This is a genomic window from Arachnia propionica, from assembly GCF_003932785.1.
GTDB classification, from domain to species: Bacteria; Actinomycetota; Actinomycetes; order Propionibacteriales; family Propionibacteriaceae; genus Arachnia; species Arachnia propionica_B.
Genome location: NZ_RQYT01000004.1, coordinates 1 through 57,671 on the forward strand (window position 1 = coordinate 1; position 57,671 = coordinate 57,671).

Here is a 57,671-nt window from a genome sequence, read left to right on the forward strand (position 1 = left end):
GCACGATCCAGTGCGCTCTTCGTCGTCCGCCTTGCCAAGGGGCCACCGTGCCGATCCTCGTCACGATCCCCCTATCCGCGCACCCTCTAAGCCGTCCGGGGCGACATCCTGCGTCGTGCAGACCCCACGGCAGATCCCGCGAGGGGCGGTGCGCCGGCCGCAACCGTGGACGGCGATTCATGTTGGCCGAAGGATGGGTGGTCACGAATCGCCGCTTTACTTCGGTGAGATCGCGATGTCTACGCTGCCATAGCAGCAGGACGGCGATTCCTGACCGCGGTGGTTGCGCCCGTCTCTTCTCGGTGTCGCCCACCCGTGCCCGGGAGGTCCTTCCGGGCAACAGTCAAGCGCCTGTCCAGAGCCACTCTGGCCGCTTTCCTGAACAAGCCCCCAGGGGTTGACAGGAGTCTCCGGGAGTGCTGACCTTCAGAAATGAAGGGTTCAGCATACTTGGGTTCCATCAGCGCCGCGCTGGGCATGATCGTACTTCTGATCGATGCGATTCTGGCGGGCGGCTCTTTCGTGAACGTGGGATTCGGTTTGATTCTTTGTGGGTTGGTGGCCGTCCAGTCAAGGCGAGAATGAACTCGCCTGATTCGAGGCGCATGGGGTCCAAGTGGTGAAGGCGGTGTGCGCCGTCCTTCCCACCACTGGTCGAGTCGGGGCCGGAGCTTGCGGAGGACCCGTGTCGAGACCTCCGTAGGATTCCCGCTCAATTCGAGGCCCAGCACCGTGTGCCAGGGGTCGTGAACAACACCTTCAGTTGGATGATGAACTGCTGGCGGCTGCGTTGTCCTCCTTGTCACGGATGAGATCCACGGCGATGATGGCCGCGAGGATCGCCAGCCTCGGGCCGGGAGCCAGTCCGGGGGTGAGGTTGATCTGGTACCTGTCCTGACCCAGGAAGGCCTCCGACAGGGTGCGGCGTTTGCGGTCAGCCCGTGCCATCAGGTTCCCGGCGGTGTCCGAGATCTCGAAGTCCCGGTCCCAGAAACTCCCCGTGACCTCGAGCGGGGTGCCATCCCCGAGCGCGAGCGAGATCCTCTTCCTGAACATCGAGAACTCCTTGCGCAGGTGCGCCAGGGGTTGGCCGTCGGGAAGGGTGATGCTGAAGGTGTCCCTGCCCCAGTTGAACGGATCGTGCAGGTGGGCCAGGACCTGCTGCGACGCGTCGACAAGCACGAAGTTCCGGTTTCCGAGGAAGAACCGGCCCGCCCCCGTGTCGGTCCCCACCACCCGACCGATCTCACGTCCCTGGCCGTCCAGGACGGAGAAGTCGTTGCGCCACAGCTGTCGTTGCTGCTGCAGGTGGACGACGTCGTGGCTGAGGAGTTCGGGGACGACACTCATGGGTCGATGATGTCACACGACGGGGTCGCCCGAGGGCCGGGAACTCGTCGGCTCAGGGAAGGTTGCGGGCCAGGAACCGGGCGCCCTCCGCGCGGATCAGGTCGAGCACGATGACAGTGCCCAGGATCGCCAGACGCTGCTCGTGAGGTGTCGTCGCCGCGAAACCGATCCGATGGGCCTCCGGGTCCAGATGATGCCGACCGGGGCATCGACGTCGTGCGATGAAGGCGAGCAACTCCCCGGAGGGATCGAGGACCTCGAACTCCGAGCCCAACGATCGCGCGATCACGTCGAGCACCGCGCCGTCGCCCATCGTCAGGGTGGTGTCGGCGAACTCCTGGTGGAGGGTGGCCAGCAGGTCGTCATTGGGCAGTGCCATCTCGAAGGTGTGACCCCAGTCGAGGTGACGGGTGAGCTGGAACAGCGTGCGGGCGGCGGGGTCGACGACGCTCAGGTCACGGTTCGCGGCGGCGTCGGGCAGGACCTGACCGACGAGGGTCTCGTCGTCGTCCAGGACGTCGAAACGGTTCTGCAGCAGGCGCTGCAGCCATACGACGTCCGGCATCATGACGCGTCGGTTCAGCTCTGCGTGGGCTGCGGGGCCGTCTCCGAGGGGGCGTCCACCGGGGGAGGCACATCCGTCGGCGACGGTGACGGGGCCAGGCAGATCGTGCCCGAGGTCACCGGGACCTCGTTCAGCGGGGCCTCCGCCAGTCCCGGGTAGTCGGAGCCGACCAGGATGTCCACCGTGCCGTCGACCCGGGCGTCGTTCTCCACCTGGGGTGAGTTGAAACGGCTGGCGACGAGCGTCGCGGCGTCGACGTTGTTGCTACCACTGCGAATGATGATGCCGGCGATCCGCTCCTCGGTGTTCGACACCCTGATGACCTGGAACCCGGCGGCCTGCATGCTCTCGCCCACCCGCGTCGCCAATCCGACGGTCTGGCCGCCGTTGATGACGCGCACCGACACCTGCGACGGCACCAGCACGTCCGTGGTGTGCGTGACGCAGGGCGTGGGCTCCGGCTCCGGGAAGGGGGCGGTGAGGTTGCGCCAACCCCAGAACGCGCCCCACACGAGCAGCGCCAGGAGGCCGAGGAGCAGGATGGGGGTGGCGATCAGCCGAAAGGTACGCAACGTCATCTCACTCCGGTCAGGCTCATTCCACTTCGAGCACGCGGGCATGCATGGTCTGGCGCTGCTGCAGCGCAGCGCGCAGGGCACGGTGGAGGCCATCCTCCAGGTACAGTTCGCCGCGCCACAGCACGACGTGGGCGAAGAGGTCACCGTAGAAGGTGGAGTCCTCCTCCAGCAGCGCATCCAGGTCCAGGGTGCGCTTGGTGGTCACCAGTTCGTCGAGTCGCACCTGGACCGGTGCGATGCCGGCCCACTGTCTCTGGACGTACCCGTGGTCCGGGTAGGGGCGGGAGTCGCCGACGCGCTTGAAGATCACCCCACAAGTCTAGGCCCTGTTCCGAAAGTCATGCCAAGCCTGAGCGGGTGATCTGACGTCTCGGCATCCTGCGCCGTAGGTCCGGTACGGCAGGTGCATGTCGACTGTCGACTCTTCTCCTCCGGGGCGTCGTCGCTGGGGGCAAAGCCGCCGGCCCGCCCCCGACGCCGTCGGGGCCCGTCGCTCCGCCCGCGGCGTCTCGTGTCAAGCAGTGTCGCGGTCACGAATCGCCGTTCTGCTTCGTCTGGAACGTTTCAAACGACGGCTCACGGAAGCAAAGCGGCGGTTCGTGACCACCCCATCGTTCAGTCACCCCGTCCTGCCGGCCTCCCGTTCCCTCCCGTCGACCTCACCAGTGCGCTGATTCGCCTGCCTTGGATCGGAAACGCCTGCCTTCTTTCACTTCGCCTGCCGAACAAGACAGGCGAGCCGCCGATAAGGCAGGCGAGCCGCACCCAGGACAGGCGAACCGGGGACAAGACAGGCGAAACTGAACCGTGCTGGCTGGCCAAACGGTTCAGATCGGTCACCGGGAGGGCGCCGTCGGGGCGTCGTGCCGTCCGAAGGACGGACATCCGTGGGTCGTGCCCCGCGCCGGAACGCGCGGAATGTTCAGAGGGTGTGCGGGTGGAGCGTCGTCCTGGTCGTGCCCCTCCCCGGAAGGTGAGGAAAGATGGCAGTCTTGTATCCGTGACTGAAGAACTAGTGGCAACCATCCAGAGCGGGTACGGGTTCGACGCCGAGGCCGTGCAGTTGGGGGTGCTCCTCGACGGGGAGCCGCGCGTCGACGCCCCGATCCGCATCCCCCTGTCGATGTTCAACCGCCACGGGCTGGTCGCCGGGGCGACGGGCACCGGCAAGACCAAGACCCTCCAGCTCATGACCGAGGCGCTCAGCAAGGCCGGGGTCCCGGTCTTCGCCGCGGACATCAAGGGCGACCTGTCCGGCCTCGCCTCGCCCGGCGTGGAGAGCGAGAAGCTGCGGGCCCGCGTCGAGGCCCAGGGACAGGACTGGCAGGCCCAGGCGAGACCCTGCGAGTTCCTCGCCCTCGGCGGCCAGGGGCTCGGGGTGCCGGTGCGGGCGACGATCAGCTCCTTCGGCCCCATCCTGCTGTCCAAGGTGCTGGGCCTCAACGAGGTGCAGGAGTCGTCGCTCGGGCTCGTGTTCTACTACGCCGACAAGAACGGCCTGCCGCTGCTCGACCTCAAGGACCTCGTCGCCCTGCTGAAGTTCCTCACCTCCGACGACGGCAAGGACGAGCTCAAGGAGATCGGCGGGGTCTCCGCCGCCACCGCCGGGGTCATCCTGCGCAACCTCGTCACCCTGTCCGAGCAGGGCGGGGATGTCTTCTTCGGCGAGCCGGAGTTCGAGCCCAGCGAGCTGCTGCGCACCACCGCCGACGGGCAGGGCGTCGTGACGCTGCTGGAGCTGCCCGACCTCGCGTCGCGCCCGGCCATGTTCTCCACCTTCCTCATGTGGCTGTTGGCCGATCTGTACTCGACGCTGCCCGAGGTGGGCGACATCGACCGGCCGAAGCTCGTCTTCTTCTTCGACGAGGCCCACCTGCTGTTCAAGGACGCCTCGAAGGCGTTCCTCAGCTCCATCACCCAGACGGTGCGGCTCATCCGCTCGAAGGGCGTCGGGGTGTTCTTCGTCACCCAGACCCCGAAGGACGTCCCCGAGGACGTGCTCGCGCAGCTCGGGTCGCGGGTGCAGCACCAGCTGCGCGCCCACACCCCCAACGACGCGAAGGCCCTCAAGCAGACGGTCTCGACCTACCCGAAGTCGGCCTACGACCTCGAGGAGGTGCTGCAGAGCCTCGGTATCGGCGAGGCGATCGTCACGGTCATGAACCCCAAGGGCGCCCCGACCCCCGTCGCGTGGACCCGGCTGTGGGCGCCGGAGACCCTCATGGACCCGTCGCCGACGGAGCTGCTGCAGTCGACGGTCAACGCGTCGCCGCTCATGGCGCGCTACGGCGCCGCCGTCGATCGGGACTCGGCCTACGAGATGCTCGCCCGGAAACTGGAGGAGGGGGCCAAGGCCGCCGAGGAGGAACGACTCCGGGCCGAGGCCGACGCGGCCGCCGCGAAGCAGGAGAAGGCCGCGACCACCCGGTCCCGCTCGACATCCACCGGCTCCTCCGTCGCCCGCGAGGCGGGCAAGGTCGTCGGGCAGGCGGCGAGCCGTGGCCTCATGCAGATGGTCCGCACCGCGACCCGCGAGATCATCCGCGGTCTCTTCGGGACCGGGCGACGTCGGCGGCGCTGAACGACGCCGATGAGCGGGCCGGGTAGGCTCAGGCCATGCTGTTGAGCGACCGTGACATCCTGGCCGAGGTGAGCTCCGGGGGGATCGCCCTCGATCCGTGGGAGCCCGCGATGATCCAGCCGTCGAGCGTGGACGTGCGCCTCGACAAGTACTTCCGGGTGTTCGAGAACCACCGCTACCCGCACATCGACCCGGCCGAGGAGCAGTCGGAGCTGACCCGGGTCATCGAGGTCAGCGACGGCGAGGCCTTCGTGCTGCACCCCGGCGAGTTCGTCCTCGGCTCCACCTGGGAGCAGGTCAGCCTCGGCCCGAGCATCGCGGCCAGGCTGGAGGGCAAGTCGTCGCTGGGGCGGCTCGGGCTGCTGACGCACTCGACGGCGGGCTTCATCGACCCGGGCTTCACGGGTCACGTGACGCTCGAGCTGTCGAACATGGCGACGCTGCCCGTGAAGCTGTGGCCGGGGATGAAGATCGGCCAGCTGTGCTTCTTCCAGCTCTCCTCGCCGGCCGAGCATCCGTACGGCTCGAGGGAGTACGGCTCCCGCTACCAGGGCCAGCGCGGCCCCACCCCGTCGCGTTCCTACCTCAACTTCCACCGCACGACGGTGTGAGGGGGCTGACGCCCACAGGTTGATGTGGGTGGTCCAGGGAACTCCTCACTCTGGGGAGCTCGGTGGGTCGGGTCACCATCCTGCCCATGGAGTTCCGGACGCTGGAACAACGCTCCTCAGACGTCAGGTGTGAATGCGCAACACGCCTTGGCTGCGTAGGCATACGTATGTCGGTTCCCTTGGTGCGTACTTTCATCTCCCCCTATGGTGTCGTGCCTCCTCCTCCGGTACAAAGGTTCTTGTCAACTGCGAATCTTGTTGAGGTACGTGGGAACGAGGAGAGGACATGGGAGTCCGATACAGGATGTTCGCGGCCATCTTTCTTTGGGTGCTCGCGATCATTTGCTTGGTGCTTGCTGTCGTCAATTTCCTGCAACGACCCGTTGAGACCGTTGCTGGCGTTGGGATGCTAGGAGTTGGCGTCATCAGCCTGGTCGGCGGGTTGTATCTCAGTCGTCCAGCACGGCCTCGGAGTCGATTGAGGTGAATTGATGAACCCAGTACGTTTCAAGAGTGGGCTGAATGTCGATGTGCTGAATGGGTCGCAGGTGTTCATGCTCTCGGACAGCGACCAAGTTCTGATGGAGAACAGTGCCGTGGCCCAAGTGGTGCGAGCAGTTGATGGCAGCCGGGACATGGCTGACATCGTTGCGGCCGTTGCGCTCCAAGTGGGACCTGGGGTTGCCTTTGCGGCCGTGAACTCGATGCTCGAGAAGGGGTATCTGCGGACGGACTCATTGAAGGGAGGATCCTTTGGTGCCTATCTGGAGAACCGGGGAGTTGATCCTTCACGGACCATCGAGGCCCTGACAGCGTGTCGTGTCGCGTTGTTGCCCCTGATCCTGGAGCGCCCTCGGGACGAGGTGCATCAGGTCTTGGGAGATATCGCTCTCGGGCTCCAGGATCAAGGGGTGACAGTGGAGTTCTTGGCGGATGATGCTGAGGTCTCCTCGGTTGATGCGGAGACCTTCATCGTGGTCGTTGCCGAGGACTACATCCATCCCAGCCTGGATCAACTCAACAGAAAGCTGCTGAAGCGAGGGACTGCATGGTTGCTCGTAAAGCCGTGGGGTCAGTCGGCATGGTTGGGGCCCGCCGTCACTCCGCACAAGTCGGCCTGCTGGGCCTGCATGGAGGACCGGCTCGTGGCGAATCGCCAGGCGGAACGTTACTTGGCGGAGCATCTCGGTCGTCTCCCGTCCGTGCCCACATCAGGGATGATGCCGGGCGCAGGTCGGGTTTCCAGTCAAGCGATCCTCGCGCATTTGATCGCAATGGTCAATGGCGAGCTGTCTCCCTTCGCGAACATGCTGCGAAGCATGGATTTCATGACCATGGCTGTCACCGATCACACGGTGGTGCAGCAACCTCTCTGCCTTGTTTGTGGCACCATGGCCCAAAGGCCCACGGCTGAGGTTGTGCTGAATCCCACCACAAGCTTGGAGGGGACGGATGGTGGTTACCGGGTCTGCACACCTGAGGAGACCGTTGAGCGACTTTCGAAGCATGTCAGTCCGATCACGGGTGCTGTCTCAAAGATCGAAAGCTTGGGTGTCGACACCGACGGAGTGACCTACTCCTTCGCTGCTGGACACAACTACGCCACGATCAATGACAGCATGCGTCTCTTGGCCCAGAATCTGCGGGGGCAATCCGGCGGTAAGGGTCGGACACGGCAGCAGGCCCGTGCCAGCGCGGTCTGTGAGGCCATTGAGCGCTTCTCCGGCGTCTGGGAGCCCCGAGTTCCTGCTGTGCGTTCCACGTGGCGGGATCTCAGCCAACGCGCGATTCATCCGCGCGACGTGCTTCTCTTCAGTGAAGCCCAATATGACTCCCGTTCCTCGATGACGAGGTTTGAGAACAAGTTCCATCGCATTCCGCTGCGATTTGATGAGGCAAGGCCGTTCGATTTCACTCCCGGTCGGTCTTTGACTACCGGGGAGGAGGTTCTGGTGCCCGCGGGTCTCGCATGGTACGGGACCCCTGATCTTTCGGAGTATCCGTACGTCTACACAGACTCCAATGGAGAAGCTGCGGGTAACACCTTGGAGGAAGCCATCCTCCAGGGGCTGTGCGAGGTCTGTGAGCGAGATGCGGTCGGGATCTGGTGGTTCAACCGTGTCCAGCGGCCGGGAGTCGACCTCGACTCATTCAACGATCCCTACATTGACATTCTGCGCGAGTTCTATGCCAAGAAACAACGGAACCTCTGGGTCGTGAGTCTGCAGAACGATCTCGAGATGCCGGTCTTCGCAGCCATGTCTCGACGGGACCATGACGTTCAAGACATCATGATCGGCTTCGGGGCGCATCCCGATCCTGCGCTGGCCCTGTTCCGGGCCCTCACCGAGTTGAACCAGTTCCTGCCTTTCGTCGTCCTGCGGGACAAGGATGACAATACGATTTACCGCACTGATGACGAGGCGACGCTCGAATGGTGCAAGAATGTCACGACGGAGTCCGAGAAGTGGTTGCTTCCGCACGAGGAACTCCCGCCAGTTCGCTTGTCTGATCTTCCTGTTGTCGGCACGCGCCAGATTGACGAGTTGGTGCAGCGTCAGGTCGACACCTTGGAACGCGTGGGTGTGGAGACGATCGTCGTCAACCAGACTCGTCCTGAGATCGAGCTGTCGGTCGCCAAGGTCTTCACTCCGGGGCTGAGGCACTTCTGGAGGAGGTCTGCCCCAGGGCGGCTTTATGACGTCCCGGTGAAGCTGGGTTGGCTCGATCGCGCCCTGAGGGAAGACGAACTCAATCCGCGTAGCGTTTTCTTCTGAGGGGTCTGTGATGCAAAAGTTGCAGGTGGTCGAAGGCGTGTCCTTGCGTCGTGACGGCGACGATCTTGTCATCATCGGAGGCGGCGATGAACAGCGCCTGCGGTTGGGGCAGGAAGCGGCTCATCGTCTTGCGCGATTCAATGGTCAGCCGGTCGGTCTGGATGAGCTGAGTCTCGGGTTGCTGACGGTTGCGAACGGAATGCAGATATTGGCGACCCTGACCTCAACCATCCGGAGCCTTGTCGAGGCGGGCTATGTGACCCCGGTCATGGAACTGGACGGTCAGATCATTGCCAAACTCTGCAAGAAGGGGTACCTGCCTTGGCAAGAGGGTTCTGCGCCTGAAGGGGCGGTTGTGTCACCCTTGGTCATGGCCACGCACGATCATGGCTGGGTGGTGCTCGACAGCGGTCTGGGATGTGGACTGGTGAGGATGCTTCCAGCTTTCGCGGGACCAGTCCTGGCCGGGGAGGAGCTCGGTCCTGGTGAGCGCCTTGCCCCGTTGCGTGAACTGCTCTGGAAAGCTGGGCTGCTGGTTCTGCCCGAAGCGGCAACAAGCATGGAGCAGACCATGTGGAATCCTGCAGAACTGCTGATGATGCAGCGTTCGAATGATTCAGCTGCCAATGTTGCTTATGGGGCCACGTACCGGTATGTCGATACACGATCGCCCCTGCCGCTCGTGGAGCCGGTGGATGCGGAAACGGTCGTTGAACTGCCCGTTCCTGCGCCCGAGCGTTGGGCTCAAGAGGATGAACCTTTCGGAGTCGTGACGGAGAGACGGCGTTCCGTATCATCCTTCAGCACCGAGAAGGCGCCAACGTTGAGGCAGCTGGCCGGTGTTCTGCACCGAGCAGCTCGCTTCCAGCAACGCTTCGTCGACGACAAGGGGACCGAGGTGGCTCGGCGCCCCGCGGCTGCGGGAGGGGCGCTGCACGAACTCGACCTCTACCTTGCGGTGGATCGACTGGATGGTCTGGACGCAGGGCTGTGGCGCTTCAATCCGGCTGAGAATGTCTTGGAGCGCGTCAACTGTCAGAAGGATCCCGCGGCGCTGGTGAAAGCAGCGACTGCATCCGTGTGGAGTAAGGCCACGCCACCAGTGACGGTGATTCTTGTCGCGCGGTTCGGTCGAGTGATGTGGAAGTACGAGGGTGTGGGCGGCGCTCTGGTCCTCAAGAACGCTGGAGTCATGCTCCATGCCTTGCAGCTTGCCGCAGTAGCCGAAGGACTGGGTGCTTGTGCACTCGGCGGCAACTCCGCGCGAGTATTCGAAGAGGTCACTGGTCTTGGACTCCCGTCCCATGGACCTGTGGGGCAGCTCGTCCTCGGTGTGGAACAGGGGTAGTCATGGCCATGATCTACCGATTCAAGGCTTTGGCCAAACGGCGTGATCCGGATCAGTTGGATGTCCCGCTTGCGCTGGCGACGCCAGGGGGCTGGATCGTGACGTTCGTCATTGGGTTCTGTCTGATCTCCTTGGTCGGTTGGGGATTCCTTGGGCGCGTCGACCAGCATGTCACCGCCTCTGGAGTCCTGCAGTTCCCAGGAGGTCTCGTGACGGTGCACTCCGATGTTGAAGGCGTGGTGACCGAGCTGAAGCCGCTCGGTTCCTCGCTGGGTGAGGGGGAGGACATCGCCCAGCTTCAGCGGCGAGGTTCCGTTGGTCACACGAGAGTTTCGGGAGTCACAGGCGGACGAGTTGTTCAGCACTTGGTCAAGGTCGGGGATGTCGTCTCGATTGGAACTCCGATCGCGGTCGTGGAACCTGGCTCCGGAGAGAAGGCGCTCCTGGAGGCTGTCGTCCAGGTTCCAGCCAAGCAGATCTCAGCCATCCAGGTCGGACAGGACGTGAAACTGACGGTCTCCGGGATCGTTGCGGCCAAGTACGGGTTGCTGCGAGGCAGGATCAAATCAGTGGCGCCGTTCCCGACGGGAACGGATGGGGTCCAGGTGGGGCCGACCATGGTTGTTGTGAGTCTTGAGCCTGCGGATACGCCGACAGGGTATGAATGGACCTCTCTCGTGGGGCCTGAACAGCAACTGGAGTCGCAGACCCCCGTCATCGCTGAGATTGATGTTGGCACCGTGGCGCCGTTGGCGCTGTTGGGGGGGTGAAATTCATGCAGGCCTTGAAACGTCGACCGGTTCGGACGCCCTCCCTGATTCAAATGGAGGCCGTGGAGTGCGGTGCCGCCAGTCTTGGAATCCTGCTGCGCAACTACGGCCGCATCGAGCCTCTCGAGAGGCTTCGCATAGCCTGCAACGTCACGCGAGACGGAGCCAATGCTGCTGCCATTCTCACAGCCGCTGAGTCCTATGGGCTCGTAGGTGCGGGGAAAGTGATGGATATCGATGACCTCAGTGCCATTCGACATCCAGTGATCATCCACTGGGCTTTTCAGCACTTCATGGTTCTCGAAGGATTCCAGCAGACTCGCCATGGAGTGGTCGTGCATGTGAACGATCCCGCCAACGGGCATCGAGCCATGTCGTTCGACGAATTCGATGGAGGCTTCACCGGTGTCGTACTCGACTTGGTTCCGGGAACGGACTTTGTCAAGGGTGGTAAGGACATCTCCATCGTCGCGGCGGTGAAGAAGAGGCTTCGGGGTTCCGGGAGCGCCTTGGCGCTGACTTTGTTTGCCACCACGTTGGTTGCCGCGCCAGGCGTGCTGGGGCCGATCATCCAACGGTGGTTCGTGAACTCGCTCGGTCAAGAGGGGCTGGATTCTTCGATCCCGGTGATGCTTCTTCTTCTCTGTGCCGGTATCACGGCCATACTCATTGCTATTCAGCGGGAGCATCTTCGCCGGGTGGAAATCTTCTTGGGCCTGAAGAGTGCGACACACTTCGTGCGCGAGTTGATGCGACGTCCCGTTGCATTCTTTCAGCAGCGTTATGCTGCTGATCTATCGCGAAGGATTGACGCGAATTTCCGAGTGAGTACGTCGTTGACCAACAACGTCGTCGTCACGCTGGCGAGTGTGACGCTCATTTTGGTCTACGGCATTGTCCTGCTCGCGATGGATCCGCTCTTGGCGCTGCTCGTCATGCTTGTGTCCGCCCTCAACATGATTGTGCTGCGCAAGGTGCTCCGCGAGCAACGGGACGCCGCGAGCTCAATGCAGGCACGGGATGCGGGTCTCGCCAACTCAACGATGCAGACCTTGAGCACCATCGCTTCCGTCAAGGGCAACGGAACCGAACAGCTTGCTTTCGCCAAATGGAGCGGACATTGTGCCAAGGCCGTGTCTGAGGGACAGCGTCTCGGGCGCGGACAATCCTTGATCACGGTGCTGCCTGGCATGCTGGCAGGGGTCAATACGGTGCTCGTGCTCGTTGTCGGAGGCCTTCGAGTGGCGAGTGGAATGTCTGGAGCTGGTCTCATCGTGGCCTTCCAGGCACTGCTTGCTTCCTTCACGCAGCCGCTCGTCATGCTGGTGAATCAAGCAAGCCAGTTGCAGATAACCCAGGCTGACCTGGCTCGCCTCGAGGACGTGCTGAACTATGAAGGGGAGCCCGATGATGGCGCGGAGACGGTGGAAGTTCTCAGCGGGCGGATGGAGTTCGAAAAGGTCTGCTTCTCGTTCGATGGAGAAACGAGTTTCATCTCCGATTTGAGTTTCGTTGTGGAGCCGGGGATGAGTGTTGCTCTGGTCGGAGCATCTGGCTCTGGGAAGTCCACGGTGGGGCGCTTGGCGGCAGGTCTTCTCCAGCCCACGTCCGGTCGAATTCTGCTGGATGGCCGTCCGCGAGGTGAGCATTCCAAGCATTCAGTGTGTTCCGCTGTGTCCTACGTCGATCAAAGTGTGACTCTCTTCGAGGGAACCGTGAAGGACAACGTTACCCTTTGGGATGACACGGTCTCGGAACGTTCGGTGCTTCGTGCCCTTGAAGATGCGGAGGTGTTGGCTGCTGTTACTCAGAGGGCCGGTGGAGTCAATGCCTTCGTGGCGACGGGTGGCCGGAACTTCTCAGGGGGACAGCGGCAGAGGCTCGAACTCGCTCGGGCGTTGACCAACGAGCCCTCCCTGTTGATCCTTGACGAGGCGACCAGTGCCACTGACACGGTGACCGAGCGGGGTATCATCACCAACCTGCGACGTCGTGGATGTGCCATGCTTGTGATTGCGCACCGTCTGTCCACAGTTCGTGACGCGGACCTCATTCTGGTTTTCGAGCAGGGGCAACTCGTCGAGCAAGGGACGCATGAATCCTTGGTCGACAGCGGTGGGACCTATTCCAAGTTGCAGTACGAAATGTCGACGGAGACGAGGGCTGCCTCATGATCATCAAACATGGAAGTGACGTGACGGCATCTGAGGTGCACTCGTGCCCCCGGCGAGCTGAATCAATGAGAGTGGACTGGGCCACGACCGGTCCGTTCTACTCCCTCGATCATCCCACGCAGGGAGTGGAGGTCATTGATGGAGATGCCGACGTCTTCGCGATCGCCCAGCAGGGGTGGTACCCACTCGGAACGCTTCCTGCCGGGGCTTTCATCCTCGGATGCCAGCCGGTTGAGGGCTGGCGGGTCGCAGTGCGGAGGGCTGCGGGCGTGGAACTCCGCCCCTTCGACATCGAGCAGGAACGTCATTGTCGGATGCCCGATGCGGAGGGTTCAGCTTCCCTGGTTGCAGGGCTCGAGAGCACGCTTTCGATGTTGAATCTCGATGCAATGACACATCGGTCGTTGCCACCTCGAGATTTTGATGTACTTGTCCCGGGTGTGCTCACCATGCGTCGAATGGATGTTCTCCGCCCCATCGATTCCTGGGTGTGGATGGAGGCCTCGGAGCTCATGGAGGTGCATTCACCGACAATCAGCGAGGCAGATGCTGCTGAGCCCCTGCGGCGGTCATGGGTCGGCTTGGGCAAGAACGACTGGGTGCAGGCGAAGAAGTCAGTGACACTCCAAGTGGTGACCACCGATGAGCTGTTGCGGAGCCAAATGTTGAGCCCGGCATGGGCTGACCACTTTGCGGGGCTCCTTCGAGCCTGCCAGGAAGCCGTACGCAAACACGAGGACGAACAGCGCCGGCACATCCAGGGGAGTGCAAGTGCAGAAGCCGAGTTGATCCGAGGTGTGACCCGTGCGAACCATCGCCTTGCCAGCGGTGATGGGAGTGAGCATGAGCTCGGTGATGTGTTGGGGCCTTGGGGGACTGCGATGGCCCGAGCCCTCGAGGCCGATGGACACCGAATCGTGCCGGCTCAGGACATCATTCCAGCTCTCAGGGCGGCACGATCCTTCGACGACGTAGCCATGGTGGGTTGGCTGCGAGTTCGCCCCCTCAAGCTTTCAGACGGCTGGTGGCGTGAAGCGCATGCCACTTCCTTCGTGACTCGTTACGGTCCAGACAAGCTTCCGTGCAGCATCACCTTCAGGGGGCCCCACCCTTGGATTCAACTGTGGCGTGATGAGGAGAGCCGCCCACTTGAGCAGGACGACCTGACGGCATTGGATGCGGATGCGAGGATTGTGGAAGCTCCCCTCGCGCCGGGGATCTCGACGCTGAAAGGGCTACTCAGGTTTGGTCTCATCGGCTCCGCCAAGGACATCTGGATGCTCCTCTTCTCGGCAGTGGTGGTCATGTTGTTGAGTGTCGTGACCCCTGTGGTGTCAGGACAGGTCATCGGTCGGCTGGTGGAGAGGGGCGGCGGACTCATCATCGTGCAGGTGGGGGCCGTACTGCTCGTTCTCGCCGTCCTCACGGCGGCGCTGCAGACCGTGCAGAACCACTTGGCGTTACGCATCAAGGGGCGCATGACACAGTCTGTGGGTGCAGGAGTCTGGGGAAAGATACTCTCCCTCCCGTTGTCCTTCTTTGAGAGTCGATCACCGGGCGCGCTCGGCACGATCATCATGAACATCCGTATGGCGCAGGAGACGGTCTCGGGGGCGGTTGTCACCTCAGCCCTCGGCCTCACGGTCGCAGTGGCGGACCTGATCGTCATTCTGTCCGTCGCACCGCAGGTCGGGATGGGCGTGAGTCTGTTGCTTGTTGTCATCACCGTGCTCCTCATCCGGCTCTTTTTGAGGGACGTTGCAGCGCAGAGTGCTTATCTCGCCGTCCAGCAGGACGTGAGTGGACTGACACTTGCTGTTCTGTCTGCCATGCCCAAGATCCGGGCCGCTGGAGTTGAACAGCGCGTGCTTGCACGCTGGGGACGAGTGCAAAGGGAAGCGCTCCGTCATCAGATCGTGAGCCGGAGGGTGGAGGCCCGGGTGATGGTTCTCACCTCCGTGCTGATGCCGATCGTGATCGCTGTCGTGGTGACTGCTGGCATCGCAGGGGGTGGAGAAAACACCAGCCTCATTACAGCTGTGGTAGCCAGTCAACTCCTCATCACCAACTACATCCAGTTCGTCTCCGTATTCCAGATCCTGGCGCCGGTGGCTCCGATGTTCGGGTTCCTGCGCCCAATCCTGGAGGCGGAGCCGGAGTGCGGAGAAGGAAGGGCGCAACCCGGAGAGCTTTCGGGAGATATTCGCCTGCACGAAGTGAGTTTCCGGTATGGTTCTGACGGGCCATTGGTTCTTGACAGAGTCTCTCTCAGTATCAGGCGTGGCGAGTTCGTGGCGTTCGTGGGGCCTTCAGGGTCAGGGAAGTCCACCTTGCTGAGGATGATGATAGGTTTTGATCGTCCGGACAGCGGGTCGGTGATCTACGATGGACAGGATCTTTCTGAACTCGACGTCGCCGCGGTTCGACGGCAGTGTGGGATCGTCCTTCAGAACAATGGGACCGTATCGGGGACCATCAGGGACAATATTTGTGGCTCCGGAGCCTATACAGATGCCGAGATCTGGGAAGCTGCTGAGATGGCTGGCGTGGGGGAGGACATCCGTGCCATGCCCATGAAGCTCAGTACTCATGTCGCGAGTGACATGTCAGGGCTCTCGGGAGGCCAGCGTCAGCGCCTCATGATCGCCAGGGCACTCATATCCAGACCGCGGATCGTCATTTTTGACGAGGCGACCAGCGCCTTGGACAACCCTACTCAAGCTAAAGTTACTGAAAGTGTTCGGAGGCTCAACGCCACCCGGATCGTGGTTGCGCATCGGTTGTCCACGGTACGGGAAGCGGATCGTATCATCGTCATTGAGCAAGGTCGTATCGTGGAGTCCGGGACTTACGACGAACTCTTGGCTCAGGGTGGCAGTTTCGCGCGTATGGCGGATGCGCAGCGGGCTGAGTCGGAAGCTCATGAGTATGCGTAGCGCCAAGGCTACGCATGCGTGCTGGGGTCAAAACTGTTGCCAACGCCGGCCTGCTCGTCAATAATTGTAGATGTAAGGTCAGAGGTTCAAAGATCGGGCCAAGGAGGACGGCGATGTCCAGGTTTGAGGCAGAGCGGCAAAATTTCATCCGAGCGTACACTCGACTGTTGGTTTCAAGCTGGTCTGACAGCTCCTACATGGAGCGCCTCATGAACTCGCCTCGAGAGGTCTTGGCCCAAGAGGGACTTGAAGTGTCGGAATCGGTGCAGATCGATATTCAGCGTACTTCTGCGCCTGTCCTTTCAGAGGACTCCTCTGACGCGGCTCTCAACACGCAGGTTGACCTGTGGCTTGAGGCGGAAGAGGTTGGCACTTTGGTGCTTTACATCCCGGATGCCCCCGTGATTTCAGCGGAGTCCCTGGGGGCCGACGAACTGGCAGGTGTATCCGGCGGAGGAGCGGTTCTGTGCTGCTGCTGCCCCTGTAGCTGCTGTGTTTGATGCGGAGCTGATGGCTCAAGGATGAGTTGTCAGTGCAAGAGTGTTCTGCAATCCAGAGAGAAGGAGGAGAAATGTCCGAGGACAGAGGTTTTCAGGAATTCACGGAAGCCTATGCCAAGCTGTTGGTCTCCGTGTGGACCGATGAGAAGGTGCGTGAACGCCTGAAGTCGGATCCGCATAGCGTGGCTGGAGATGCCGGCCTGGTGATTCCTGCGGATGTCAGGATCAGGGTTGTTGAGGCGGCTAGCGAATCCGTCGAGGACCCGCAGGAGGCGCTGAAGGCCTACTACGGTGATTTCCAAAAGGGTCTGGCTGCAAAGGGTGTAACCCTCGCAGTCCCGCCTGCGCCAGAGTTGGGGACCCAAGAGCTGACGCCTGAAGAGCTCTCGGCGGCCGCAGGAGGCGTCTCCATCTGCTGTGCTCCATGCTGCTGCTGCTGGAAAGAGCGCTGACGCGCGCTGCCGTTCTTCTTTCCGTACGATGGGGTGGGTCCGACGATGGGTCGCTTGCACCGTACAGGAACATCTCGTGAACGTGGCGTGTCCAGTTCGATTGCTGTAAATGTGTCGTTTTAGTAAAACAACCTATTGTCAAGGAGGAAAGAAATGTCGGAGAACAAGGGATTCCAGGAATTCATGCAGGCCTACACCAAGCTGCTCGTGGCAGTGTGGACGGACCAGTCAGTGGCGGATCGCCTGAAGTCGAACCCTCACGGCGTTGCGGCAGACGCTGGATTGGTCATCCCTTCGGATGTCAAGATCGCTGTCGTCGAAGGGGTTGGCGAGCCCGCCTCGGATCCCCAGGCTGCGATGGAGGCGTACTACAACGACTTCCAGAAGGGGTTGGCGGACAAGGCCGTGACACTTGCGGTTCCGCCCGCGCCCCAGCTCGATGCCCAGAACCTGAACGCTGACGATCTGGTGGACGTTGCCGGCGGCCTCTCCTGCTGCTGCTGCTGCCCTCCGTGCTGCTGCTGCTGGGGGTGAGCCGGTTTCGATGCGGTAGTGTTGGGGCTACCCAGGGATGTCTCTCCACAGCGTGAGTGGAGGAGCCTGAGTAGGCGGGCGGAGTGAAGCCGCTCCGCCCGCCTGCAGCAATCGTCGAAGGAAGGGAGCACGGTATGTCGCACGCCATCATTGCCAATGGGTTGCGAAAGACGTATGGAAGATTTATTGCGGTTGATGATCTTGATCTCCAGGTGAACACTGGGGAGGTTTTTGCTTTTCTTGGGCCGAATGGTGCTGGAAAGACGACAACCCTTGACATCCTGACCGGCCACCAACGTCGTACCAGCGGAACGGTTGAAGTGCTGGGACGGGACCCCCAACGTGACGAGCGTGAATGGCGAGTCAAGGTGGGGGTGGTCCCCCAGGGAACAGCAGACTATTCGGACATCACGGTCACCGAGGTCATCGACCACTTCGCCACCTTCTATCCTGACCCCATCCCCACGGGACAGCTCATTGACATGGTGGGGCTCGGGGCCAAGGCGAAGGTGATGACCAACAAGCTGTCAGGCGGTCAACGCAGACGCTTGGACGTGGCTGTCGGGGTGGTTGGTCGACCTCGGTTGTTGTTCTTGGACGAGCCCACCACGGGCCTCGATCCGGAGGCGCGTAGGGAAGCATGGACCTTGGTGAGGTCCCTGACGAGTCAGGGTATGACCACGGTCTTGACCACTCACTACTTGGACGAGGCCCAACAGCTTGCCCAACGGGCGGGAATCATTGTCCGCGGCAAGATGCTGCACGTGGGTTCTCTCGAGGAGCTGGCCAAGGTCAGTGGCCGTCACTACCAGGTTTGCTTCGACATGGAGCCTCTGGTCGACGTCCCGTTCGCCCTAGCCGAGAAACTGCAGTTCAAGCCCGGATCCACTGCTTATGCAACGGATGAACCGACCGCCCTGTTGCGGCTGCTGCTCAGGGCGGCGGAGGACCGGGGGATGCGTGAGATCCCGGGGCTCCAGGTAATGCGTCCAAGCTTGGAACAGGTCTACATCGACATGGTCGAGCGATCGAAGGAGGAGTCGTGACAGAGATGACTCAGGTTCATGTAGGTGCTCAGCAGGATGTTGCTCAGCGGAAGCCTATTCCCGGGCTGTTTGCCGCCTCCATGGCGCGCTCAAGCGTTGAGCTGAAAAGTTTCTTCCGGGGATGGCAGTCAATGGTCTTCACCATGGCTCTCCCGGTCCTTACCATGGTGGTGTTCAGCGCTGTTTTCACCTCCAAGGTGCCTGGTACGGATGTTGATTACCGGCTGTTGTTCATAGCAGGTATCATTGCCACAGGCGTTATGAGCACGAGTTTTCAATCGCTCGCCATCAGCGTGGCCCTGGACCGCGAGGAAGGAGTGATCCGTAGGATGGCGTCCTCGCCGATGCCTCGGGCCGCCTACTTCGTCGGTATCATGGTGAAGGCGATCGTGACCACCATTGTGGAGGTCATCATCCTCATGGTGCTCGGTGTTCTGCTGTACGACCTGCCCATCCCCTCAGACACCGAGCGGTGGGTGACTCTTGGATGGGTCGTCCTGCTCGGCGTTGCCTCTTGTTCCTTGGCCGGCATCGCTTACACCGCGTTGATTCCCAACGCACGTTCTGCTGCCGCCATCGCCACACCCCCCTTCATGATCCTCCAGTTCATCTCCGGGGTGTTCTTCCCATTGCTGATGATCCCGGCGGTTTTGCGGTACATCGCTTACGCCTTCCCGCTGTTGTGGATGGCTAAAGGGCTTCGGTACGTTTTCCTGCCAGATTCCCTTTCTTCCGCCGAACCTGGCGGCGTGTGGGACCTTGGTTTGGTTGCCACTGTTCTGGTCCTGTGGACCGTTGGTGGCGCCATCTTGGCAGCACTGGTGTTCAGGTGGCGAGGACAGCGTGTGAAGTAAATTTGATGTCTGAACCGTCCTGGGTTTGGTTCCGATCCAGTTGAAGGAGAATTGGAACATTGGACCGTACTGGGTTTGGTGGAGGTTTTCCTTATTTGATTCCGACCAGCGGGTTGTGGTCGCCGTGTACAGCATAGAACGTGTTCTCGAACTCGACGGGCGGGACGTCGTCGAGGTAGCCGTGGAGGCGTTGGGTGTTGTGCCAGTGTACCCATCCGAGCGTGGCGAGTTCGAGGTCCTCGACCCTCTTCCATGGTCCGGATCGGGCGGGTCCGCGGACGAGTTCGGCCTTGTAGTATCCGTTCACTGTCTCGGCCAGAGCGTTGTCATACGAATCACCGACCGACCCGATCGAGGGTGTCGCACCGATCTCTGCCAGACGCTCCCCGTAGCGGATCGAGGTGAACTGGGATCCCGCGTCGCTGTGACACCTCAGATCATCGTGACGGGCGCCGCGGGACCTGCGGGCCATCTCAATCGCGTCGAGGACCATCTCGGTGCGCATGTGTGACGCGACCCGCCAGCCCACGATCATCCGGGAGAACGCATCGATGATGAAACACACGTAGGCGACACCCGCCCAGGTGGGCACGAAGGCCCACTCGGTTACCCAGAGCCGGTTCAAAGCGGTCGCGGTGAACTTGCGCTGTACCAGATCAGGGTGCCGCGCCGATGCGGGGTCCGGCCGTGTGGTCCTCACTCGCTTCGAACGCCGTGCGCCCTCGATACCGGCGGCACGCATCAATCGTGCCGTCTGATCACGGCCGATCATGATCCCTGCTCGGCGTGCTGCCTTCCAGAGCTTGCGGACCCCCAAGACGCGGTAGTTGGCCTCCCAGAGTTCGACCAACTGCGGGATGAGTGCCTCGTCGCGTCGGGCACGAGCAGACGGCTCGCGGGTCCTGGCGGCGTAGTAGCTGCTCGGAGCCACCTGCAACACTGTGCAGATGAGCTCGACTCCGAGTCGGCGGCCTTCAACCAGGTCGTCCTTGATTGGCGGTGATGAACGTGACTACTTCCGGTAGTGGCGGCCTGGCTCCGCTCCGAAGAAAGACGCCGCTCGTTTCAACACCTCGTTGGCCCGCCGCAACTCTCGGACCTCTTGCTCAAGTTCCTTCACGCGCTGCGCCTGCGTCGACGTCACGCCCGCAGTGACACCATCGTCGATGTCGGCCTGCTTCACCCACGCCCGCACGGACTCAACCCCGTAACCCAACTGCGTCGCGACACGCTTCACCGTCCCCTGCGTGACACCCAGCTCCGCTCGCAGCGCCCTGACCATCCGCACCGCGGCAGCCTTCTCCGCCTCAGAGTAGCGACGCGTCGTCGGCTTCCCATGCGACAGTTCCTTCGGCATAACTCCATCCTCGTTCCCAAGACCAGGAGCCTCCAAAAAACTCAGGACGGTTCAGTCTGCCAGGCGATGATGTGGCTGGGTTGGTCTGTCCTCCAACCCAGCCACATTGCTTTGTGGTGAGCTGAGTTGGGTCGGGTTTGGTCGTCCCGGGTGGGATCTCTATGACCCTGAGGCGACGAGCCCTTCGGACCGGAGAAAGTCGATGAGTTCCTCCCGGCTGGAGATGCTGAGGCGTCGATAGATGTTCCGCAAGTGGGTGTCGATGGTGCGCTTGCTGAGGAACAGAACGTCGGCGGCCTGAGCGTTGGTGCATCCAGCTGCGATCTGCTCGGCCACCCGCATCTCGCTCTTGCTGAGCTTGGGGCGGACCGTTCTGGCTCCTGAGGGTTGGGGGCCGGCTGCAAGGTCGTTGAGTGTTCTCCACGCCGCCTCAGCGTTGGAGATGTCGTTCTTGAGGCACTCCGCGATCGCCTCGTCGTTGCGGGAGAGGAAGATCTCCTTGAGCTGGTTCTGCCAGTCAAGAATCATGGGGTTCGTCAGGCAGGATGACGCCAAGGTTTTCCCCGTGCTGAAATGCCCGTCGATCGCCGCCTGTGTGCTGCCGTTCTGGTGCTCGACGATCGCAGCGCAATAGGTGGAGAATGCTCTCAACACCGCATGGGCCCGATCGTCCATGACGGGGCCGTCGACTCCGCCGGTGGCCTCTGCGTGGAGGAACTGGATGGCCAAGTGGCAGCAGCGGGAGACCGTTGCCACTCCGATCTGGTTGCTGAGTTCCTCAACCTGCTTGAGGAGTTCCGCCGCCAGTTGGGTGTCGCCATCCCGGTAGGCCACGAGAGCGTGGACGATGAGGACCCAGATGTGCTCTGAGCTGTGGGCACTGGCCAGCGCCCGTGCTCTCCAGCACCAGAGGACAGCTTGCTCGGCCATGTTGTTCAGACTGGTCGCGAGCCCGGCGAGGCAACATGCCATTACTGGCATCCCTCCCGAGGAGAGACTCTGTTCCGCTGTCACCAGTTCGCGGAGCTGCTTACAGGCTGAGCGATGCGTGAAAGCCCGAAGGCTGGCCAGCCCGGCGCGTATGACAGAGGAAGCCGTACAGTCATTCCGGGCAAGACGGACGATCCGTTGGAGCGCGTGGCGACGTCGATCTGGATCCGTGCAGGCGGTGGCGGGGGACGTCATGATCCAGATCAAGGCTGCGCTGATGATGCGAGGATCGTCCTCGGAGAGCTGTCTCAAGCCTGTCTCGGCGAGCCTTGCTGCGCGTCTCGGATACTCCAGTGCAACGAGAGGGGACAGAACGTCGAAGGCGCTGTCCGGGACGTCCTCTGAGGCGTTGAGCGCATCCAGCGCTGGACGAAGTGCTGCCATGTCGACATCGGCACAGAGAGCCGCCAGCTGCGCAGCCGCCTCCGGCCCTTCCTGGACCCGGAGAAGGGATGGAAGGGAGGGGAAGATCCTCTGACAACCATGAGGCGAAGCCGCCTCGATGACCTCCCGGATGACCTGCAGCACCTGTGGGGAATACTCGTTGCCGGAGCCCTGGGTCAACAACTCCAGGATCCCGAGATGGTGGCCATGAACCACGGTTTCGTCTGCCAGGAAGGGAAGGAGCGTTTCACGAGCCAAGTCGAAGCACTCGGAGCCGAGTTGTGTCCGGAGCCTGTCCCACAACGCCAAGCGCAAGTCCTGCGGGATGGTCTCGCTCGCGAGGGTGGCCGCCATCTGGCGAATCACCTGTGACCCGGGGGCCTTTCCCGCGGCCAGCTCGTCGGCGATGTTCGCCAGGGGAGTCGTCTCAGTAGCCGCCAGGCGAAGCATGAAGGCGGCTTGACCCTCCGGGTGGATGAACTGTGTCTGAACCACATGCGCCACGGCATCTGCGAGTGACTCAATCACCGAGGTCGAGGAGGGGTTCTCGGCGCCCCGAACATGACACAACGCGGTGAGGAAGAGATGTACCAGGATGGGATGACATGCGCAGACCGTTTCGATCAGGCCGCGATGTGCGGTCAAGGTTGCGCCGGTTTGTTCCTCAACGATGCGCCAGACTTCCTCCGGGGGCATGGTGCTCTGGATCAGCAGCTCGGGCCGGAGGTGACTGAGTCGAGCCACGAGGTGGAACTCGTCCTCAGCGTTCTCCGTCGCCACGACCACTTGCATTCCGTGGCTTACGAGATGTTCGATTTTCTCCAGCAGCTGGGGGTTTTCGTGGAACATGCCACGGTCGTCGACGCAGAGGCTCGTCACCCCCAATGGCAGGAGCTTGGGTGCCCAATCGTCCACGGTCATGGAGAGGTGGTCCACGATGGTCTCCTGCTCATGGATCACGGTCAGCACGCACTGCTCTGCGTGACCGATGACATGAGCATGGGGTTCCCGGGGGCGAGCGTTGCCCGGGATCATGTTTGGCCAGCCCGGAAGCTCTCGGGCCAACAGTGCGGGGGCGATGCTCAGCGACCCACGGTTGCCAGGAGGGACGTGGGCGTTCGTTGGTGGGTCTTGGGGAGGCGCGGCGTGGACAGGGGCATCCAGCCGCGTACGGGCTCTCCCGTCGCCCAACTCCTGGGTCACAGCACCATCACCACCTCTCGGAATGCTGTTGCGCCAAGGTGTTTCGTGCCCTGTGAGCAACGCTGATCCTTGTTGGTGTGATCCAAACTACACGGTTATGGGGTCTCTCGGGGAAATGGTCGAGTCGTACGTGGGTCCAGGGCCTCTGATAATGCAGCGAACGCTGCCCGCGCCTATGTCATCTGAAAGGATTATTCAAGAAAGTGCATTAGTTCTTGGGGTGCTCGAATACTGGGTTTGGCTAGGTGTTTCTTTGATGCATTTGGGTTCACGGGGTGCTTGCGCGGCTCTTGCCGATGTTGATTGACCCCGTGCTCAGAAGGTGAGCCGTTCGGGGTTGCGAGAAAGTCAGGCCGAAAGAATGCTAACGAAAGTTATATATCGAAAGTTCTGCTTTTGGTTGAGCTGAGGATGACGGCCGATGTGTGGATTGCGCAGCAGATTTCTGGAACGGCGGCGTTTCAGGGGGCCACGTGCTGCCATGACGACGGCGGGGGCGGAGGTGGTGTCACCTCCGCCCCCACCGCGTGGCTTGGGTCAGCGGGCCGGTTCGATCCGCAGGCTCACGCCGTCACCCAGGTTGAGGACGGTGCCGATCGGGACCAGCACTGACTGGCCGTCCTCGAGGAGGAACGGCTCGTCGTCGGCGAGCTGGATGGTGGTGCCGTTCGTCGAGTCCAGATCCGTGATGCGGGCCTGACGACCCTCCGGCTGAACCAGCACGTGACTGCGGGAGATGTCGTTGCCCGGGCTCGGGACGCGCATCGTGCCGACCCCGGCGGGGCCGCGCGACGCGTCGGGGGCCCGACCGATGACCAGCCCCGTCATGAGGTTCTGGAACTCACCAGTGTTGGTCTGGATACCCATGGCGATCGCGGAGATCGGGGGCTCGGAACGGTGGAACCCGAAGTCGTCGTGCTCCATGCCCTCGGTGGCGTCGAGACCGGCCATGGAGGGAGCCGAGCCGGCTGGCACCGGGGGAACCGGGGTCGGGGCCGTCGGCACGGGGGCCGGGGCCACCGGAGGCTGGTATGGCGTCGAGTACACCGGTGCCTGCGGGTACGAGGGCGACGGGGTGTGCGACGGCGCCGGGGCGTACTCCGAGGCGGGCGGGTAGGTCGGGGCGGGGGTCGACGAGTAGTCCGGGGCCGGGGCCGACGAGTAGTCGGGGGTCGAGTACTGGGGCGTCGAGTACTCCGGGGCCGACGGCTGGGGAGCCGACGGGGTGTACTCGGGGGCCGACGGGTACACCGGTGACGGCGAGTGCGCGGGGGAGGCGTAGAGATCCTCCACCGGCTGCGGCCGGGACGCCGGTTCCTCCACCGGGGCCGGAGCAGGGGCTGGGGCCGATTCGGCCATCGGGGCGAGCGGCTCCGACGGTCGGGGCGTGGCCGGGGCGACGGGTTCCGGGATCTGGTTCACCGTGTCGGGGAATCGCACCAGCTGCGACGGGTCCGTCGTCAGGTGCAGGGCGGAGGCGCCCACCGCGCCGACGATGAGTGGCAGGTGCAGCACGGATTCGTGATCGACCGGCGCCATCTCGACCCGCAGGCCACGGACCGCGCCGAAGTGCGCCTCGTGCCAGGTCAGTGCGCCCTCGCCGTCCAGCGCCGTCTCACCCGTCGCCGCGTCGACGACGCTGATCCGGCCGCGGGCCAGACCGTGGAGGGCCTGGCCCTCCCACACGAAGGCCGCGAAATCAGGCATCTGGTCGAGGGAGTAGCCGCGCAGCAACTCCAGGAGTGCGTCCAGCGAACCAGCCCCCTGCATGTCCGTCCACAGCTGGCCAACCAGCGAGGACATCTTGGGTGGCGCAGGCTGCATGACCGCGACGAGCTTCGGCCCCGCCAGCACGATCCACTGACCGGGGGTGTAGGTCAAGCGCCAGGGCCCCATCGGAAGTGACATCAGATCTCCCATCATTCAAGTGGTCCCAAGACTAGCCAAAGGGCGGCGGCGATGACGAGGAAGTGGGTGCCTCAGGCGCCTCGCTCAGCTACAAGCAGCCATGCGGCGGACAGCTTCCGAGATCAGATCCCTGGACGTGGCGAGGTTGATCCGCACGTGCTGGGTGGCCGACGGGTCGAAGTCGGTGCCGAAGTTGAACCGTACCCGGCCCTGCTCGTGGAACCGCTGTCCCGGATGGTCCAGGCCGAGCGGGGAGCAGTCCAACCAGGCCAGGTAGGTTCCCTCCGACGGCGTCCAGTCGAGCTCCGGAAGGTGTTTCCGCAACTCGGAGGCGAAGTGGAGCTTGTTCTCCCGGATCTCGTCGCGCAGCTGGGCCAGCCACTCCCGACCCACATTCAACGCCGTTGCGTTCGCCATCACCCCGAAGTAGCTGGCGGCCTCGTGGACGTGTGGCCCGAGATCCGCGACGATCCCGCGCGCCTCGTCGCCGGGGATGATGAGCCCGGCCTTCATGGCGGCCAGGTTGAACGCCTTCGATGCGGCCGTGACGGTGATGGCCCGCTCCCCACCGGGCACCGAGAGGATGGGAGTGTGTCGGGAGCCGCTGAGCGGGGCGTGGATCTCGTCGCTCACCACCACGACGTCGTACCGGTTCGCCAACTCCATCACGGCCTCGAGCTCCTCGGGGGTGTGGAGGGTGCCGGTCGGGTTGTGCGGGGAGCACAGCAGGTAGACCTTCGGGTGCTCCGTAGCGAAGGCGCGTTCCAAGGCGTCGAGATCCAGTCGGCTCGCCGCCAACGGCACCTCGACGGGGCGGCATCCCGTCGTGCTCACCACCCAGCGGAACGGCGGGTAGATCGGCGGGTTGAACACGACGGCGTCACCCGGGGCGGTGAGGGAGGCGGTGAGCTCCCGGATCGGACTCATCGTGTCGCAGGCCGTCTTCATGACTGTCGGGTCCAGGCGCAGGCCCCAGGTGTCAGCGGCGAAAGCGGTGTAGGCCTCCTGGTAGATCGGCTGCTCGGGGTAGCCGGTGTCTCCCTCGGCGAGCATCCGCTGCAGCCGCTCCAGCAGCTCGGGTTGCAGGTGGACGTCCATCTCCGCCACGAACATGGGCAGGACATCCGGCTCGAAGCGCGACCACTTGATGCTGCGGCGGGTGCGGAGTTCCTCCAGGGGGATGTCGAAGATGGCCATGCGGGGGAGTGTATCCACCCGCTTCCTCCCGCGGCTGTGAGAGCGCTCCAACCATCGTCGGACAGGCTTCAGTTCCGATGGGCCAATGGGACGACTTCCGCATGATGGTGCTGCCGGAACCCGCTACCTAGCCTCGGTGGCGGAGGTGCCAACATGAACGCAACCCGACACATTCGACTCATCCTGGCCGCGCTGCTCTCCCTCGTCGTGATGTTGACCCCAGGCATCGCGACGGCCGACCCCGGGTCCGAGGAGGTGCTCCCCCAGACCCCCACCCCCAAGCCCAGCGTCCCGAACTTCGGTACCACCACGCGGGCCGACGGCACCCCGATCGCCGTGGTGGTGACCAGCGGGCTGGGTGGGATGCTCAACGTCATCGAGCTGAAGCCGGGCGGCACCACCACGCCTGTGGACTTCGCCGACAAGGCCATCGACGTCCAGGCCTGGAGCTTCGCCACCCTGCCCGACCGGAGCCTGCTCATCGGGTCCTGGCGGGAACTGTTCCGCTACGAGCCCGACGGGAACAAGGTCACCCGGCTCAGCCAGGAGGGCCAGCCGGGCTGGAAGGAGGCGGACAGACGCAGGTTCGAGACCATCTGGGACATCGCCGTCGACGAGTCCGGCACCGCCTACCTGGCGACGAGCGTCAAGGGCGACGGCGGCGCCCGCATCCTGACGTGGCGGGCGGACAAGGGCTGGGGCTCGCTCCCCGGCGGCGACCCCGTCTCCTCCTCGCAGTACGCGCAGTCCATCGACTACGCCGACGGGCACGTCTACGTCGGCACCGGGCCCAAGAACCCGCAGGTGATTCGGGTCAACACCACCACGGGGGCGAAGCAGGTGCTCCCGGTCCTCCCCTCGCGGGAGAACGGCACCCACATCCACCTGGAGGTCCACGGCGGCTGGCTCTACACCAACAAGCCCGAGCAGTACGGAGGGGTGGCCTACAACCTCGCCACGGGCGCCGTCCGCGACCTCGGGGGCTACGGTCAGCACGTCGTGGTCCGACCCGGCGACCCGAGGAACGTCTACTTCGTCCACAACGCGGACAAGACCAGGAAGTACCTGTTCTCCTACGACCCCACCACCGGCACGCGCACCCTCGTGCTGAACCATTCCTCGCTCAGGGCGCGGCTCAGCCCGCTCAGCTGGGCCACCCCGGACATCTTCGTCTCCAACGAGATGACCACCGGCGAGGTGAGCCACGCCGACCTCCGCTCCGGCACAGTCACCCTCCAGTCGGACTTCCTGGCCGTCTCCGGGCGCCAGATCCAGGCGATGACCTCCGCCAGCAACGGCAAGCTCTACGCCTCCTGGTTCATGACGTCCGACGGGGTGCTCGAGGTCACTCCCGGCGCCACTGCGGGGGAGACGACCTACCGGATGGCCGAGCGCCCCGTCGCGCAGGCCGAGAGCATGGCCTCCGACGGCGAATGGCTGGCCAGCGGCCAGTACCCGAACGGAACGGTGAGGATCGAGTCGCTGCGTGACCCGAAGAACGTGACAACCCTCGGAATCGGGTACCGCCAGGACCGCCCCTACGTGACCGTGCCGCTCGGCGGCGGAGACTTCGCCTTCGGCTCGGTCCCGACCTACGGGAACCTGGGCGGGGCGATCAGCATCTACGAGCGATCCACCGGCACGCTGGAGGTGTATCCGCTCCTCGCGTCGAGGACCTACGCTTCCGGCGTCGACGGCTCCTTGGTGGCGAACCTGTCGCCCATCTCCATGGCCCGCAAGGGCAACACCCTCTACGTCGGCACCACCACGCGGGGTGGGCACGGGATGTCGGCCGACACCAAGGAGGCCTACATCCTCGAGTTCGACCTGACCAAGGGCAACCGGAAGGTGACCCGCATCACCAAGGTCCTCGACCAGCAGGTCGCGGTGACGGGACTCACCGTCGGATCCGACGGCGTCCTCTACGGCATCACCGGCACCCACGTCTTCAGGTACGTCGATGGCAGGATCGAGGCGCAGAAGGACGACATCGGCCAGAGCGAGCAGAACCGCAGCTGGCTGCTGGAACGGGGCGGCAGGCTGTACGGCGTCATCGGGGGACATCTCGTCTCCTACGTGGCCAAGGACTTCAGCAGCAGGCAGGTGCTCGCGAAGCCCGGCCCCGGCAACACCTGGGTCACCGGCCTCACCCTCGGGACCGACGGACGGCTCTACTACGCCAAGGGGGCGACGCTGTACCGACAATCCCTGTGACGGATTTCCGCTTCGCGGCCGGTGGTCGCATAATTGACGAGCATCGCAAGGCGACGATGGGGCCATCACCCCGGAGCTGCCGGAAGAACGGCGCAAGCTCATTAGAACCGGCCGCGAGCAGGAATCAAGCGGGGCGCATCGCGTCCAAGGAGGGTGGTACCGCGGGCCACGGCTCGTCCCTCTGACGTCACTGCCAGCAGACCCAGAGGTACCGAGATGACCTACAACCAGGTTCCAGCCGCCGTCGACTTCCCTGCCCTGGAGCACGAGATCATCAAGCTCTGGGAGGAGCGCGACACCTTCACCAAGTCCCTCGAGGCCTCCCGCGGCGGGCAGCCGTGGACGTTCTACGAGGGCCCGCCCACCGCCAACGGGATGCCCGGCACCCACCACATCGAGGCGCGGGTGTTCAAGGACCTGTTCCCGCGCTTCAAGACGATGCAGGGCCGCCACGTCGACCGCAAGGCCGGCTGGGACTGTCACGGGCTGCCCGTTGAGCTCGCCGTCGAGAAGGAGCTCGGTTTCTCCGGCAAGCCCGACATCGAGGCCTACGGGGTGGAGGCGTTCAACGCGAAGTGCCGCGAGTCGGTGCTGCGTCACGTCGATGCCTTCGCCGAGTTGACCCGTCGCATGGGCTACTGGGTGAACCTTGACGACGCCTACGTCACGATGACGCCGGAGTACGTGCAGTCGTGCTGGTGGGCGCTGAAGCAGATCTTCGACAAGGGGCTGCTGCAGGAGGACTACCGGGTCGCCCCGTACTGCCCGCGCTGCGGCACCACCCTGTCCGACCACGAACTCGCGCAGGGCTACGAGGACGTCACCGACCCGTCGGTGTACGTGCGGTTCCCCGTCACCTCCGGGCCGCTCGCCGGGAAGGCCGACCTGCTGGTGTGGACGACGACGCCGTGGACTCTCGTGTCCAACACCGCCGTCGCCGTGCACCCGGAGGTCGACTACGTGGCCGCCACGCACCCCGACCAGGGCACCCTGGTGGTGGCGGAACCCCTCTTCGACGCGGTGCTGGGCGAGGAGTGGAGCCGCGGCGAGACCTTCCGGGGCGCGGAGATGGAACGCTGGGCCTATCAGCGTCCCTTCGAACTCGTCGACTTCCCCGAACCCGCGCACTTCGTCGTCCTCGCCGACTACGTCACCACCTCCGACGGCACCGGTCTGGTCCACCAGGCCCCGGCCTTCGGTGAGGACGACATGCTGGTGTGCCGGGCCTACGGGCTGCCGTTCGTCAACCCGATCCGCGCCGACGGCTGCTTCGCCGACGACGTGAAGCTGGTTGGGGGCGTGTTCTTCAAGACCGCCGACCAGACCCTCGTCGATGACCTCCGGGCGCGGGGGCTGCTGTTCCGCAAGCTCGACTACCTCCACTCCTACCCGCACTGCTGGCGCTGCCACACCGCGCTGCTCTACTACGCGCAGCCGTCGTGGTACATCCGCACCACGCGGATCAAGGACGAGCTGCTCGCCCAGAACGAGGCGACCACCTGGTACCCCGAGTCCATCAAGCACGGACGCTTCGGCGACTGGCTCAACAACAACATCGACTGGGCCCTGTCCCGCAGCCGCTACTGGGGGACGCCGCTGCCGATCTGGCGCAACGTCGACGACCCGTCGGACCTCATCTGCGTCGGCTCGCTGGCGGAGCTCGGGGAGCTGACGGGGCGTGACCTCGGCGACCTCGACCCGCACCGTCCGTTCATCGACGACGTGGAGATCGTCCAGGGCGGTGCCACCTACCGTCGGGTCCCGGAGGTCATCGACGCCTGGTTCGACTCCGGGGCGATGCCGTTCGCGCAGTGGGGCTACCCGCACGTGCCCGGCTCGGCGGAGAAGCTGGAGGCCAACTACCCGGCCGACTTCATCTGCGAGGCCATCGACCAGACCCGCGGCTGGTTCTACTCGCTCATGGCGGTGGGCACGCTCGTGTTCGACCGGTCGAGCTACCGCAACGTCGTCTGCCTCGGCCACATCCTCGCCGAGGACGGCCGGAAGATGAGCAAGCACCTCGGGAACATCTTGGAGCCGATCCCGCTCATGGACTCCCACGGCGCCGACGCGGTGCGCTGGTTCATGGCCTGCTCCGGTTCGCCGTGGATGGCGAGGCGGGTGGGGCACTCGACGATCGCGGAGACGGTGCGGAAGGTGCTGCTGACCTACTGGAACACCGTCGCCTTCCAGTCGCTGTACGCGCGGGCCGCCGGGTGGTCCCCGGGGGGTGAGGTTCCCGCCGTCGCCGACCGGCACGTGCAGGACCGGTGGCTGGTGTCGGCGACGAACGAGCTGGTGCGTGACGTCACCGCCGCGCTGGAGGACTTCGACACCCAGCGTGCCGGGACGCTGCTGGCCTCCTTCGTCGACGATCTGTCGAACTGGTACGTCCGGCGGTCGCGCCGTCGGTTCTGGGCGGGTGACGCGGGGGCGCTCGCGACCCTGCACGACACCCTGAACGTCGTGACCCGGCTCATGGCCCCGATCATGCCCTTCGTCACGGAACGGGTGTGGCAGGACCTGTTCGTCACCACCGATCCGGCGGGCCCGGAGTCGGTGCACCTGGCGTCGTGGCCGACCTGCGACGAGTCGCTCATCGACGTGAGGCTGTCCGAGGCCATGGCGACGGCGCGCCGCGTCGTCGAGCTGGGGCGGGCCGCGCGTGCCGAGTCGAGGGTGAAGGTGCGTCAGGTGCTGCGTCGGATGCTCATCCCGACGGCGGCCCTGGAGCAGCTGTCGGAGGAGCTGCGGGCCGAGGTGCGCGCGGAGCTGAACGTCCAGGAGGTCGACTCGTTCACCTCGGCCGGTGACCTGGTCGATCATTCGGCGAAGGGCAACTTCCGCAACCTCGGGAAGCGGTTCGGGAAGCGGACCCCGCTCATCGCGGCGGCGATCGCGGCGGCGGATGCGGCCAGGTTGGCGCTGGAGCTGCGTCGCGACGGTCGGAGCTCCGTCGACTTCGAGGGCGAGCAGGTCGAGGTGAGTGCCGACGACGTGCTGCTGACGGAGCGTCCCCGCGAGGGCTGGTCCGTGGTCAACGAGCAGGGCGAGACGGTGGCGCTGGACCTGGAGCTGAGTCCGGAGCTGGTGCGGGCCGGTCTGGCGCGCGAGGTGATCCGGGTGGTGCAGGAGGCGAGGAAGTCGTCGGGTCTGGACGTGACGGATCGGATCGTGCTGGTGCTGGAGGCCGTGGGCGAGTTGGCGGAGGCCGTTGCCGAACACGCGGCCCTCATCGCGGACGAGGTGCTGGCGGTGAAGCTGGACCAGGCTCCGGTGACCACGGCGACGGCGGAGGAGCCCGAGCTGGGTCTGAAGGTCCAGGTCACGAAGGCCTGAATCCCCCGCGGTCAGAGGCCCAGGTCGGCCTCCTCCACCCTGCGGCCCAGCTGGGTGAGGCACTCGTCCAGGACCTTCATCACCTCGACGGTGTCGCTGAGGGGCATGACCTCGGACTCGGTCCTGCCCGCCCGCAGGCAGTCGCCGACCTCCAGGATCTCGTGCGCGTAGCCGCGTCCGTCCTGCTTCGCCTCGATGATCCTGGGCAGCACCCCCGAGCGGTGGATGGAGATCGTCGTGGGGTGGTGGAACCGCGGATGGATCTCGATCCACCCCTTCGTGCCGTGCACCGTGAACCGGCCCGCCCCGTGGACGTCGAACCCACACACCAGCGACGCCGTCGCCCCGCTCGCGTAGCCGATGTTGATCGACGCCGCCGCCTCCACCCCGTTGGGGGCCAGACGTCCCGTGCAGGTCACCTGCCGCGACTCGCCCAGGAAGGCCTGGGCCGCCGAGACCACGTAGACGCCGAGATCCAGCACCGCCCCGCCGCCCAGCTCCGGCGCCCACAGCCGATCCGTCGGATCGTAGGCCCGGTACGCGCACAGGTCCCCGCTGACCCCCAGCACCTCGCCGATCCGGCCCCACGCCACGACCTCGCGGGCCGCTGCGAACGCGGGCAGGAACCGCGTCCACATCGCCTCCATCGCGAACACCCCCGCCTCACGGGCCGCGGCGACGACCTGCTGCGCCCCTGCGAGGGTCGCCGTGAACGATTTCTCCACCAGCACCGCCTTGCCCGCCTCGATCGCGGCCAGCGCGACGTCACGATGCTGCGGATGCGTGTTGGCGACGTAGACGACGTCGACCTCCGACTCCAACAGGGAACGGTAGTCCCCGTGGGCCTCCGGGATCCGGTGGCGGGCCGCGAACTCCTCCGCCCGCCCCAGGTCCCGCGCCGCAACGGCGGTGAGTTCTGCCCCGGGCGCGAACGCGAAGTCCTCGGAGAAGGCCCCCGCCATCCGCCCAGCCCCGACGATTCCCCATCGAATGGTCTCCATGACCCAAGGCTACTCGTCCGGCTGCAACCCCGCTCCGTCCCGAGCCGACCCGCGGACGCTTGTCCGGGCGTGCAAGAATGCGGGGCGATGCAATGCGAGATATCAGGCACGACCAGCAAGCGCCTCATGGCCCTCGGCGTGGCCTTCGCCGTGCTCGCGCAACTGGGCATCGCCCTGCTCGCCCTCAGCGTCAGCCGGGGCTGGGCCGATGTCGTCGTCGCCGTTGCCGTTCTCGTCAGTGGGCTCGCCACCATCTTCCTCGCCGATCAGGCCATGAAGGCCCAGATCAGCGACACCACGGACGCCGCCGCCGACGGGGTGCGTCGCCAGCTCGAGGAGCAGCGCACCGAGCTGCTCGCCCAGACCAGGCGTGAGAACATCCGTCGCGTCCACGACACCCTCCTCCACCTGTTCCAGCAGATCGCCAGTGGTCGCGGCAAGCTGACCCGCGAGGAGGTCAAGCGCCTCACGGAGGAGTCCAGGGCCGGGATCGGTGGGGCTGAGCCCGACCCTGACTCGTCCCCGCTCGTGGCCAGCCTCGAGCAGGCGCTCTGCCGGGTGGGCTGCCCCGTCGAGTTGAAGGTCCACGACCGCGGCGCCCTGCCCGGACGCGTCACCCGGGTGATGTCGGAGGCGACGCGGGAGGCGGCCCGCAACGTCGCCCGACACGTCCCCGGCGGTACTGCCCGCGTCCACGCCACCTCCTCCTCCGACGGGTGCGTCATCTCCATCTCCGACTGGGGCCCCGGCTTCGATCCCGCCGAGGTCCCCAGGGCCCGGATGGGGATCCGGGACGGCATCCACGGGCGGATGTTGGAGATCGGTGGCGAGGCGAAGATCTGCTCCGACATCGGCGGCACGGAGGTCACCCTCACCTGGAAGCCCTTGCCCCATGCCGCGAGGATCGGTCCCTCCGGGCGTCGGTTCCTCGCCCTGACACCGCTGCCCGCCATCGCGGCCTCGGTGCTCATGCTCGCCCTCAGCCCGCTCGGGCCGACGTCGCTGTTCGCCTGGCCCCTGCTGGCCCTCACGGCTGCACTCCTGCTGCTGACGAGGCGCATCCTCAGGCGACGTGGCCTACGGGCCCGGGAGTCGACGGTGGCCGTCATCTGGGGGGCCGTGGTGCTGGGGGTCAATCATGTGCTGGCCTCCCTCGCGCCCGACGGTGCCCAGTTGTGGATGGCTCCCATGGCGGGGGCGCTCATGCTGGTGGCCTCACCGGGGCGCAACTGGCGGTTGGCGGTGCTGCTGGTCTCGGTGATGGATCTCGTCGCGACGATCGGGTCAGCGGGGGTGTTCGGCGGGTATCGGCCCCCCTTCGGTCAGGGATCGCTGGCCCCGCTCATCGTCTCGACACTCATCACCCTCGGGGTGGTGCTCGTGATGTCGGTGCTCAGCAACCGCACCCACCGCGCCGCTGAGCAGCGGGCCGAACTGTTGATGTCCGAGGAACTCCGCCTCGCCCGGATCACTGAACAGCAGCTCTGGCTGGCCGAGTTGGAACGTATCTGTGGCCCCCTCTTCACCCCCCTCCATGCCGGGAAGGCCGACCCCGCCGACCCCGCCGTGCGGGCCGAGGCGCGCCTCATCGAGTCGAGGCTCCGCGATGCGTTGCGGATGTGGCCGGACGGCATGTCGCTGGCCGCGGCCCTCGACATCCTGCGTCGCGCGGGGTGGGGATGCATGCTCGACATTGAACAGATTGAGGAGGAAGAAGCCATCCGCTTGGCCGACATCCTGCGTCGTCTTGGTACGCCCGAACCCGGCCAACGCCTCACGATCACGCGCCGAAAGGACAGTTTGATGGTCACGATCGCGGAGCCGGGCTTGACGGAAGGGCAACAAGCCGCGCTGACTGGTGCAAGAATCTTGGTTACTGATCCTGATTTCACCCAGCTTGTCTGTGAGGAGGAGCGGCCTTGAGCATTCGTGTGGCTGTTCTCGACGATCACGAGTTCATCTGTCGTGCCGTGACGGCGCTCGGCAATGACCACCCCGAACTGGAGGTGCAGTTCTCGAGCACCGACCCGGTCGAGTTCGAGGACTGGTGTCTGGCCAATCGCCCCGACGTGGCCATGGTGGATCTCATGTTGCACGGTGAGCTCGCGGGGCACCGCACCATCGCGAAGCTCAGTGCCGAGGGCATCTCGTGTCTGGCGTTCACCGCCGACCACCGACGTGTCCCCATCAGCCTCGCCATGCAGGCCGGGGCGCGGGGTCTGGCACTCAAGGACGAGTCGCCGGACAAGCACTTCGAGACCCTCGTCGAGATCCATGAGACCGGTTGGTCGCCGTCCTCGGCGATGGCCGCGGCCCTCATCGAGGAGGCCGGCGACCTCCCGGCCCTGTCCGCGCACGAGCTGCGTTGCCTGCGGCTCGCCTCCGAGGGCGTGCCGATCAAGGCCATCGGCCGCCAGTTCGACCCGGCGATCTCGCTCAGCACCGTCAAGACCTACTTGGCGCGGGCGTACGAGAAGTACAACGCCGTCGGCCGCCCCGTCGGCAACACGACGGCGGCCGCCACCCAGACCTGGGAGGACGGCTGGTTCGACCTCAACGGGGAATCGAAGTCCTGAGAGGATGCGCGGACAGATGCATCCTTTGAAGCTGCTCACCTGACGGCGAAGCAGGGGCGAGGGCGGCCTTGTGGGGTAGCCTTCCCTCTGGTCGAAGGAGGTTAGCTGTGGGACGCATCGTCCAGAAGTTCGGCGGCTCGTCCGTTGCGGATGCCGAGTCCATCAAGCGTGTCGCCCGCCGGATCGCCAGGACGCGGGCCGACGGGCACGAGGTCATCATCGTCATCTCCGCGATGGGGGACACCACCGACGAGCTCATGGACCTGGCTCTCAAGGTCAGCCCGCGACCGAAGTCCCGTGAACTCGACATGCTGCTCACCACCGGTGAGCGGCAGTCGGCGGCGCTGCTGGCGATGGCCCTGTCCGACCTGGGCGTCGACGCCGTCTCCTACACCGGCTCCCAGGCCGGGGTCCTGACCACCCCCACCCACGGCAACGCCCGGATCATCAAGATCACCCCCGGCCGGGTCGAGGAGGCCGTCAACCAGGGCAACGTCGCGATCGTTGCCGGGTTCCAGGGGGTGGCGCAGTCGACCAAGGACGTCACGACGCTGGGTCGCGGTGCCTCCGACACCACCGCCGTCGCGTTGGCAGCGGCCCTCGAGGCGGATCACTGCGAGATCTACACCGACGTCGACGGGGTCTACACCGCCGACCCGCGGATCGTGCCGAGCGCCCGCCGCATCGACGTCATCGGTTACGAGGAGATGATGGAACTCGCCGCATCCGGCGCGAAGATCCTTCATCTCAGGTGTGTCGAGTACGCGCGTCGCGAGAACGTGAAGGTCCATGTCCGGTCGTCGTTCAGCGACAGACCGGGAACCTGGGTGGTGCCCCAGGAGGAGATCGAGAAGGGAACAGGTATGGAAGAGGCCATCATCACCGGGGTCGCCCACGACCGCAGCGAGGCGAAGATCACCATCATCGGGGTTCCCGACCAGGTCGGTGAGGCAGCCGCGATCTTCAAGGCGATCTCCGATGCCGAGATCAACATCGACATGATCGTCCAGAACGTCTCCCGTCTGTCGGATGTGAAGACCGACATCTCCTTCACCCTGCCGATGAGCGACGGGAAGAAGGCCCTCGAGGCCCTCGACTCGGTGAAGGAGCAGGTTGGCTTCGACGACGTCCTCTACGACGATCAGGTCGGCAAGGTGTCCATCGTCGGGGTGGGGATGCGGTCCCACCCGGGTGTCACCGCGACCTTCTTCGAGGCCCTGGCCGCCGAGAACGTCAACCTGCAGATGATCTCCACCTCCGAGATCCGCATCTCCGTGGTGGTGGGGGCCGACGAGGTGGACCGTGCGGTGCGTGGCGCCCACGCCGCATTCGGGCTGGATGCCGACGAGGAGGCGATCGTCTACGCCGGTACCGGCCGCTGACGGCCGTGGCGCGGGGGGGTGTGGTGAGGCCGGATCAGCCTGCGGGCAGCTTCGGTCGCCCGGAGCGGCTGTCCATCGGCCCGTTCGCCCGGGACCGGGCGGTGCTGCGGCACCGGGTGGATCGCCGCACGGTGCGCCGTATCCTCGCGGAGGGGCGGCCGTTCTCCGGGCGGATCGCGTTGCTCGTCCTGGCGGTGCTGGGAGGCAGTGCCGCCACCGTCGTGCCGCTGCTGCTGTTCCAGCGGATCATCGACGACGGGGTGCTCGGCGGCGACGTCGGCGTCATCGTGCGTTACGCGCTGCTCGTGGCGGGGATCGCGGTGGTGGCGGCGGTGCTGGCGGTCACGGAGCGGTGGTGCTCGGTCCACATCGGGGAGGGGATGATCCATCGGCTGCGCACCCGGCTGTTCACCCACGTCTCCTCGCTGCCGCTGGCGTTCTTCACCCGCACCAACTCCGGACGGCTGGTGTCGCGGCTGTCCAGCGACGTCGCCGGGGCGCAGCAGGCGTTCACCTCCGCGCTGACGTCGGCGCTGACGAACACCGTCACCCTGGTGCTGGTGGTGGGGTCGATGCTGCTGCTGTCGTGGCAGCTGACCCTGGCGGCGCTGGTCCTGCTGCCGGTGTTCATGGTGCCGGCGAAGCTCATCTCCATCCGGATGGCCCATCTCGGCAGGCAGCGGATGGATCACAACGCCGCCCTGACGGAGACGATGACGGAGCGGTTCTCCGTCTCCGGGGCGCTGCTGGTGAAGCTGTTCGGGGATCCCGAGCGGGAGCGCGCCCGGTTCGACGCCCAGGCCGCCGCCGTCGCGGAGGACGGGGTGCGGATGGCGCTGGTGGTGCGGGTGTTCCTGGCGGCGCTGGCCCTCGTCGGCTCGCTGGCGACGGCGTTGTTCTACGGGTTCGGTGGGGTCGCGGTGCTGCGGGACCAGCTGAGTCTCGGCACCCTGACGGCCCTCGTCGCGTTGCTGGCCCGGCTGTACGGGCCGTTGATGGCCCTGACGAACGTGAGGATCGACCTCATGACGGCGCTGGTGAGTTTCGAGCGGGTCTACGAGGTGCTCGATCTGGAACCGACCATCCGCGACGCCGTCGACGCGGTGGAGGTGCCGCACCCGGTTGGGGTGGAGCTGGAGGACGTCTGGTTCACCTACCCGGCTGCCGAGGATGTGTCGTTGCGGTCGCTCGCCCCGGAGGCGGGGGCCGTCGAGGGGGCGGGCGAGCCGGTGCTGCGCGGGGTGAGCCTGATGGCGGCGCCGGGGGAGACGATCGCCCTGGTCGGGTCGTCGGGGGCGGGGAAGACGACGATCACGCATCTGGTCGCCCGGCTGTACGACGTCGACTCCGGCGCGGTGCGGGTCGGGGGCGTGGATGTGCGTCGGCTGAGGCAGGCGAGCCTGCGGGACGCCGTCGGCTACGTCACCCAGGACGCGCACCTGTTCCATGACACGGTCCGCGCCAATCTGCTGTTCGCCCGGCCGGAGGCCGACGAGGCGGAGCTGTGGGAGGCGCTCGAGGCGGCGCAGGTCGCGGACGTGGTGCGGCGGCTCCCGGACGGGCTGGACACCGTCGTCGGGGAGCGTGGGTACCGGTTGAGTGGGGGTGAGCGGCAGCGGGTCGCGATCGCGAGGCTGCTGCTGAAGTCACCGCCGGTGATCGTGCTGGACGAGGCGACGGCGCACTTGGACGCCACCTCGGAGCACGCGGTGCAGCAGGCCCTGGACGCGGCGCGGGCGGGTCGTACGGCCATCGTGGTGGCCCATCGTCTGTCGACGGTGCGTCAGGCGGACCAGATCCTGGTGCTGGAACACGGCCGCATCGTCGAGCGGGGCACCCACGACGAGCTGTTGGCGGCCGGAGGTGCCTACGCGACGCTGTACGGTCGCCAGTTCAGCTGAGGGCTGCCGCCGAACTGCCGCCGAACTGCCGCCGGGTCCCATCCGCTGCCCTGTCCCCGTCACTCTCCCCGGGCACGAATCGCCGTTCTGCTTTTCTGGCAGCGTTGACATCGGCGTTTCGTGCAAGTAGACCGGCGGTTCCTGCACGGCAGGATGGAGGAAGGGGACGGCATGCCCGCCCGCGTTTGGTCGCCCGAACCGGTAGTGTTGCGCATCATGATCGGCCCGCTCGCCTCACGGCTCGGGCCGATTTTCCCGTGTCTGCCTGTGGCCTGATGGTGGTGCGTCCTCTTGTCCGCTGGTCGAGCCGGACCGCGCGCCAGTGCGCCGTCCGTATCGAGGCCCTTGGCACACGGTTCTGGGACTCGCGCCAGGCGGGACTTCCCGGGGGCCCAGCTGTAATCGAGAATCCAGCGGTCCTTAGTGGAGTTGGTTGGGTGCGTTGGAGATGTCGGGTTGGGCTTCGAGCGGCTCAATCGGTGACGCATTGCGATGCCGTCGGCTGCCAGTGCTTTCAGGGCAACAGGTCCCAGAACTGCTTCCGTGCAGGCATGGCATGGATGATCATCTCGTCGCCGCTCCGGAAGATGAGTACCACGGTCTCGAGAAGGCGTGCTTGGGTGTCGAACCCCAGACGCAACTCGCGTTGTGGCCAGTCGCCCCGAATCGTCAAGGGGTTCCACCCATTGCGCCCAGTGAGCCGCATGGACGGAATCTTCGCTGCTGACCCCCGTGCTTGAGTGCGCTTGGGCGTATCTTCATGCCGCGAACTGGGTCAGAGCCTGTCGAAGTGCCTCTGAGGGACTCATGTGGTTGCGTGCTGCGATGGCGTCGAGTGCTGCGATTTCGTCCATGCTGAGTCGTACGGCAACGACCTGCATGGGTTCGGCACCGCGGCCCGGTCGGCCCCGGCCACGGCGTTTCAACTCGGCGACATCGTAACCAGCCTCAGCCTCGGCGACCCAGGCCTGGATCTGTTCCTCGCTGATCTCGGTCTCACTCACGCAAATATCGTAAACGAAATTCCGTGAATGGGTCAGGGGCTGTCACGTGGCAGGGACACCGCAGCGGATGCGCATCGACTCCGGTTCGGCGACCAGGGCCATGACCTTGCCGAATGCCGAGGTGCCCGCGACCTTGCCCATGGATTCCTGTGCCTGGAGGAGGGTGTCCCAGCGGTAGTCCAGGATCCAGTGGTCCTCGGTTTCTGCCTCGCGGTAGAGGGTTCGGCTCTGGAACCCGCCGATGAGGTCCAACTCCCGGTCGAGTTCGCTCAGGGCCTGCGCCAGGGCCTCGGCGGTGGTCTCAGGGAGGGTGCGGAACTCGACGATCTCGATGATGGCCATGCTCATCCTTTCCTTTCCTCGGGGGGCCGCTGCACGGAACGCAGCGCCCGTTTCGTGATGCGGCTGGTGGCGGGGGTGGGGCTCTCCTCCTGCCAGCGACGGCACAGCTCAACCGCCCAGTTGGGGCGGGTTCTCGCGGCGTCGTTGATCCAGTTCGCGACCGAGTCCTGGACGTAGCGCGACGGGTCGGATCGCAGTGGCTCCAGCAGGGGCTCGCCCCGGTGTGGTTCCTGTTTCAGCTCCTCGATGTGCCTCGCCCACACCCCGCGCGGGCGCAGCGCCTCGCTCGCGAAGCGTCGGATGCGTTCGGAGGTGTGGACCGTCCAGGGAATGAGGAGGGCGATTCCTGCGTCGAGGTCCCGGACCAGCGACGGGCGGGCCGCCATCCAGGCCCATTCCCGGACCGCGAAGTGCTCGTCGTCGGCGAACGGCTGCAGCTGGTCGAGCATCACCTCGGGGTCGTTCCCGTGGCGATGTGCGATGGCGAAGCACACCCAGCCCCGGACGGTGTCGGACGGGTGGCGCGCGAAGCTGATGTCGTCGATCCGGGTGAGGAGTTCTCCCATCGCCCACATGCGGCGCAGGATTCCCAGCTTCCCGGCCGCCGTCGCAGCCACGAGGAGATCCGGGGCCGGATCGGGGACGACGGCGCGGAGCAGGGTCGGCTGGTCGACGGCGAGGGCCTCGGCCAGGGTGCGGGAGGCGGTGTGGCCGCTGTTGAGGGCGTCGAGACGCTCCGAATCGATGCTCATGGATGTTCCCTCAGATTGGCCTGAAGGGTTGCCAGCACCTGCTCGATCACCTCGAACGCCTCCGGGCCGATCCCGTCGGCCAGTTGCCCCAGCCAATCGGCGTAGATCGGGGTGAGGGTCGCCGCCAACTGCTCGCCCTCCGCGGTGGGAACGAGCACGCGGGCCCGACGGTCCGTCTCGTGTGCGCGACGCTCGATCAGGCCCGCACGCTCCAACCCGTCCAGCAGGCCGGTCACCGTGGCGGTCGTCACATCCAGCCGGTCCGCCAGCCCGCGGGGACTGAGCCCCGGCTCGTCGACGACGGCGAGCAGGGCCGCGAGCCGCCCCTCCGACAGTTGATGCTCAGCCAGCAACCGAGCGCAGGCTGCGTCGATGCGCCGGGTCGTGGTGTGCAGGGCGAGTACCAGTCGGGCAGCCGGATCGTCGCCGATCTGATCCAGCAGCAGCCGCTGTTTCACGCCCACGAGATCGTTCATGAGGCGCCATGTTACTAGGTGGCTAGCAAAGATTAAAGCGGGCTGACCGGCGGGGTGAGTGGGCTCGGTGAGGGGCTACCGGAAGACGCTCCACGGCCCCGAGCCGACCTTGTCCCGCTTGAGCTCCCAGTTCATGCCGCATTCCTGGCAGACCCCCATGGACTTGTTCGCGGCCTTGGACGTGCTGGTCCCCAGATTCTTCTTCCAGAACAGGTTTGAGAATCTGCAGGTCACCAGGGCGACGGCTTTGCGAGCGATGTTGTTCATCCTGCCGCCGAAGCCCAGTCCCTTGTGTGTCGTCTTCTGGCCGTGCTGGATCATCTGCACCTGGATGTTCTCACTGTGGCAGCTGGGGCATTGCATTCCTTCTCCTGTCTGAAAGGCTGACGGGACGCAGTGTGCCGAGTCCGGACGATGAGTGCCAAGAGGTCGTCAAGTCAGCTGCGCGGGCTGCCCACGTCTCGGTGGCGGTGGCGTCGTGCGCTCGGGCCATGAAAGTCGAGGAGCAGGAGACCCGCGACCCACTGCAGGACGGCTGAGGCCGCCGTTGCCGCAACCAGCCATCCCGGGCGGGCTCCGGCGGACCCCAAACGCCTGGTGGCCTGGGTGATCCAGGCGTTGAAGGCGTGTCCTCCCGCCCGGCTCGAGTCCCAGCGCCGTGTGCCAAGGGTCTCGACACGGACGGCTCGCTGGCGCTCGCGGTCCGGCTCGACCAGCGGAAGAAGGGTGGAGAGCAAGGGCAAGGCTGTTCCGGGGCTCGAGGTGCACCGCCAGCTTCAGGGGCGGCCACTGGGCATCGTGTTCTCCGGGAGGTATGATTTCGGTATGACTCGAAAGATCGCGGTGAGCCTGCCCGATGAGCAGGTGGAGATGATCCAGCGCGCCGTGCGGCAGGGGCGGGCCGCGTCGGTGTCCGGGTTCATCAGCCAGGCCGTGGCGCGTGCGGATCGCGAGGACAGCCTGCGGCTGCTGCTGGAGGAACTCGACCGCGACCTCGGCGCGGTGAGTGCGGAGGACCTGGCCTGGGCTGACCGGGAACTGGGGTTGGCGTGAGCCTCGTCGCCGGCCTCGTCCTCGACACCGGCGCCCTCCTTGCCCTGGAGCGAGGGGATGCCAAGATCCGGGCGCTGCTCAGGCGGGCCGTCGAGAGCAGAGTGCCCTTGGCGGTGCCTGCCGGGGTCGTCGCCCAGGCCTGGCGCGGCGGTCCACGCCAGGCCCGGGTGGCGGCGCTGCTGGGCGATCCCGCCGTGAAGGTGGTCCCACTCGACGGGGTGTCCGCCCGGGCGGTCGGGGTGCTGTGCGGGCGAACGGGGCATGCCGACGTCGTCGACGTGCACGTGGCCCTCCACGCGCGGGAACACGGCCATGCCGTCGTCACCTCGGATCCCGTCGACCTCAGCGCCGTCGATCCCGGCCTGCACCTCATCGTCGTGTGACCCGCGACCCCGCGTCACGCCCCGATGCGGGGGAAGGGGCGCAGGGAGAACAGCACCTCCACCGGGACCTCGAAGTACTCGGCCAGCTGCAGGGCAAGCGTCAGCGACGGGGAGTACTCGCCGCGCTCCAGGTAGCCGACGGTCTGGTAGTGGATGCCCAGGGCCTCGGCCAGCTGGCGCCGCGAGATGCCTCGTTCGGCGCGCAGCATCGCGATGCGGTTGTGGATGGTCTCCGCCATTCAGTACCCCCTGGCGAGGACGCGCTCGCGGGCCTTGGCCATCTGTGATCCGGACACACCCCTCACCATACGACGTAGCGCCCTCGGCGCGAGCACCAGACCCACGGCCGCCCAGAGCCCGAGGACGACGAGGGTCAGCACGGTCCGGAAGCTGCCGCCGAACTCCAGAACCGCCGCCTCGGCAGGCAGCATCGCGGAGCGCATCCCCAGGCCGATCCAGTACGGGGGCAGGGCCTGAATCAGCCACTCGAACCACGCCGGGACCCGGTCATTGAGGGGGAAGAGCAGGTTGGAGGCCGCCATCAGGAGGTAGAGCCCGATGAGGGAGAAGGAGAGGGCCGCCGTGTTCCGTACGACGGCGCCCACGACTGCTCCGATGGGCAGGGTGGCGAGGAGTCCGAGTGTCGTGTAGCCCAACGTGGCCAGCCAGCCTCCCGGCCCGAAGGACACGATCTTGGGGATGAAGAGCGCCAGCGGAATGAGGGTGAGGATCACTGACGCCAAGGTGGACCCCGTGACGTACACGACCTTGCCGAACACGTAGGCCTGCATCCCGCCGGGCAGGCTCTTCATCCGAAGCAGGGTGCCGTCCTCCTTCTCGGTCATGATCGTCGACGCCATTCCCATGAACCCGCCCGTCGCGATCGCCATGGTGAGCCAGCCCGGTGCTGCGAAGCGTCCAATGCTGATCGTCGCCCGGTCCAGCTCGATGTTGTTCACGGACAGCGCGAAAGCGGTTGCCAGTACGGGGAAGAAGAGGTAGGCGAGGGCTGCTGGGCTGCGTAGGTCTCCCAGCAGGTTCACGCCCGCCTGACGCAGGCTGGCGCTGATCGTGGTGCGGTTCATCGGTGTTCCTCTCGACGCACGAGTTCCAGGTAGGTGTCCTCGAGGGAGTTGTGCTCCACCTCGAGGTTGTCCATGCGGACCAGGGGGTCGGCGAGCCGACCGCGGAGAAAGCCGACGGGGTCGTCGGTGGCGTGGACGTGGGCGCCGCCGTCGTCGTGCCATCGCACCTCGGAGGTGCCCGAGTGCAGCCGACGCAGCTCGTCGGGTGAGCCGTCGGCGATGATCCGGTGGTCGGCCAGGATGAGGATCCGGCTGGCCACCCGCTCCGCCTCGTCGAGGTCGTGGGTGGTCATGAGGATCGTGGTGTCGATGTCCTCGAGGGAGGCGAGCAGGTCGTGGAAGTCGCGGCGGGCCTCCGGGTCGAAACCGGCGGTCGGTTCGTCGAGGAACAACAGCTCCGGGCGACCGACCAGCCCGACGGCCACGTCGAGGCGACGGCGACGACCGCCGGAGAGCTGGGACACCTTCTTGTCGGCGTCGGCCGTGAGCCCGACGAGGTCGAGCAGTTCGTCGGTGGGCCACGGGCGGGGGATCGCCGCGGTGGAGTAGGGGGTGTAGAAGGAGCCGAGGTGGCTCAGCAGAGTGCGCACCCGCCATTTCGGGTGGTCGCGCCATGACTGGAGGACCACGCCCACGCGCGCCCGCCACGGGTCGCCCGCCGTCGTCGGATCCTCCCCGAGCACCCGCAGTGTACCGGCCGAGGGGCGACGGAAGCCCTCGAAGGCCTCGATCATCGTGGTCTTGCCCGCGCCGTTGGGGCCGAGCAGGACGACGGTCTCGCGGGCCTCGATGGTGAGGTCGATGGAGTCGAGGACGAGATGGTCGCCATAGGCCATCGTGAGGCCTGAGGCGGAGATCGCCGGCGGCCGCTCTGTATTGCTCATGCCCTCACTTGTAGCAGACCTACTACATCTGATTCAACAGGTGCGGCCAGACTGATGTTGTCGATGCGAACAGTCCCCGGACTCGGTGGGTGGCGCGGGGGCCTCGGTCCTCAGTAGTCGGTGTCGGCCGGGGCGCCCTCAAGGATGGCGCGGCTCGCGGACAGGCCCAGCCTCGTCGCGCCTGCCTCGACCATCGCCTTGGCCGTGTCCCAGTCGCGGATGCCGCCCGAGGCCTTGACCCCCAGCCGACCGCCGACGGTGTCCGCCATCAGCTTGACCGCGTGCACGCTCGCCCCGCCCTTCGGGTGGAAGCCCGTCGAGGTCTTCACGAAGTCGGCACCCGCCGCTTCTGCGGCCCGACAAGCGGCGACGATCTCGTCATCGGTGAGGGCCGCCGACTCGATGATGACCTTGAGCAAACCGGTCGTCGCCTCCCTCACGGCCGCGATCTCCTCCTGCACCTTCTCCGGCTGACCCGCCTTGAGCAGCCCGATGTTGATGACCATGTCGATCTCGTCGGCGCCCAGCCGCGACGACTCCGCCGCCTCGGCCGCCTTCGCCGCCGGGGTGTGGTTGCCCGATGGGAACCCGCACACCGTCGCGACCTTCACCTCGCCCAGCTCATCCGTGATCGGCAGCATCGACGGGGACACGCAGACCGAGAAGGTCCCCAGCTCGCGGGCCTCGGCGACGAGGGCTGAGACCTCCGCCGGGGTGGCGTCGGTCCGCAGGAGGGTGTGGTCGATGAGGTGGGCGAGGTCGTCGCGGGAAATGTCCATGAGGTTGAGCATAGATGGTCACCGCCACCTATCCGCTCAGTGGGAGCCGAACCGTGAAGGTCGTCCTCCCCGGCTCCGAGGCCACCGCCGTCGAGCCCCCGAAACTGTGCACCACGGCCTGCACGATCGACAGGCCCAGCCCCGTCGACTGCGCCTCGCTGTGGCGGCGTGAGGCATCCGCGCGGCTGAACCGCTCGAAGATCCGGTGCTGCTCCGCGGGTGGGATCCCCGGACCGTCATCCGCCACCACCAGCTCAGCCATCCCGTCCCGCACCGCGACGCTGGTGGTCACCGTCGTCCCGGCGGGGGTGTGGGTGCGGGCGTTCGACAGCAGGTTGACCACCACCTGGTGCAGCCGGTCCGCGTTCGCCAACACCTCGAGTCCCTGCTCCGGCAGTTCGAGCCGCCACTGGTGGTCAGGCCCGGCGGCGCGGGCATCGCTGACCGCGTTCAGCACGACCTCCACCAGGTCGACGGGGCTCAGCTCGGTGGGTGCGTCGGCATCGAGGCGGGCCAGGAGCAGCAGGTCCTCGACGAGTTTCGTCATGCGCCGCGACTCGGCGTCGATCCGTCCCAGGGCGAAGGTCGAATCCTCCCCGCGGGCGCGTCCCGCCAGCTCCGAGTAGCCGCGGATCGCGGCCAGCGGATTCCGCAGCTCGTGGGAGGCGTCGGCGACGAAGCGGCGCAGTTTCGTCTCGGAGGCCTGCCTGGCCTCCAGGGCGCTGCGGACATTGCCGAGCATCCGGTTGAAGGAGTCGGTCAGCTGCGCCACCTCGTGGCTGGGCGCGAGATCGGGCGACGGCACGGGCGCGGGGACCTGCACCTCGCCGCGCCCCAGCTCCAGCCGGGAGACCGTCTGGGCCGTGGCGGTCAGGGTACGCAGTGGGCGGGTCGCGGCATCCGCGACGGCCCGGGTCGCCAGTGCCGCGACGACGACGGACACCAGACCCAGCCCGACGCCGAGGAAGGTCAGCTGCACCAGCGTCGAGTGCACCGCCTCCAGCGGCACGGCGACGATGACGCGCACCCCCTGCTCCATCCGGGAGCTGACCCGGTACCGTCCCATCTCGGGGACGGTCACGCTGTGGTTCTGCCCGTCGGGGTCGATGCCGATGAGCGCCGTGTAGGCGTCCGTCGTCAGCGACTCATAGGTGCCCTCGGCGATCCGGGTGCCGTACGCCTCCCCGTCCTCGGTGCGCATGGCGACGATGGTCCCGGGTGGCATGCCCGGCACCGCGATGCCGGGGGCGTGCTTGCCGTTCGGGTCGGCCGGGCCGCGTCGCTGCAGCACCTTCGCGTTGTCCAGTTGCCCGTCGACCTGGCGGTACAGCAGGGTCTGTGCCGCGACGAGGGTTCCGGCCAGGATGAGCAGCGACAGGGCCGCCACCACGATCGTGATGTGGCGGCGCAGCTGGGCCGACAACGTCCCGGCCTGCATCACGGCCCCGCCGGACGCAGCACGTATCCGGCTCCGCGCATGGTGTGGATCATGGGTTCGCGGCCCGCGTCGATCTTCTTGCGCAGGTACGAGATGTAGAGCTCGACGACGTTCGCCTGCCCACCGAAGTCGTAGTTCCACACCCGGTCGAGGATCTGCGCCTTCGACAGCACCCGCCTCGGGTTGCGCATGAGGTAGCGCAGCAGCTCGAACTCGGTGGCGGTCAGCGCCACGGCCTCCCCGGCGCGGGTGACCTCGTGCGACTCCTCGTCGAGGATGAGGTCCCCGACGATGAGCTGCGTCTCCGGCTGGATGGTGGTGGCGCCGGAGCGGCGCAGCAGGCCGCGGAGCCTGGCGATGAGCTCCTCGAGGGAGAACGGTTTGGTGACGTAGTCGTCGCCGCCGGCGGTGAGGCCCGTGACGCGGTCATGGACGCCGTCCTTGGCGGTGAGGAAGATGACCGGTACGTCGGGCTGCTCGGTGCGGATGCGTCGCATCACCTCGAGGCCGTCGAAGTCCGGCAGCATCATGTCGAGGACGATCGCGTCGGGCTGGACCTCGCGGGCGAGCCTGACGGCGTCTTGGCCGGTGGCGGCGGTGTGGACGTCCCAGCCCTCGTAGCGCATCGCCATGGACAGCAGTTCGGTCAGGCTGGGCTCGTCGTCGACGGTGAGGACGCGCAGCGGGGTGCCGTCGGGGCGGGTCAGCGGGGCGGGGGCTGCTGAGGTCATGGCACTACTGTCGCACTCAGGGCCCGGGAAAGGCCATGGATCCGCTGTGAGATTCCTGTGGACGTCGGACCGTCACTGTGCGGGCTCGTCGTGGATCACCGGTGGCGCCGGCTCGGGTTCGTCGTCGCGGGGCTGGAGGAACAGGTTGTCGAGCCCGGCCCGGCCGGAGCCGTGGGCGAGCAGCATCAGCCCGACCACCGCCATGACCGCGTTGTACTCCCAGCCGCCGTCGTGGGCGTAGAAGCTGTCGCCGCGGACGAGGAAGATGATGGCGCAGTTGAGGACGACGATGCCGAACCCGATGACGGGGGTCGCGAGTCCGAAGATGAGGAGGATGCCCCCGACCACCTCGAACCCGATGACGAGCCAGATGAGGAGCCCCGGGTTGGGTAGGCCGATGGACTCCAGCAGGGCGGCCTCGGCGGCCACGCCTTCGTTCTGCCAGCGGTGCCAGCCGTGGCCGACCATCACCACGCCCATGACGATGCGGGTCAGCATCAATGCGATGTCACGGACGACTCGGATGAAGGCCTTCATGGTGTTCCCAACTCTCACAGCTTTGGCCCCATGGTAAGCCCCGGAGGGTGTTCGTGAGGGGTTGGGATCGGGTGACCCGCCTGGCGTCGATACTGGGCGCATGAGGAAGCGGGTCCTGGTGGCGGCCGGTGTGGCCCTGATCGCTGCGCTCGTGCTGGGTGTCTGGGTGAGCAACGAACTGAGGGCCCCGTGCGACCGGGAGATCTACGGGGACCCTCAGGGGGCGCACTCGGTGACCTTCAGCTACCGGCGGGAGGGGTGTCTCCTCCGGGGGGACGAGCACATGCGTGAGCCGACGCGGCACGCGATGGTCCTTGCCCCCGGGGAGCGGCAGGCCCTGTCGTGGCGGGTCTCGGGTCCGCCGGTCCGGGCCACCGTCGCCTCCGCGGCGGGGGAGATCGTTGTGCTGGAGCTGTCCGGGCAGGGGTGCGTCGACTTCGTCCGGGGAGCAGGTGAGCATCAGCTGCTCCTCGAGTTCCCCCGGGGCAGCGGCGAGGGACACGTCGACTGGGGCGAGTCGACGGCCTGCGCCTGACCGCCCGTCGTCTTCCTCGCCTCGGGCCGCCCACGTCGAAGCGGTCACGAATCGCCGTCCTGCTTGTGTTGAAACGTTTCAAACCGGGGTCTCGTGGAGGCAGAGCGGCGGTTCGTGCCTGCTGGGGTGGGGCGCGGTCGCCGTGACGATCCTGCTTCCCGCACACCCTCTAGGCTGAAGGGGATGTCAGTGCTTCGTGCTCTCCGCCTGGAGGCCCTGCCGCCGGAACGTCTCATCTGGGTCGGGGTCGGGGCGAGCGCCGCCCTCAGCGGGCTGGCGTGGCTCGTCACCCCCGACGCGCCCTGGGCCGGGCGGGCCCTGCACCTGCTCATGACCGGGTGCGTCGCGCTGATGCTGCTGTGCTGGTGGCGGCTCGGACCCCGCTTCGAGCACCAGGCCGGGGTTGCCGTCCTGTGGGCCCTGCCCCTGTTCGCCGCGCCACCGCTGTTCAGCCAGGACGTCGCCGCCTACCTCGCCCAGGGACGCATGCTCGCCGAGGGACTCGATCCGTACACCACCCCGCTGGCCGTGGCGGAACTGCCGGGCCTGCCCGTCGGGCACCACTGGGCCGGCACCACCGCCGTCTACCCGGCCGGGTCCGTGATGATCTTCCGGCTCGCCCACTGGCTCTCGCTCGGCCATGCCGGACTGGGGATCTTCTGGCTGCGGCTCCTCCACCTCGCCGCCCTCGCCGTGACGGTGGCGGCCGTGCGACGCCTCGCCCAGCACCTCGCCGTCCCCGTCCGCTCCGCCCTGTGGCTGGGGGTCACGTCGCCGCTCCTCATCCTCCAGTGGGTCGGCGGGGTTCACAACGACGCGGTGGTCGTGGCCGCCGTGGCCTGGGCCGCCGTCCTCGCCCTGCGCGGCGGCTGGTCGGGGCTCCTGCTGGGCGGGGCCATGATCGGCGTCGGGATGCTCGTCAAGCAGTCGGCGGCCTTCGCCGGGTTCGGGATCGTCGCGATCGCCGTCGCCACCCTCACTCCCCGCTCCTGGCGCGACCTCGCCGTCCGCGCCGGGGCCGCCGGCGGCGTGGCGGTGGCGGTCTTCGTCCTCGTCTCGGTCGCCTCGGGGCTCGGCTTCGGCTGGGCCCGACCCACGGCGGGCAGCCCCCTCACCGCGATGAACTTCTCCCCCTGGTCGTGGCTGGCCCAGCTGTCGCTGCGCATCGCGCCCGGCGGGGCCGCGCTGCCGGTGCTGTCCGCACTCTCGGCTATCACGGTCCTCCTGGCCCTGGTGTGGGTGGTGCGACGCTGGGGCCCCACCCCGGAGGATCCCGGCCGCCCCTGGCTGGTGCTCACCTGCGGGCTGCTCGCGTTCATGCTCGCCGGGCCAGCCATCCAGCCGTGGTACCTCACCTGGGCGGCTCCCTTCCTCATCTTCTGCCTGCCCCGGACCCGGCCCGCGCCGGGCACCGGCATCGACACGGAGGTGGCTGCCGTCGTCGCCGTCGCCGCAGTGACCCTGCTCGGGCCACTCCAGGGCGCCATCGACGCCCTGCCCGCCCTCGCCGTGACGGTCGGCGTCGTCTGGTGGCTGCTGCGGAGACCACGGTCTGACGCCTCGATGACCTCAGGCTGACCTCCGGCCCCGGCCGGGCGGATAGGGTGCGTGCCATGAGCGGGATGTGGAAGAGTCGGCCCACGAACTGGGCCATCCAGTTGAAGGGGGTCAGCAAGAGCTTCCGTCACACCCGCGCAGTCTCCGGGCTCGACCTCAACGTCCCCCTCGGCGGGGTCCACGGCCTGCTGGGGCCGAACGGATCCGGCAAGACCACCACCATCCGCATGCTCCTCGGGCTGCTGCGCGCCGACGCGGGACGCATGTGGATCCTCGACCACGAGGTGCCGGAGCGGCTGCCGGAGGTCGTCCACCGCGTCGGCGCCATCGTCGAGACCCCACGCCTGGCCCCCGGACTGAGCATCGAACGCAACCTCGAGATCCTCGCACTCGCGACGGGGGTCCCGAACGCCCGGGTCACCGAGGTGCTGCTCGAGGTGGGGCTCGGTGGCCGGGTCGACACCCCCTTCAGGGCGTGCTCACTGGGCATGAAGCAGCGGGTCGCGATCGCCGCCACCCTGCTGAAGCGCCCCGACATCCTCATCTTCGACGAACCGACCAACGGGCTCGACCCGGCGGGCATCCAGGAGATCCGCACCACCATGCGGGCGCTGGCCGACGCGGGACGCACCGTCCTCGTCTCCAGCCACCTCCTCGGCGAGATCGAACAGGTCGCGAACTCCGTCTCGATCATCGGGCGGGGCCACGTCATCGCCGAGGGGGATCTGGAGGCGCTGCTCGGCGGCGGCCAGGCCCACGTCGTCGTCGAGGTGGCGGAGGTCGGGCGGGCCAACGAGGTGTTGCGGCAGGCCGGCTACCGGTGCGAGCAGGTCGCGGGGAAGCTCCACGTCAGGTCCGACGGTGACATCCACGCGTCGGAGGTGGCGCGGACCCTCGGGCTGGCCGACCTGTGGCCGTCACATCTGAGCCGACAGCAGGCCAGCCTGGAGTCGGTGTTCCTGCGCCTGACGGAGCACGAGCACCTGTCAGCCACCCAGGGGAGGGCCGCCTGATGATCAACCTGCTCCGGGCCGAGGTGTTGCGACTGCTCAGCAGCGGTGCGCTGCGGGGTTTCGGCCTGCTCGCCCTCGTGCTGGTGTGCTGGCCCGCCATCACCACCGTGGAGGGTGCCGAACCGGTGTCCGAGGCGGACTGGGTTCAGGCCCGGGTCAGCTACGAGAGCGTGGTGGAGCAGCAACAGTTCGAGCTGGAGATGGCCCAGGAGCAGTGTGGGGACGGTGACGAGGACTCCTGCCAGATTGTGGCCGACATGCAGGCCCAGCCCCCGTTGACCGTGGAGGAGTTTCTCCGTGTACCGACCGACTTCACATCGGTGGTCGATCGGACCATCCGGGTCATGGGAGTTCTTTCCCAGCTCCTCGTCTTCGCCTTCCTCTCCCAACACGTCGGGTCCCAGTTCTCGACGGGCGAGGTGGGGACCCAGCTGACGTTCACCCCCAACCGGCGGCAGGTGATGTGGGCCAAGATCATCGTGGCCACCGTCGCCGCCGCGGCGATGACCGCCCTGTGGTTCGTTCTGGGGCTGACGATGGACGTGCTGGCCTACAGCTGGGTTCGAGGGCCCGAGGGAGTGGTCGGCCACATCGGTATGGGAGCGGTGGTGGGCAGGTACTTGCTCAGTACGTTGCTCGCCGCGGCCCTGGCAGCGACCCTCGCGTTGCTCTTCGCCTCCCCGTGGCGGGGGCCGGTGTTCATGTTCTTCGTCTTCGCCGGAACCCAGCTGCTGCCGTTGTCGGTGCGCAGTGGTCCCGTCCTGTCCGCCATCGTGCCGCTGCCCTACGTCGAGGCACTCGTGGAAGGCGAGTACATCGAGTTCATGGAGTTCTCCTCCGACGGTCCCAGCGTGCCGGTTCTCGAACTCACCTTCTGGCACGGCCTCGCCTACTGTCTCATCGTGCTGGCCCTGCTGATCGCCATCACCTCGTTCCGGTTCTCCCGCCGCGACATCCTCAAATAAGAGGGTGCGCGGATAGGGGGATCGTGACGAGGATCGTCACGGTGGCCTCTTGGCAAGGCGGACGACGAAGAGCGCACTGGATTGTGCGTTTGAGGAGGACAACGCTGCCAGGGGGTTACCGGGGCGACCGCAGTGGATTCGCCTATCCGCGCACCCTCTAAGAGGGTGCGCGGGTAGAGTCGGGCCGTGCGATACGTCTCCACCCGCGCCACCACCGCCGACACCCGCGGCTTCAGCGACATCCTGCTCGAGGGCCTCGCCCCCGACGGCGGCCTCTACCTGCCCGTCGAGTACCCGACGGTCGACGACGCGACCCTCACCCGGTGGCGCACCGTCCTCGCCGACGAGGGCTACGCGGGTCTGGCCTTCGAGGTGTGCTCCCTGTTCGTCGACGACATCCCCGCCGACGACCTGCGCGCCATCTGCCAGCGGGCCTACGCCCCCGCGAAGTACCTGGACCCCGCCGTCGTGCCCGTGTCGCAGCTGTCCGACGGGTTGTGGCTGGCGCACCTCAGCAACGGTCCGACCGTCGCGTTCAAGGACATGGCGATGCAGCTGCTGGGGGAGCTGTTCCCCTACGAGCTGGCGCGCCGTGGCGAGACCCTCACCATCCTCGGTGCGACCTCCGGCGACACCGGGTCGTCGGCCGAGCACGCCCTCAAGGGACGCGACGGGGTACGGGTGGTCATGCTCTCCCCGGCCGACCGGATGACCGCGTTCCAGCAGGCCCAGATGTACGCCCTCGACGACCCGAACATCGTCAATCTGGCCGTCGAGGGGGTCTTCGACGACTGCCAGGACCTCGTCAAGGCCGTCAACGCCGACGCGGAGTTCAAGGCCCGACACCGCATCGGTGCCGTCAACTCCATCAACTGGGCCCGGCTCATGGCGCAGATCGTCTACTACTTCGCCGCCTGGTTGCGGATCTCCGAGGGTGGGCCGCTCAGCTTCGCGGTCCCGTCGGGCAACTTCGGCAACATCGCCGCCGGTCACATCGCCCGTCGCATGGGGCTGCCGATCCGTCACCTCGTTCTCGCCACCAACGAGAACGATGTCCTCGACGAGTTCTTCCGCACCGGGATCTACCGGGTGCGTTCCGCCGAGGAGACCCTCGCCACGAGTTCCCCGTCGATGGACATCTCCAAGGCATCGAACTTTGAGCGCTTCGTCGCCGACCTCCTGGGACGCGACGGGGCCCTCGTCGCGGAACTGTTCGGGCGTCGGCTCCCCGCCGAGGGCAGCCTCGACCTGTCCGCGACGGATCGTTCCGGTTCCGGTTTCGTCTCCGGTTCGTCCCGGCACGCCGACCGCCTGGCGACGATCCGTGCCACGTGGGAGCAGGACCGGGTCCTCATCGACCCGCACACCGCCGACGGCGTCCACGTCGCCCGTCGACTGCTGGCCGAGGGCACCGTGGCCGGGCCTGTCGTCGTGCTCGAGACCGCCCTGCCCGTCAAGTTCGGTGAAACCATCATCGAGGCGGTCGGGGTGACCCCGCCGCGGCCCGCCGTCTTCGACGGGATCGAGGACCTGCCCCGCCACGTGCGGCGGATCCCCGTCGATGTCGACGAGGTGAAGGCCGTCATCGCCGCGTTGTGAGGTCGGGGGTGCCCTCGGGGGCGATGAGGGTGCCTTGTACGCTGATGGAGCGGATCTGGAAAGTGATCTAGGAGGGGTGATGCTGGACTGCGCCATCATCGGTGCTGGCCTGGCCGGTCTGGTTGCCGCGCGCGACCTCAGGAATCGTGGTCTCGATGTCGTCGTGCTGGAGGCGAGGGACCGTGTCGGGGGACGCGTGGAGAACGCCGCCCTGTCGGATGGCAGCCAGGTGGAGCTGGGGGGACAGTGGATCGGTGCCGGCCACGACGCCATCCTCGAACTCGTGCATCGTTACGGGCTGAGCACCATCGGCCTGCCCGCCGAGGGGAACCTCATGGTGCGCATCCACGGGCAGGCGACGTCGGTGCCGTCGAAGGCCGACGGGAAGGAACTCACCCCGTTCGAGGTCTCCGACCTCAGTCAAGGGCTGCTCCGGCTGCGTCGCCTGGCGAAACGGCTGGCGGAGGACCCGACCTGGGTCAAGGCGAACAACGCGTGGCTGCAACAGGACCTCCGACGCTGGGTGCGGACCAACCTCCGCACCTCCGGGGCGCAGGAACGCTTCGGCGAGGTCTACACGGCGGCCTACGGTCCCATGACCGAGGACGAGACCCTGCTGGAGGGGCTGCGTCAGATCAACTCGGGGCCCGACCTGGAGTCGATGCTCGCCTCCAACGGAGGACTGAACCAGCAGCGGGTCGACGGTGGAGTGGCAGCCCTGTGCGAGGCGATCGCCGCGGAACTCGGCGACGCGGTGCGGCTCGGCGAGCCCGTCGTCAAGGTCAGCCACGACGACATGGCTGTCCTCACCCTCGCCTCCGGGGAGACCGTCGAGGCGCGGACCGTCATCTCGACGCTGCCGCCCCGGCTCGCGGTCGTGCTGGAGCACGACCCGGCGCTGCCGACGTGGCGCGCCGAGGCCGCGGAGAAGGTCGCGGCGGGCAACGTCATCAAGGCCTTCCTCATCTACGAGCGTCCGTTCTGGCGTGACAAAGGGCTCTCCGGGCAGTCGAGTTCCGATGAGGGGGCGGTGCGGGTCACCTTCGACACCACCCGACCCGATTCGGAGCGGGGGCATCTGCTGGGCTTCTTCGAGGGAGTTGAGGCTGGTTCCTACGCCAACCGGTCCAGGGAGGAGCGTCGGCAGGCGTTCATCGACTCCGCCGTGAAGGTCTTCGGGCCCGAGGGGGCCGAGGCGATCGAGTACATCGAACGGGACTGGAGCGCGGAGGTCTACACGGGTGGCTGCCACGGCGCCCACTTCGCGCCGGGGATCTGGAGCTCGAACGGCCCGGTCCTCGCCGCGCCGGAGGGGTGCCTCCACTGGGCCGGGGCGGAGTACTCTTCCCGGTTCAACGGCTACATGGAGGGCGCGGTGCGATCCGGCGAGGAGGTCGCGGCGGCCGTCGCGCGGGCGTTGATCTGAGAGGGCGCGCTGACAGGCGAAATCTGCTGCGGTCGTCCCGGTGTCCCCCTGGCTGTGTTGTCCTCCTTGAACGCACGGTCCAGTGCGCTCTTCGTCGTCCGCCTTGCCAGGAGGCCACCGTGCCGATCCTCGTGACGATTCCCCTATCCGCGCACCCTCTGAGAGGGCGCGCGGGCATGGCACCATTGAGGACATGCGCAAGCCTCGTGTTGTCATAATCGGGTCCGGGTTCGGCGGGTTGTTCGCAGCGAAGGCCCTGCGCCGGGCCGACGTCGAGATCACGCTCATCGCCCGGACCGCCCACCATCTGTTCCAGCCGCTGCTCTACCAGGTGGCGACGGGCATCCTCAGTGAGGGGGAGATCGCCCCGGCGACCCGCGAGATCCTGCGACGGCAACGCAACGTCCGGGTCCAGCTGGGGCTCGTCACCCGCATCGATGTCGAGGCGCGCCAGGTCCACTGGCGGTTCCACGACCGCACCCACGTCACCGAGTATGACCACCTCGTCGTCGCGGCCGGGGCGGGGCAGTCGTACTTCGGCAACGACCAGTTCGCCCGGTTCGCGCCCGGCATGAAGTCCATCGACGACGCCCTCGAGCTCCGGGCCCGGATCTTCGGCGCCTTCGAACTGGCGGAGGCGGAGCCGGAGGGGGCGGACGTCTCCCGGCTGCTGACCTTCGCCGTGATCGGGGCTGGGCCGACGGGTGTGGAGATGGCGGGGCAGATCCGGGAACTCGCCTCGAAGACCCTCGTCGGCGAGTTCCGTCGCATCGACCCGCGCCAGGCGCGGGTGGTGCTCATCGAGGGTGGGCCGCGGGTGCTGCCGAGCTTCGGCGAGGACCTCGGCGACGTGGCCCGCCGTTCCCTGACCAGCCGCGGCGTCGAGGTCTGGACCGACACCCTCGTCACCGACGTGGACGCCCGCGGCATCGTCGTGAAGCGCCCCGGCGGGGAGTCGGAGCGGCTGGAGACGGTGTGCAAGGTGTGGGCGGCCGGTGTCGCGGCGAATCCGCTGGGCGCGCAGCTCGCCGAGCAGACGGGGGCGGAGACCGACCGCGCGGGCCGGGTGAGGGTGCAGCCCGACCTCACCCTGCCGGGGCACCCGGAGGTGTTCGTCGTCGGGGACCTGGCCGCCGTCGACGGGGTGCCGGGGGTGGCGCAGGGGGCCATCCAGGGGGCCCGGTACGCGGCCTCGGTCATCCGTGGTCAGATCGACGGGGCGCGCCCCCTCGATCCGTTCCGGTACAAGGACAAGGGCTCCATGGCGACCATCTCGCGGTTCGCCGCCGTCGTGAGCGCGGGGCGGCTCAGGATGACGGGGTTCCTCGCCTGGCTGGCGTGGCTGCTCCTCCACCTGCTCTACATCGCCGGCTTCAAGCAGCGGTTGTCGACGCTGCTGCACTGGTTCATCAGCTTCCTCACCCGGGGCCGCTCGGAGCGGGCCACCACCAACCAGCAGATGGTGGGTCGGTTGGCGCTGGAGGAGCTGGGTGAGGGGTCCAGCGGCCGTCTCATGGACGGTCGGGCGCGGGGGAGCGTCGACGGATCGTGAGCGCAGGGTGAGGGGGCGCCCCTGTCCGCGCCCTGACAGCCCCTCCCACCCCTCCCGTCGGCCTCCTCAACACGCTGATTCGCCTGCCTTGGGTCGGAAACGCCTGTCTTCTTTCACTTTGCCTGCCGAACTAGACAGGCGAGCCGCCGTTGAGGCAGGCGAGCCACACCCAACACAGGCGAACCCGCGACAAGGCAGGCGAAACCAGCGCGGTCACGAATCGCCGTCCCGCTTCGCTTGAAACGTTTCAAACGGGGCTTTCGTGGAAGCCGAACGGCGGTTCGTGACCGTGGTTCAGGATGAGGGGGGTCGGTAGGATCGGCGCATGGAGATCAAGGTCGAGGGCGAGGCGGAGCGGCGCGTCGCCCCGGAACTCGCGGTGTTGAGCGTCAACCTCGAGTCGGAGGGTGCGAACCGGGAGCGGGTGGTGCGCGCCGTCGGGGTCCTGAGCCGCGAGTTCGCCGACGCGGTCACCCCGCTGGAGCCGTCGGCGATCCGGGGCTGGACCCTCGAACCGGTGCAGCTGCTGTCCTGGACGGTCGGGCGGCGCGGCAGCTCGTCGAGGTTCGCGGCCAGCGCCAGCGCGACGGTGACCTTCCACGACCGGCAGGCCCTCGCCGATTTCTGCCTGGCCTGGGGTGAGCGTGACGGCGTCGAATTGTTCTCGACGGACTGGAGACTCACCCCGGAGACGGAGGAGGCCGTGGAGACCGAGCTGCTGACGGAGGCCGTGAAGCAGGCCCGGCGTCGCGCCGAGATCCTCGCGGCGGCGTCGGGGGCCGCCATCACGGGCTGCACCCACCTGTCCGACCACTGGGTCAGCGGTGCCCGGGGCAAGGAGGAGCCCGTGGCGATGAAGCGCCGTATGCGGGAGACGTCGTCGTTCTCGTCGGCCCCCGAGGCGCGTCCGGAGGACCTGCTGCTGTCGGTGAGGGTCTACGCGACCTTTGAGGCGGACTGACGGGTGGCCGACGCGGCGCTGGGGCGGGCCCGGCTCGTCGCGCAGGGGCTGGTCACGCGCCTGTTCGACTC

The 57,671-nt window shown here is 66.4% G+C and carries 49 protein-coding genes and 1 pseudogene (1 of these 50 running past the window's edge); 28 read left to right on the top strand and 22 right to left on the bottom strand.

Annotation, left to right across the window (positions count from 1 at the left end; all coding sequences use genetic code 11):
• Positions 1 to 759 precede the first annotated feature (759 nt).
• Genes EII35_RS02900 through EII35_RS02915 form a run of 4 tightly spaced genes read right to left on the bottom strand, consistent with a single transcriptional unit; the run spans position 760 to position 2,803 of the window.
• Complete coding sequence (locus tag EII35_RS02900; protein ID WP_125226970.1) at positions 760 to 1,350, bottom strand: LURP-one-related/scramblase family protein; 591 nt, start codon at positions 1,348 to 1,350, stop codon at positions 760 to 762.
• Between the two features lie 52 nt (positions 1,351 to 1,402).
• Entirely contained in the window at positions 1,403 to 1,918 is a 516-nt protein-coding gene (locus tag EII35_RS02905) for an LURP-one-related/scramblase family protein (protein ID WP_125226971.1), read from the bottom strand.
• Positions 1,919 to 1,929: 11 nt separating this feature from the next.
• A complete protein-coding gene (locus EII35_RS02910) occupies positions 1,930 to 2,493 on the bottom strand; it encodes a LytR C-terminal domain-containing protein (protein ID WP_185744129.1) in 564 nt (187 codons plus the stop codon).
• Positions 2,494 to 2,509: 16 nt separating this feature from the next.
• A complete protein-coding gene (locus tag EII35_RS02915) occupies positions 2,510 to 2,803 on the bottom strand; it encodes a type II toxin-antitoxin system VapB family antitoxin (RefSeq protein WP_125226973.1) in 294 nt (97 codons plus the stop codon).
• A gap of 690 nt (positions 2,804 to 3,493) precedes the next feature.
• Here EII35_RS02915 and EII35_RS02920 point away from each other — a divergent pair.
• The 11 genes from EII35_RS02920 to EII35_RS02970 all read left to right on the top strand — a co-directional run bounded on the left by EII35_RS02920 (position 3,494) and on the right by EII35_RS02970 (position 19,076).
• Complete coding sequence (locus EII35_RS02920) at positions 3,494 to 5,074, top strand: helicase HerA-like domain-containing protein (RefSeq protein WP_125226974.1); 1,581 nt, start codon at positions 3,494 to 3,496, stop codon at positions 5,072 to 5,074.
• A 35-nt stretch (positions 5,075 to 5,109) separates the two neighbouring features.
• On the top strand, positions 5,110 to 5,685 hold the full coding sequence (gene dcd / locus EII35_RS02925) for a dCTP deaminase (protein ID WP_125226975.1): 576 nt from the start codon (positions 5,110 to 5,112) through the stop codon (positions 5,683 to 5,685).
• Positions 5,686 to 6,176: 491 nt separating this feature from the next.
• Positions 6,177 to 8,462: a TOMM precursor leader peptide-binding protein gene (locus EII35_RS02930; protein WP_125226976.1), complete on the top strand. Its 2,286-nt coding sequence runs from the start codon at positions 6,177 to 6,179 to the stop codon at positions 8,460 to 8,462.
• Positions 8,463 to 8,472: 10 nt separating this feature from the next.
• The gene (locus EII35_RS02935; protein ID WP_125226977.1) at positions 8,473 to 9,810 is read left to right on the top strand and encodes a SagB family peptide dehydrogenase; all 1,338 of its coding nucleotides are present in this window, start codon (positions 8,473 to 8,475) and stop codon (positions 9,808 to 9,810) included.
• A 2-nt stretch (positions 9,811 to 9,812) separates the two neighbouring features.
• Positions 9,813 to 10,580, top strand: coding sequence for an HlyD family efflux transporter periplasmic adaptor subunit (locus EII35_RS02940; RefSeq protein ID WP_125226978.1), 768 nt, complete (start codon positions 9,813 to 9,815; stop codon positions 10,578 to 10,580).
• A gap of 5 nt (positions 10,581 to 10,585) precedes the next feature.
• A complete protein-coding gene (locus EII35_RS02945) occupies positions 10,586 to 12,754 on the top strand; it encodes an ATP-binding cassette domain-containing protein (protein ID WP_125226979.1) in 2,169 nt (722 codons plus the stop codon).
• A gap of 65 nt (positions 12,755 to 12,819) precedes the next feature.
• Positions 12,820 to 15,690: an ATP-binding cassette domain-containing protein gene (locus EII35_RS02950; protein WP_185744130.1), complete on the top strand. Its 2,871-nt coding sequence runs from the start codon at positions 12,820 to 12,822 to the stop codon at positions 15,688 to 15,690.
• A gap of 571 nt (positions 15,691 to 16,261) precedes the next feature.
• Positions 16,262 to 16,642 carry a hypothetical protein gene (locus EII35_RS02955; RefSeq protein ID WP_125226981.1) on the top strand — a complete coding sequence of 127 codons (381 nt, stop codon included), beginning with the start codon at positions 16,262 to 16,264 and terminating at the stop codon, positions 16,640 to 16,642.
• A 153-nt stretch (positions 16,643 to 16,795) separates the two neighbouring features.
• Positions 16,796 to 17,176, top strand: coding sequence for a hypothetical protein (locus tag EII35_RS02960; RefSeq protein ID WP_125226982.1), 381 nt, complete (start codon positions 16,796 to 16,798; stop codon positions 17,174 to 17,176).
• A gap of 134 nt (positions 17,177 to 17,310) precedes the next feature.
• Positions 17,311 to 18,222, top strand: a complete 912-nt coding sequence (locus EII35_RS02965; RefSeq protein ID WP_125226983.1) for an ABC transporter ATP-binding protein — start codon at positions 17,311 to 17,313, stop codon at positions 18,220 to 18,222.
• 5 nt (positions 18,223 to 18,227) lie between these two features.
• Positions 18,228 to 19,076, top strand: a complete 849-nt coding sequence (locus EII35_RS02970) for an ABC transporter permease (RefSeq protein WP_125227103.1) — start codon at positions 18,228 to 18,230, stop codon at positions 19,074 to 19,076.
• A 91-nt stretch (positions 19,077 to 19,167) separates the two neighbouring features.
• On the opposite strand, the pseudogene EII35_RS02975 reads toward EII35_RS02970, so the two are convergent.
• From EII35_RS02975 to EII35_RS02990, 4 genes and pseudogenes are all read right to left on the bottom strand, one after another.
• Positions 19,168 to 20,433, bottom strand: a pseudogene (locus EII35_RS02975) (IS3 family transposase).
• A 159-nt stretch (positions 20,434 to 20,592) separates the two neighbouring features.
• Positions 20,593 to 21,363, bottom strand: a complete 771-nt coding sequence (locus EII35_RS15765; protein WP_185744131.1) for a response regulator transcription factor — start codon at positions 21,361 to 21,363, stop codon at positions 20,593 to 20,595.
• A gap of 2,184 nt (positions 21,364 to 23,547) precedes the next feature.
• A complete protein-coding gene (locus EII35_RS02985) occupies positions 23,548 to 24,918 on the bottom strand; it encodes an FHA domain-containing protein (protein WP_125226985.1) in 1,371 nt (456 codons plus the stop codon).
• An 84-nt stretch (positions 24,919 to 25,002) separates the two neighbouring features.
• Positions 25,003 to 26,115 (bottom strand): MalY/PatB family protein, encoded by a 1,113-nt coding sequence (locus EII35_RS02990; RefSeq protein WP_125226986.1) that lies wholly within the window; start codon positions 26,113 to 26,115, stop codon positions 25,003 to 25,005.
• 153 nt (positions 26,116 to 26,268) lie between these two features.
• Here EII35_RS02990 and EII35_RS02995 point away from each other — a divergent pair, with 153 nt between their 5' ends.
• Together EII35_RS02995 and ileS are read left to right on the top strand one after the other, a co-directional pair.
• The gene (locus EII35_RS02995; RefSeq protein ID WP_125226987.1) at positions 26,269 to 28,329 is read left to right on the top strand and encodes a ligand-binding sensor domain-containing protein; all 2,061 of its coding nucleotides are present in this window, start codon (positions 26,269 to 26,271) and stop codon (positions 28,327 to 28,329) included.
• 216 nt (positions 28,330 to 28,545) lie between these two features.
• Complete coding sequence (gene ileS, locus EII35_RS03000) at positions 28,546 to 31,668, top strand: isoleucine--tRNA ligase (RefSeq protein ID WP_125226988.1); 3,123 nt, start codon at positions 28,546 to 28,548, stop codon at positions 31,666 to 31,668.
• A gap of 11 nt (positions 31,669 to 31,679) precedes the next feature.
• Here ileS and EII35_RS03005 read toward each other — a convergent pair whose 3' ends face one another.
• Positions 31,680 to 32,669, bottom strand: a complete 990-nt coding sequence (locus tag EII35_RS03005) for a Gfo/Idh/MocA family protein (protein WP_125226989.1) — start codon at positions 32,667 to 32,669, stop codon at positions 31,680 to 31,682.
• Positions 32,670 to 32,795: 126 nt separating this feature from the next.
• On the opposite strand from EII35_RS03005, the gene EII35_RS03010 reads away from it, so the two are divergent.
• The 4 genes from EII35_RS03010 to EII35_RS03025 all read left to right on the top strand — a co-directional run bounded on the left by EII35_RS03010 (position 32,796) and on the right by EII35_RS03025 (position 38,528).
• The gene (locus EII35_RS03010) at positions 32,796 to 34,592 is read left to right on the top strand and encodes a sensor histidine kinase (RefSeq protein WP_125226990.1); all 1,797 of its coding nucleotides are present in this window, start codon (positions 32,796 to 32,798) and stop codon (positions 34,590 to 34,592) included.
• Positions 34,589 to 35,245, top strand: a complete 657-nt coding sequence (locus EII35_RS03015) for a response regulator transcription factor (RefSeq protein WP_125226991.1) — start codon at positions 34,589 to 34,591, stop codon at positions 35,243 to 35,245. The genes EII35_RS03010 and EII35_RS03015 overlap by 4 nt, the downstream gene beginning before the upstream one ends.
• A 107-nt stretch (positions 35,246 to 35,352) precedes the next feature.
• Positions 35,353 to 36,627 (top strand): aspartate kinase, encoded by a 1,275-nt coding sequence (locus tag EII35_RS03020; RefSeq protein ID WP_125226992.1) that lies wholly within the window; start codon positions 35,353 to 35,355, stop codon positions 36,625 to 36,627.
• Positions 36,628 to 36,650: 23 nt separating this feature from the next.
• Positions 36,651 to 38,528: an ABC transporter ATP-binding protein gene (locus EII35_RS03025; RefSeq protein WP_260464987.1), complete on the top strand. Its 1,878-nt coding sequence runs from the start codon at positions 36,651 to 36,653 to the stop codon at positions 38,526 to 38,528.
• Positions 38,529 to 39,042: 514 nt separating this feature from the next.
• Here EII35_RS03025 and EII35_RS16225 read toward each other — a convergent pair.
• The 6 genes from EII35_RS16225 to EII35_RS03055 all read right to left on the bottom strand — a co-directional run bounded on the left by EII35_RS16225 (position 39,043) and on the right by EII35_RS03055 (position 41,465).
• A complete protein-coding gene (locus EII35_RS16225) occupies positions 39,043 to 39,201 on the bottom strand; it encodes a hypothetical protein (RefSeq protein ID WP_221739660.1) in 159 nt (52 codons plus the stop codon).
• Positions 39,202 to 39,286: 85 nt separating this feature from the next.
• Positions 39,287 to 39,532, bottom strand: coding sequence for a ribbon-helix-helix protein, CopG family (locus EII35_RS03035; protein ID WP_125226993.1), 246 nt, complete (start codon positions 39,530 to 39,532; stop codon positions 39,287 to 39,289).
• A gap of 42 nt (positions 39,533 to 39,574) precedes the next feature.
• A complete protein-coding gene (locus EII35_RS03040) occupies positions 39,575 to 39,874 on the bottom strand; it encodes a hypothetical protein (RefSeq protein ID WP_125226994.1) in 300 nt (99 codons plus the stop codon).
• A gap of 2 nt (positions 39,875 to 39,876) precedes the next feature.
• Entirely contained in the window at positions 39,877 to 40,626 is a 750-nt protein-coding gene (locus tag EII35_RS03045) for a DNA alkylation repair protein (RefSeq protein WP_125226995.1), read from the bottom strand.
• Positions 40,623 to 41,102 carry a MarR family winged helix-turn-helix transcriptional regulator gene (locus tag EII35_RS03050; protein ID WP_125226996.1) on the bottom strand — a complete coding sequence of 160 codons (480 nt, stop codon included), beginning with the start codon at positions 41,100 to 41,102 and terminating at the stop codon, positions 40,623 to 40,625. The genes EII35_RS03045 and EII35_RS03050 overlap by 4 nt, the downstream gene beginning before the upstream one ends.
• A gap of 75 nt (positions 41,103 to 41,177) precedes the next feature.
• A complete protein-coding gene (locus tag EII35_RS03055) occupies positions 41,178 to 41,465 on the bottom strand; it encodes a hypothetical protein (RefSeq protein WP_125226997.1) in 288 nt (95 codons plus the stop codon).
• Positions 41,466 to 41,927: 462 nt separating this feature from the next.
• Between EII35_RS03055 and EII35_RS03060 the strand changes: the two genes are divergently transcribed.
• Positions 41,928 to 42,155 (top strand): ribbon-helix-helix domain-containing protein, encoded by a 228-nt coding sequence (locus EII35_RS03060; RefSeq protein WP_125226998.1) that lies wholly within the window; start codon positions 41,928 to 41,930, stop codon positions 42,153 to 42,155.
• The gene (locus tag EII35_RS03065) at positions 42,152 to 42,538 is read left to right on the top strand and encodes a PIN domain-containing protein (RefSeq protein WP_125226999.1); all 387 of its coding nucleotides are present in this window, start codon (positions 42,152 to 42,154) and stop codon (positions 42,536 to 42,538) included. The genes EII35_RS03060 and EII35_RS03065 overlap by 4 nt, the downstream gene beginning before the upstream one ends.
• Positions 42,539 to 42,552: 14 nt before the next feature.
• On the opposite strand, the gene EII35_RS03070 is transcribed toward EII35_RS03065, so the two are convergent.
• The 7 genes from EII35_RS03070 to EII35_RS03100 form a co-directional block, all read right to left on the bottom strand.
• Positions 42,553 to 42,777: a helix-turn-helix transcriptional regulator gene (locus EII35_RS03070; protein ID WP_124845042.1), complete on the bottom strand. Its 225-nt coding sequence runs from the start codon at positions 42,775 to 42,777 to the stop codon at positions 42,553 to 42,555.
• A complete protein-coding gene (locus tag EII35_RS03075) occupies positions 42,778 to 43,623 on the bottom strand; it encodes an ABC transporter permease (protein WP_125227000.1) in 846 nt (281 codons plus the stop codon). It lies immediately after the preceding gene.
• A complete protein-coding gene (locus EII35_RS03080) occupies positions 43,620 to 44,507 on the bottom strand; it encodes an ABC transporter ATP-binding protein (protein WP_125227001.1) in 888 nt (295 codons plus the stop codon). The genes EII35_RS03075 and EII35_RS03080 overlap by 4 nt, the downstream gene beginning before the upstream one ends.
• A 110-nt stretch (positions 44,508 to 44,617) precedes the next feature.
• Positions 44,618 to 45,286, bottom strand: a complete 669-nt coding sequence (gene deoC, locus EII35_RS03085; RefSeq protein ID WP_125227002.1) for a deoxyribose-phosphate aldolase — start codon at positions 45,284 to 45,286, stop codon at positions 44,618 to 44,620.
• Between the two features lie 28 nt (positions 45,287 to 45,314).
• Entirely contained in the window at positions 45,315 to 46,724 is a 1,410-nt protein-coding gene (locus EII35_RS03090) for a sensor histidine kinase (RefSeq protein WP_125227003.1), read from the bottom strand.
• Positions 46,724 to 47,455, bottom strand: coding sequence for a response regulator transcription factor (locus EII35_RS03095; protein ID WP_125227004.1), 732 nt, complete (start codon positions 47,453 to 47,455; stop codon positions 46,724 to 46,726). Before EII35_RS03095 ends, EII35_RS03090 begins: the two co-directional genes overlap by 1 nt.
• 72 nt (positions 47,456 to 47,527) lie before the next feature.
• Complete coding sequence (locus EII35_RS03100) at positions 47,528 to 47,992, bottom strand: DoxX family protein (RefSeq protein ID WP_185744132.1); 465 nt, start codon at positions 47,990 to 47,992, stop codon at positions 47,528 to 47,530.
• Positions 47,993 to 48,092: 100 nt separating this feature from the next.
• On the opposite strand from EII35_RS03100, the gene EII35_RS03105 reads away from it, so the two are divergent.
• The 9 genes from EII35_RS03105 to EII35_RS03145 form a co-directional block, all read left to right on the top strand.
• Complete coding sequence (locus EII35_RS03105; RefSeq protein ID WP_125227006.1) at positions 48,093 to 48,527, top strand: hypothetical protein; 435 nt, start codon at positions 48,093 to 48,095, stop codon at positions 48,525 to 48,527.
• Positions 48,528 to 48,710: 183 nt separating this feature from the next.
• A complete protein-coding gene (gene mptB, locus EII35_RS03110) occupies positions 48,711 to 50,105 on the top strand; it encodes a polyprenol phosphomannose-dependent alpha 1,6 mannosyltransferase MptB (RefSeq protein WP_125227007.1) in 1,395 nt (464 codons plus the stop codon).
• A gap of 35 nt (positions 50,106 to 50,140) precedes the next feature.
• Positions 50,141 to 51,097: an ABC transporter ATP-binding protein gene (locus EII35_RS03115; RefSeq protein ID WP_260464988.1), complete on the top strand. Its 957-nt coding sequence runs from the start codon at positions 50,141 to 50,143 to the stop codon at positions 51,095 to 51,097.
• Positions 51,097 to 52,062 (top strand): hypothetical protein, encoded by a 966-nt coding sequence (locus EII35_RS03120; RefSeq protein WP_125227008.1) that lies wholly within the window; start codon positions 51,097 to 51,099, stop codon positions 52,060 to 52,062. The genes EII35_RS03115 and EII35_RS03120 overlap by 1 nt, the downstream gene beginning before the upstream one ends.
• Positions 52,063 to 52,248: 186 nt before the next feature.
• A complete protein-coding gene (thrC, locus tag EII35_RS03125; RefSeq protein WP_125227009.1) occupies positions 52,249 to 53,661 on the top strand; it encodes a threonine synthase in 1,413 nt (470 codons plus the stop codon).
• Positions 53,662 to 53,740: 79 nt separating this feature from the next.
• Positions 53,741 to 55,087 (top strand): flavin monoamine oxidase family protein, encoded by a 1,347-nt coding sequence (locus EII35_RS03130; protein WP_125227106.1) that lies wholly within the window; start codon positions 53,741 to 53,743, stop codon positions 55,085 to 55,087.
• Between the two features lie 193 nt (positions 55,088 to 55,280).
• Complete coding sequence (locus EII35_RS03135) at positions 55,281 to 56,639, top strand: NAD(P)/FAD-dependent oxidoreductase (RefSeq protein ID WP_125227010.1); 1,359 nt, start codon at positions 55,281 to 55,283, stop codon at positions 56,637 to 56,639.
• A 325-nt stretch (positions 56,640 to 56,964) separates the two neighbouring features.
• On the top strand, positions 56,965 to 57,600 hold the full coding sequence (locus EII35_RS03140) for an SIMPL domain-containing protein (RefSeq protein WP_125227011.1): 636 nt from the start codon (positions 56,965 to 56,967) through the stop codon (positions 57,598 to 57,600).
• Between the two features lie 3 nt (positions 57,601 to 57,603).
• A protein-coding gene (locus EII35_RS03145; protein ID WP_125227012.1) for a winged helix DNA-binding domain-containing protein crosses the window boundary here: on the top strand, positions 57,604 to 57,671 show its beginning. 1,006 nt of this gene lie beyond the right edge of the window; 68 of the gene's 1,074 nt are visible here — the first part of the coding sequence; the start codon lies at positions 57,604 to 57,606; its stop codon lies beyond the right edge, outside the window.

Bases quoted from the DNA above. Each gene is read 5' to 3' on its own strand.
- EII35_RS03095 (WP_125227004.1), bottom strand. From the start codon at position 47,455: ATGACCTCAGCAGCCCCCGCCCCGCTGACCCGCCCCGACGGCACCCCG.
- dcd (WP_125226975.1), top strand. From the start codon at position 5,110: ATGCTGTTGAGCGACCGTGACATCCTGGCCGAGGTGAGCTCCGGGGGG.
- EII35_RS03070 (WP_124845042.1), bottom strand. From the start codon at position 42,777: ATGGCGGAGACCATCCACAACCGCATCGCGATGCTGCGCGCCGAACGA.
- deoC (WP_125227002.1), bottom strand. From the start codon at position 45,286: ATGGACATTTCCCGCGACGACCTCGCCCACCTCATCGACCACACCCTC.
- EII35_RS02955 (WP_125226981.1), top strand. From the start codon at position 16,262: ATGTCCGAGGACAGAGGTTTTCAGGAATTCACGGAAGCCTATGCCAAG.
- EII35_RS02930 (WP_125226976.1), top strand. From the start codon at position 6,177: ATGAACCCAGTACGTTTCAAGAGTGGGCTGAATGTCGATGTGCTGAAT.
- EII35_RS03080 (WP_125227001.1), bottom strand. From the start codon at position 44,507: ATGAGCAATACAGAGCGGCCGCCGGCGATCTCCGCCTCAGGCCTCACG.
- EII35_RS03135 (WP_125227010.1), top strand. From the start codon at position 55,281: ATGCGCAAGCCTCGTGTTGTCATAATCGGGTCCGGGTTCGGCGGGTTG.
- ileS (WP_125226988.1), top strand. From the start codon at position 28,546: ATGACCTACAACCAGGTTCCAGCCGCCGTCGACTTCCCTGCCCTGGAG.
- EII35_RS02965 (WP_125226983.1), top strand. From the start codon at position 17,311: ATGTCGCACGCCATCATTGCCAATGGGTTGCGAAAGACGTATGGAAGA.
- EII35_RS02910 (WP_185744129.1), bottom strand. From the start codon at position 2,493: ATGACGTTGCGTACCTTTCGGCTGATCGCCACCCCCATCCTGCTCCTC.
- EII35_RS03100 (WP_185744132.1), bottom strand. From the start codon at position 47,992: ATGAAGGCCTTCATCCGAGTCGTCCGTGACATCGCATTGATGCTGACC.
- EII35_RS15765 (WP_185744131.1), bottom strand. From the start codon at position 21,363: ATGGCCGAGCAAGCTGTCCTCTGGTGCTGGAGAGCACGGGCGCTGGCC.
- EII35_RS03090 (WP_125227003.1), bottom strand. From the start codon at position 46,724: ATGCAGGCCGGGACGTTGTCGGCCCAGCTGCGCCGCCACATCACGATC.
- mptB (WP_125227007.1), top strand. From the start codon at position 48,711: ATGTCAGTGCTTCGTGCTCTCCGCCTGGAGGCCCTGCCGCCGGAACGT.
- EII35_RS02945 (WP_125226979.1), top strand. From the start codon at position 10,586: ATGCAGGCCTTGAAACGTCGACCGGTTCGGACGCCCTCCCTGATTCAA.
- EII35_RS03130 (WP_125227106.1), top strand. From the start codon at position 53,741: ATGCTGGACTGCGCCATCATCGGTGCTGGCCTGGCCGGTCTGGTTGCC.
- EII35_RS03120 (WP_125227008.1), top strand. From the start codon at position 51,097: ATGATCAACCTGCTCCGGGCCGAGGTGTTGCGACTGCTCAGCAGCGGT.
- EII35_RS03105 (WP_125227006.1), top strand. From the start codon at position 48,093: ATGAGGAAGCGGGTCCTGGTGGCGGCCGGTGTGGCCCTGATCGCTGCG.
- EII35_RS03050 (WP_125226996.1), bottom strand. From the start codon at position 41,102: ATGAACGATCTCGTGGGCGTGAAACAGCGGCTGCTGCTGGATCAGATC.
- EII35_RS02950 (WP_185744130.1), top strand. From the start codon at position 12,820: ATGAGAGTGGACTGGGCCACGACCGGTCCGTTCTACTCCCTCGATCAT.
- EII35_RS03045 (WP_125226995.1), bottom strand. From the start codon at position 40,626: ATGAGCATCGATTCGGAGCGTCTCGACGCCCTCAACAGCGGCCACACC.
- EII35_RS03115 (WP_260464988.1), top strand. From the start codon at position 50,141: ATGAGCGGGATGTGGAAGAGTCGGCCCACGAACTGGGCCATCCAGTTG.
- EII35_RS02905 (WP_125226971.1), bottom strand. From the start codon at position 1,918: ATGATGCCGGACGTCGTATGGCTGCAGCGCCTGCTGCAGAACCGTTTC.
- EII35_RS03060 (WP_125226998.1), top strand. From the start codon at position 41,928: ATGACTCGAAAGATCGCGGTGAGCCTGCCCGATGAGCAGGTGGAGATG.
- EII35_RS02990 (WP_125226986.1), bottom strand. From the start codon at position 26,115: ATGGCCATCTTCGACATCCCCCTGGAGGAACTCCGCACCCGCCGCAGC.
- EII35_RS03055 (WP_125226997.1), bottom strand. From the start codon at position 41,465: ATGCAATGCCCCAGCTGCCACAGTGAGAACATCCAGGTGCAGATGATC.
- EII35_RS03010 (WP_125226990.1), top strand. From the start codon at position 32,796: ATGGCCCTCGGCGTGGCCTTCGCCGTGCTCGCGCAACTGGGCATCGCC.
- EII35_RS02900 (WP_125226970.1), bottom strand. From the start codon at position 1,350: ATGAGTGTCGTCCCCGAACTCCTCAGCCACGACGTCGTCCACCTGCAG.
- EII35_RS02995 (WP_125226987.1), top strand. From the start codon at position 26,269: ATGAACGCAACCCGACACATTCGACTCATCCTGGCCGCGCTGCTCTCC.
- EII35_RS03075 (WP_125227000.1), bottom strand. From the start codon at position 43,623: ATGAACCGCACCACGATCAGCGCCAGCCTGCGTCAGGCGGGCGTGAAC.
- EII35_RS03040 (WP_125226994.1), bottom strand. From the start codon at position 39,874: ATGGCCATCATCGAGATCGTCGAGTTCCGCACCCTCCCTGAGACCACC.
- EII35_RS03005 (WP_125226989.1), bottom strand. From the start codon at position 32,669: ATGGAGACCATTCGATGGGGAATCGTCGGGGCTGGGCGGATGGCGGGG.
- EII35_RS03140 (WP_125227011.1), top strand. From the start codon at position 56,965: ATGGAGATCAAGGTCGAGGGCGAGGCGGAGCGGCGCGTCGCCCCGGAA.
- EII35_RS02960 (WP_125226982.1), top strand. From the start codon at position 16,796: ATGTCGGAGAACAAGGGATTCCAGGAATTCATGCAGGCCTACACCAAG.
- EII35_RS02970 (WP_125227103.1), top strand. From the start codon at position 18,228: ATGACTCAGGTTCATGTAGGTGCTCAGCAGGATGTTGCTCAGCGGAAG.
- EII35_RS02935 (WP_125226977.1), top strand. From the start codon at position 8,473: ATGCAAAAGTTGCAGGTGGTCGAAGGCGTGTCCTTGCGTCGTGACGGC.
- EII35_RS02940 (WP_125226978.1), top strand. From the start codon at position 9,813: ATGGCCATGATCTACCGATTCAAGGCTTTGGCCAAACGGCGTGATCCG.
- EII35_RS02985 (WP_125226985.1), bottom strand. From the start codon at position 24,918: ATGTCACTTCCGATGGGGCCCTGGCGCTTGACCTACACCCCCGGTCAG.